This is a genomic window from Nocardia sp. NRRL S-836 (genome assembly GCF_001279525.1).
GTDB lineage: Bacteria > Actinomycetota > Actinomycetes > Mycobacteriales > Pseudonocardiaceae > Lentzea.
Map to the genome: position 1 here is coordinate 1 of NZ_LGDY01000142.1, position 57,529 is coordinate 57,529.

The 57,529-nt window shown below is 70.2% G+C and carries 52 protein-coding genes and 1 tRNA gene (1 of these 53 cut by a window edge); 27 read left to right on the top strand and 26 right to left on the bottom strand.

From position 1 onward, the window contains the following. Positions 1-297 precede the first annotated feature (297 nt). Positions 298-1,080: an SGNH/GDSL hydrolase family protein gene (locus ADL03_RS38950; RefSeq protein ID WP_082373866.1), complete on the top strand. Its 783-nt coding sequence runs from the start codon at positions 298-300 to the stop codon at positions 1,078-1,080. Positions 1,081-1,218: 138 nt separating this feature from the next. On the opposite strand, the gene ADL03_RS38955 is transcribed toward ADL03_RS38950, so the two are convergent. Next, entirely contained in the window at positions 1,219-3,984 is a 2,766-nt protein-coding gene (locus tag ADL03_RS38955) for an AfsR/SARP family transcriptional regulator (RefSeq protein WP_053738670.1), read from the bottom strand. A gap of 103 nt (positions 3,985-4,087) precedes the next feature. On the opposite strand from ADL03_RS38955, the gene ADL03_RS38960 reads away from it, so the two are divergent. Continuing rightward, positions 4,088-5,122, top strand: coding sequence for an ADP-ribosylglycohydrolase family protein (locus tag ADL03_RS38960; protein ID WP_053738671.1), 1,035 nt, complete (start codon positions 4,088-4,090; stop codon positions 5,120-5,122). A gap of 400 nt (positions 5,123-5,522) precedes the next feature. Here ADL03_RS38960 and ADL03_RS38965 read toward each other — a convergent pair whose 3' ends face one another. From ADL03_RS38965 to ADL03_RS38975, 3 genes are read right to left on the bottom strand one after another with little or no spacing between them, the layout of a single operon-like run. Beyond that, positions 5,523-6,269, bottom strand: coding sequence for an FAD:protein FMN transferase (locus ADL03_RS38965; RefSeq protein ID WP_197289038.1), 747 nt, complete (start codon positions 6,267-6,269; stop codon positions 5,523-5,525). Positions 6,270-6,271: 2 nt separating this feature from the next. Beyond that, the gene (locus ADL03_RS38970; RefSeq protein ID WP_053738672.1) at positions 6,272-6,769 is read right to left on the bottom strand and encodes an FMN-binding protein; all 498 of its coding nucleotides are present in this window, start codon (positions 6,767-6,769) and stop codon (positions 6,272-6,274) included. A gap of 12 nt (positions 6,770-6,781) precedes the next feature. Further along, a complete protein-coding gene (locus tag ADL03_RS38975) occupies positions 6,782-8,140 on the bottom strand; it encodes a ferric reductase-like transmembrane domain-containing protein (protein ID WP_053738732.1) in 1,359 nt (452 codons plus the stop codon). A gap of 143 nt (positions 8,141-8,283) precedes the next feature. Here ADL03_RS38975 and ADL03_RS38980 point away from each other — a divergent pair, with 143 nt between their 5' ends. Beyond that, a complete protein-coding gene (locus ADL03_RS38980; protein WP_053738673.1) occupies positions 8,284-8,982 on the top strand; it encodes a response regulator transcription factor in 699 nt (232 codons plus the stop codon). Continuing rightward, a complete protein-coding gene (locus ADL03_RS38985; protein ID WP_053738674.1) occupies positions 8,979-10,388 on the top strand; it encodes a cell wall metabolism sensor histidine kinase WalK in 1,410 nt (469 codons plus the stop codon). The genes ADL03_RS38980 and ADL03_RS38985 overlap by 4 nt, the downstream gene beginning before the upstream one ends. A 64-nt stretch (positions 10,389-10,452) precedes the next feature. Here ADL03_RS38985 and mgrA read toward each other — a convergent pair whose 3' ends face one another. Together mgrA and ADL03_RS38995 are read right to left on the bottom strand one after the other, a co-directional pair. After that, positions 10,453-11,481, bottom strand: a complete 1,029-nt coding sequence (gene mgrA, locus ADL03_RS38990; protein ID WP_053738733.1) for an L-glyceraldehyde 3-phosphate reductase — start codon at positions 11,479-11,481, stop codon at positions 10,453-10,455. A 279-nt stretch (positions 11,482-11,760) separates the two neighbouring features. Continuing rightward, positions 11,761-11,833, bottom strand: a tRNA-Thr gene (locus ADL03_RS38995). Between the two features lie 284 nt (positions 11,834-12,117). On the opposite strand from ADL03_RS38995, the gene ADL03_RS39000 reads away from it, so the two are divergent. The 3 genes from ADL03_RS39000 (at position 12,118) to otsB (ending at position 17,520) form a co-directional block, all read left to right on the top strand. After that, positions 12,118-13,440 carry a threonine/serine exporter ThrE family protein gene (locus ADL03_RS39000; protein WP_053738734.1) on the top strand — a complete coding sequence of 441 codons (1,323 nt, stop codon included), beginning with the start codon at positions 12,118-12,120 and terminating at the stop codon, positions 13,438-13,440. 69 nt (positions 13,441-13,509) lie between these two features. Next, the gene (locus ADL03_RS39005; RefSeq protein ID WP_053738675.1) at positions 13,510-14,943 is read left to right on the top strand and encodes a trehalose-6-phosphate synthase; all 1,434 of its coding nucleotides are present in this window, start codon (positions 13,510-13,512) and stop codon (positions 14,941-14,943) included. Between the two features lie 45 nt (positions 14,944-14,988). Then, entirely contained in the window at positions 14,989-17,520 is a 2,532-nt protein-coding gene (otsB, locus tag ADL03_RS39010) for a trehalose-phosphatase (protein ID WP_053738676.1), read from the top strand. A 39-nt stretch (positions 17,521-17,559) separates the two neighbouring features. Here the strand turns inward: otsB and ADL03_RS39015 are convergent, their stop codons facing one another. Both ADL03_RS39015 and radA read right to left on the bottom strand, forming a co-directional pair. Continuing rightward, complete coding sequence (locus tag ADL03_RS39015) at positions 17,560-18,081, bottom strand: hypothetical protein (RefSeq protein WP_157529667.1); 522 nt, start codon at positions 18,079-18,081, stop codon at positions 17,560-17,562. A gap of 348 nt (positions 18,082-18,429) precedes the next feature. Next, on the bottom strand, positions 18,430-19,848 hold the full coding sequence (gene radA, locus ADL03_RS39020; protein WP_053738678.1) for a DNA repair protein RadA: 1,419 nt from the start codon (positions 19,846-19,848) through the stop codon (positions 18,430-18,432). Positions 19,849-20,006: 158 nt separating this feature from the next. Between radA and ADL03_RS39025 the strand changes: the two genes are divergently transcribed. Beyond that, positions 20,007-20,447, top strand: coding sequence for a hypothetical protein (locus tag ADL03_RS39025; protein WP_053738679.1), 441 nt, complete (start codon positions 20,007-20,009; stop codon positions 20,445-20,447). 71 nt (positions 20,448-20,518) lie between these two features. On the opposite strand, the gene ADL03_RS39030 is transcribed toward ADL03_RS39025, so the two are convergent. Beyond that, on the bottom strand, positions 20,519-21,328 hold the full coding sequence (locus ADL03_RS39030; RefSeq protein WP_157529668.1) for a hypothetical protein: 810 nt from the start codon (positions 21,326-21,328) through the stop codon (positions 20,519-20,521). 231 nt (positions 21,329-21,559) lie between these two features. Between ADL03_RS39030 and ADL03_RS39035 the strand changes: the two genes are divergently transcribed. The 3 genes from ADL03_RS39035 to ispF are packed head-to-tail and all read left to right on the top strand — an operon-like array spanning position 21,560 to position 23,244. Beyond that, entirely contained in the window at positions 21,560-22,048 is a 489-nt protein-coding gene (locus ADL03_RS39035) for a CarD family transcriptional regulator (RefSeq protein ID WP_053738681.1), read from the top strand. A 39-nt stretch (positions 22,049-22,087) separates the two neighbouring features. Then, positions 22,088-22,780 (top strand): 2-C-methyl-D-erythritol 4-phosphate cytidylyltransferase, encoded by a 693-nt coding sequence (gene ispD / locus ADL03_RS39040; RefSeq protein WP_053738682.1) that lies wholly within the window; start codon positions 22,088-22,090, stop codon positions 22,778-22,780. Next, positions 22,777-23,244 carry a 2-C-methyl-D-erythritol 2,4-cyclodiphosphate synthase gene (gene ispF, locus ADL03_RS39045; RefSeq protein WP_053738683.1) on the top strand — a complete coding sequence of 156 codons (468 nt, stop codon included), beginning with the start codon at positions 22,777-22,779 and terminating at the stop codon, positions 23,242-23,244. The genes ispD and ispF overlap by 4 nt, the downstream gene beginning before the upstream one ends. Before the next feature lies 1 nt (position 23,245). Here the strand turns inward: ispF and ADL03_RS39050 are convergent, their stop codons facing one another. Beyond that, positions 23,246-23,533, bottom strand: coding sequence for a DUF6191 domain-containing protein (locus tag ADL03_RS39050; protein ID WP_053738684.1), 288 nt, complete (start codon positions 23,531-23,533; stop codon positions 23,246-23,248). A 54-nt stretch (positions 23,534-23,587) separates the two neighbouring features. Between ADL03_RS39050 and ADL03_RS39055 the strand changes: the two genes are divergently transcribed. The 7 genes from ADL03_RS39055 to ADL03_RS39085 all read left to right on the top strand — a co-directional run bounded on the left by ADL03_RS39055 (position 23,588) and on the right by ADL03_RS39085 (position 32,616). Then, the gene (locus tag ADL03_RS39055; protein ID WP_053738685.1) at positions 23,588-24,532 is read left to right on the top strand and encodes a toll/interleukin-1 receptor domain-containing protein; all 945 of its coding nucleotides are present in this window, start codon (positions 23,588-23,590) and stop codon (positions 24,530-24,532) included. A gap of 25 nt (positions 24,533-24,557) precedes the next feature. Next, positions 24,558-25,181 carry an HAD family hydrolase gene (locus tag ADL03_RS39060; RefSeq protein WP_053738686.1) on the top strand — a complete coding sequence of 208 codons (624 nt, stop codon included), beginning with the start codon at positions 24,558-24,560 and terminating at the stop codon, positions 25,179-25,181. Next, the gene (cysS, locus tag ADL03_RS39065) at positions 25,178-26,575 is read left to right on the top strand and encodes a cysteine--tRNA ligase (protein WP_053738687.1); all 1,398 of its coding nucleotides are present in this window, start codon (positions 25,178-25,180) and stop codon (positions 26,573-26,575) included. Before ADL03_RS39060 ends, cysS begins: the two co-directional genes overlap by 4 nt. A gap of 5 nt (positions 26,576-26,580) precedes the next feature. Next, complete coding sequence (gene rlmB, locus ADL03_RS39070) at positions 26,581-27,552, top strand: 23S rRNA (guanosine(2251)-2'-O)-methyltransferase RlmB (RefSeq protein ID WP_053738688.1); 972 nt, start codon at positions 26,581-26,583, stop codon at positions 27,550-27,552. 623 nt (positions 27,553-28,175) lie between these two features. Then, positions 28,176-29,345, top strand: a complete 1,170-nt coding sequence (locus tag ADL03_RS39075; protein WP_231642804.1) for an MFS transporter — start codon at positions 28,176-28,178, stop codon at positions 29,343-29,345. 254 nt (positions 29,346-29,599) lie between these two features. Further along, on the top strand, positions 29,600-31,021 hold the full coding sequence (locus tag ADL03_RS39080) for a GGDEF domain-containing protein (protein WP_197289039.1): 1,422 nt from the start codon (positions 29,600-29,602) through the stop codon (positions 31,019-31,021). 125 nt (positions 31,022-31,146) lie between these two features. Next, complete coding sequence (locus ADL03_RS39085; protein WP_053738690.1) at positions 31,147-32,616, top strand: tol-pal system YbgF family protein; 1,470 nt, start codon at positions 31,147-31,149, stop codon at positions 32,614-32,616. A gap of 8 nt (positions 32,617-32,624) precedes the next feature. Here the strand turns inward: ADL03_RS39085 and ADL03_RS39090 are convergent, their stop codons facing one another. From ADL03_RS39090 to ADL03_RS39120, 7 genes are all read right to left on the bottom strand, one after another. Then, positions 32,625-33,449 carry a metal ABC transporter permease gene (locus tag ADL03_RS39090; protein WP_053738691.1) on the bottom strand — a complete coding sequence of 275 codons (825 nt, stop codon included), beginning with the start codon at positions 33,447-33,449 and terminating at the stop codon, positions 32,625-32,627. Next, a complete protein-coding gene (locus tag ADL03_RS39095) occupies positions 33,446-34,237 on the bottom strand; it encodes a metal ABC transporter ATP-binding protein (protein WP_053738692.1) in 792 nt (263 codons plus the stop codon). The genes ADL03_RS39090 and ADL03_RS39095 overlap by 4 nt, the downstream gene beginning before the upstream one ends. Beyond that, complete coding sequence (locus ADL03_RS39100) at positions 34,234-35,184, bottom strand: metal ABC transporter solute-binding protein, Zn/Mn family (RefSeq protein WP_053738693.1); 951 nt, start codon at positions 35,182-35,184, stop codon at positions 34,234-34,236. The genes ADL03_RS39095 and ADL03_RS39100 overlap by 4 nt, the downstream gene beginning before the upstream one ends. A gap of 98 nt (positions 35,185-35,282) precedes the next feature. Next, positions 35,283-36,377 carry an ABC transporter ATP-binding protein gene (locus ADL03_RS39105; protein ID WP_053738694.1) on the bottom strand — a complete coding sequence of 365 codons (1,095 nt, stop codon included), beginning with the start codon at positions 36,375-36,377 and terminating at the stop codon, positions 35,283-35,285. A gap of 123 nt (positions 36,378-36,500) precedes the next feature. Then, positions 36,501-37,397, bottom strand: a complete 897-nt coding sequence (locus tag ADL03_RS39110; RefSeq protein WP_053738695.1) for a sugar ABC transporter permease — start codon at positions 37,395-37,397, stop codon at positions 36,501-36,503. Then, positions 37,397-38,314, bottom strand: a complete 918-nt coding sequence (locus ADL03_RS39115; RefSeq protein ID WP_197289040.1) for a carbohydrate ABC transporter permease — start codon at positions 38,312-38,314, stop codon at positions 37,397-37,399. Before ADL03_RS39115 ends, ADL03_RS39110 begins: the two co-directional genes overlap by 1 nt. A 61-nt stretch (positions 38,315-38,375) precedes the next feature. After that, positions 38,376-39,635: an extracellular solute-binding protein gene (locus ADL03_RS39120; protein WP_053738697.1), complete on the bottom strand. Its 1,260-nt coding sequence runs from the start codon at positions 39,633-39,635 to the stop codon at positions 38,376-38,378. 221 nt (positions 39,636-39,856) lie between these two features. Here ADL03_RS39120 and ADL03_RS39125 point away from each other — a divergent pair, with 221 nt between their 5' ends. Both ADL03_RS39125 and ADL03_RS39130 read left to right on the top strand, forming a co-directional pair. Then, entirely contained in the window at positions 39,857-40,894 is a 1,038-nt protein-coding gene (locus tag ADL03_RS39125; RefSeq protein ID WP_053738698.1) for a LacI family DNA-binding transcriptional regulator, read from the top strand. Between the two features lie 124 nt (positions 40,895-41,018). Next, positions 41,019-42,122 (top strand): LacI family DNA-binding transcriptional regulator, encoded by a 1,104-nt coding sequence (locus ADL03_RS39130; protein WP_082373870.1) that lies wholly within the window; start codon positions 41,019-41,021, stop codon positions 42,120-42,122. Here ADL03_RS39130 and ADL03_RS39135 read toward each other — a convergent pair whose 3' ends face one another. After that, positions 42,123-42,779 (bottom strand): hypothetical protein, encoded by a 657-nt coding sequence (locus ADL03_RS39135; RefSeq protein ID WP_157529669.1) that lies wholly within the window; start codon positions 42,777-42,779, stop codon positions 42,123-42,125. Between the two features lie 150 nt (positions 42,780-42,929). On the opposite strand from ADL03_RS39135, the gene ADL03_RS39140 reads away from it, so the two are divergent. The 3 genes from ADL03_RS39140 (at position 42,930) to ADL03_RS39150 (ending at position 44,899) form a co-directional block, all read left to right on the top strand. Continuing rightward, positions 42,930-43,442 (top strand): carbonic anhydrase, encoded by a 513-nt coding sequence (locus ADL03_RS39140; protein WP_053738701.1) that lies wholly within the window; start codon positions 42,930-42,932, stop codon positions 43,440-43,442. 78 nt (positions 43,443-43,520) lie between these two features. Beyond that, complete coding sequence (locus tag ADL03_RS39145) at positions 43,521-44,390, top strand: A/G-specific adenine glycosylase (protein ID WP_053738702.1); 870 nt, start codon at positions 43,521-43,523, stop codon at positions 44,388-44,390. Beyond that, complete coding sequence (locus tag ADL03_RS39150; RefSeq protein ID WP_053738703.1) at positions 44,390-44,899, top strand: 2'-5' RNA ligase family protein; 510 nt, start codon at positions 44,390-44,392, stop codon at positions 44,897-44,899. The genes ADL03_RS39145 and ADL03_RS39150 overlap by 1 nt, the downstream gene beginning before the upstream one ends. On the opposite strand, the gene ADL03_RS39155 is transcribed toward ADL03_RS39150, so the two are convergent. Continuing rightward, positions 44,848-45,594: an alpha/beta fold hydrolase gene (locus tag ADL03_RS39155; protein WP_053738704.1), complete on the bottom strand. Its 747-nt coding sequence runs from the start codon at positions 45,592-45,594 to the stop codon at positions 44,848-44,850. The two genes, ADL03_RS39150 and ADL03_RS39155, sit on opposite strands and share 52 nt — an antisense overlap. Positions 45,595-45,609: 15 nt before the next feature. Between ADL03_RS39155 and ADL03_RS39160 the strand changes: the two genes are divergently transcribed. The 3 genes from ADL03_RS39160 to ADL03_RS39170 are packed head-to-tail and all read left to right on the top strand — an operon-like array spanning position 45,610 to position 48,174. Next, complete coding sequence (locus ADL03_RS39160) at positions 45,610-47,064, top strand: M1 family metallopeptidase (RefSeq protein ID WP_053738705.1); 1,455 nt, start codon at positions 45,610-45,612, stop codon at positions 47,062-47,064. 10 nt (positions 47,065-47,074) lie between these two features. Next, on the top strand, positions 47,075-47,386 hold the full coding sequence (locus ADL03_RS39165; RefSeq protein WP_053738736.1) for an antibiotic biosynthesis monooxygenase: 312 nt from the start codon (positions 47,075-47,077) through the stop codon (positions 47,384-47,386). Then, a complete protein-coding gene (locus ADL03_RS39170; protein WP_053738706.1) occupies positions 47,383-48,174 on the top strand; it encodes a Sir2 family NAD-dependent protein deacetylase in 792 nt (263 codons plus the stop codon). Before ADL03_RS39165 ends, ADL03_RS39170 begins: the two co-directional genes overlap by 4 nt. Positions 48,175-48,223: 49 nt before the next feature. Here ADL03_RS39170 and ADL03_RS39175 read toward each other — a convergent pair whose 3' ends face one another. Beyond that, positions 48,224-49,201 carry an endonuclease/exonuclease/phosphatase family protein gene (locus ADL03_RS39175; RefSeq protein ID WP_053738737.1) on the bottom strand — a complete coding sequence of 326 codons (978 nt, stop codon included), beginning with the start codon at positions 49,199-49,201 and terminating at the stop codon, positions 48,224-48,226. Between the two features lie 296 nt (positions 49,202-49,497). Further along, entirely contained in the window at positions 49,498-52,056 is a 2,559-nt protein-coding gene (locus ADL03_RS39180; protein ID WP_053738707.1) for an ATP-dependent Clp protease ATP-binding subunit, read from the bottom strand. Positions 52,057-52,374: 318 nt separating this feature from the next. On the opposite strand from ADL03_RS39180, the gene ADL03_RS39185 reads away from it, so the two are divergent. Beyond that, positions 52,375-53,169: a (2Fe-2S)-binding protein gene (locus ADL03_RS39185; protein WP_157529671.1), complete on the top strand. Its 795-nt coding sequence runs from the start codon at positions 52,375-52,377 to the stop codon at positions 53,167-53,169. 571 nt (positions 53,170-53,740) lie between these two features. On the opposite strand, the gene ADL03_RS39190 is transcribed toward ADL03_RS39185, so the two are convergent. The 5 genes from ADL03_RS39190 to lysS form a co-directional block, all read right to left on the bottom strand. Beyond that, the gene (locus tag ADL03_RS39190; protein ID WP_053738708.1) at positions 53,741-54,538 is read right to left on the bottom strand and encodes an ABC transporter ATP-binding protein; all 798 of its coding nucleotides are present in this window, start codon (positions 54,536-54,538) and stop codon (positions 53,741-53,743) included. Continuing rightward, positions 54,535-55,587, bottom strand: coding sequence for an iron chelate uptake ABC transporter family permease subunit (locus tag ADL03_RS39195; protein WP_053738709.1), 1,053 nt, complete (start codon positions 55,585-55,587; stop codon positions 54,535-54,537). The genes ADL03_RS39190 and ADL03_RS39195 overlap by 4 nt, the downstream gene beginning before the upstream one ends. Next, positions 55,584-56,576, bottom strand: coding sequence for an iron ABC transporter permease (locus ADL03_RS39200; protein WP_053738710.1), 993 nt, complete (start codon positions 56,574-56,576; stop codon positions 55,584-55,586). Before ADL03_RS39200 ends, ADL03_RS39195 begins: the two co-directional genes overlap by 4 nt. Before the next feature lie 336 nt (positions 56,577-56,912). Then, the gene (locus ADL03_RS39205) at positions 56,913-57,266 is read right to left on the bottom strand and encodes an Lsr2 family protein (protein WP_053738711.1); all 354 of its coding nucleotides are present in this window, start codon (positions 57,264-57,266) and stop codon (positions 56,913-56,915) included. 112 nt (positions 57,267-57,378) lie between these two features. Then, positions 57,379-57,529, bottom strand: partial view of a lysine--tRNA ligase gene (lysS, locus tag ADL03_RS39210; RefSeq protein WP_053738739.1) — the 3' end only. It continues 1,304 nt past the right edge of the window; 151 of the gene's 1,455 nt are visible here — the last part of the coding sequence; the start codon falls outside the window, past its right edge — the gene reads right to left on this strand; its stop codon occupies positions 57,379-57,381.

Consider the following 57,529-nt stretch of genomic DNA (forward strand, 5'->3'; position numbering starts at 1 on the left):
GTGTGGGGCTCTGGCCGGGGTTCAGGACCACGGCGAGGACGGCGACGCCTGTGATGAGCGCGACACCGAGCGAGGTGGGTGGAAGCGGCAAAACCGAACGCACCCGGCAGAAGTTAGCGAGCCAAAAAGACGAATCCCCCGTAACGGCCTCAAGCTTCGCTCGATCGAGTGGTAAAAGGATCGTCGCCCGCAGCGCCGAATCCTAGGCTGGGACAACCGACGGTGGCGTAACCAGCGGTTGGTTGTGCATGCTAACCAATTGCCGCGAACGGGAGCCGTGGGCGAAAGGGGGATGTCGTGCTGCGTTGGAACAGTCTGGTGTCGCTGGGGGACAGCTTCACCGAAGGCATGGACGATCCCGGTCCCGGGCAGACCTACGTGGGGTGGGCCGACCGGCTGGCGGGGATGATCGCGCGGCAGGCGCCGGACTTCCGGTACGCCAACCTCGCGATCAGGGGCAAGATGCTGCAGGAGATCGTGGACGAGCAGGTGCCGCTCGCGATCTCGCTCAAACCGGACCTGGTGACGTTCTGCGGGGGCGGCAACGACATCCTGGTGCCGAACAGCGACCCGGACGCGCTGGCGGAGGTCTACGAGGTCGCGGTGGCGGACATGCGGGCGGCCGGGTCGGACGTCGTGGTCTTCACGGGGTTCGACACGCGGTCCACGCCGTTGCTGCGCAGCATCCGGGGCAAGGTCGCCATCTACAACACGCACCTGTGGTCGATCGCCGAGCGGTACCACTGCCGGGTGGTGGACCTGTGGTCGATGCACGTGCTGCACGACCGTCGCGCGTGGAGCGAGGACCGGCTGCACCTGTCGCCGGAGGGCCACCAGCGGGTGGCGCTCAAGGCGTACGAGGTGCTGGGGCTCGCGGACGACCACGCGTGGAACCAGCCGTGGCCCGTGCTGGAGCAGGCGGACTGGGTGACCCAGCGCAAGGCCGACCTCAAGTGGGCGCGCGAGCACGTGGTGCCGTGGATCCGGCGGCAGCTGCGCGGCGAGTCCATGGGGGACGGTCTCGCGCCGAAGCGGCCGGAGCTGCTGCCGCTGGTCATGTGCGCGGAGGACGTCCAGTAACGGCGAGAGCCGACCGGCACTCTCCCCCGAATGCCGGTCGGCCCTCTGGTCGCAGGCGCCTTACCCCCTCGGTAACCCCCATTCGGCGGCCTGCCCGTCCAACATCCCATTTTTTGGGTCCAGACGACTAAACGCCCGCTAAACCTCGGACGACAACGAGTCCAAAGCGGCCCGCACCTCGACCACGCGCGCCGAGTTGACCTGCGCGTACAGCCGCAGCGCCGCCGTCAATTCCGCCGCGGCCGCAACCCACTCCGCCCGCTGGAGCAACACCCCGGACAACACCTGGCGGCCGAAGCCCTCGGAGTAGGTCATCTCGGCGGCCGCGGCCAGGTCGACGGCCTGGCGGGCCAGCGCCTCCGCCTCGTCGAGGTGACCGGCCTGCAGGTGCAGCTCGGCGAGGTTCGCGAGGCCGTCGACGAGCGCGGGCTGGTCGCCGGATCGGCGGTAGACCTCCACGGCGTGGGCCTGGTGCCGCAGGGCGACCTCGACGCGGCCGCGGGCCTGTTCGACCTGGGCCACGTTGTTGAGGCCGTGGCCCTCGCCGACCAGGTCACCGGCCTGCTGTGCGAGCTGCACGGACTCCCAGAAGTGCAGCACCGCCTCGTCGTGCTGCTTGAGCCGGAACAGCACGTCGGCGAGCTGCGCGAGGGTGAGCACGAGGTACTGGCGCTCGCCGAGCTCGGTCGCGAGGCGGTGGGCGCGGCGGGCGTCGGGCAGCAGCACCGGCCGTCCCAGCCTGGCGTTCGTGACGTAGGTGGTGTCGAGCATGAGGACCTGCCCCAGGCGGCTGCCGGTGACCTCGGCCGCGGCCATGCCGAAGCCGACCAGCGCCACCCACTCGCCGGTCAACGCGCGCACGGTCGCGTAGCCGTGCAGCAGCCGGACGAGCTGCCAGACCTGGTCGTGCAGGCCCGACTCGGCGGCGGCGTGCACGACCGCGACGATGTTCGGCCACTCCTGGTCGAACCAGGCGACCGGGTCGTCGTAGCCGGGCAGCGACGTCGAACCGTTGTCCCGCACGGCGAAGTCGAGGCCGTCGCGTGCCGGGCGGATGGCGCGGCGGACGTGGTCGCAGGCGACGAGGTAGTAGTTCACCAGGCGCCGCAACGAGTCCAGGTCGGGGCGGCCGGAGTTGCGCACGTACAGGCGCACCAGCTCGTGCATGGTGTAGCCGTCGGGCCACGGTTCGACCAGCAGGTTCACCTCGACCAGCTGCTCCAGCCGGTCGCGGGCCGACTCGAGCCGGACGCGGGTCAGCGCGGCGACGGCGTGCGAGGACATCCAGCGGCCGGGCGCGAGGCCCACGGAGGTGAAGACCTCGCCGAGCTCGGAGGGCAGGTCGCGGGTCGACAGGTCGAGCGCCCGCGACACCCCCACCCCGGCCTCCGGCAGGTCCAGGCCGCGCATCCGGTGGCCGTCGTCGGCCAGCTCCCCCACCAGCTCCTCGATCGTCCACCCTGGACTGATCACGAGCTTGGCGGCCGCCACCCGCAGCGCCAGCGGCAGGCCGCCGCAGAGCTCGGCGAGCTTGCGCGCCGCGATCGGGTCCTCGGCCGACAACGGCTTGCCCAGCACGTCGTCCAGCAGCGCCCTGGCCGCCTCCTCGTCGAGCGGGCCGAGCTTGCGCACGCGGGCGCTGTTGGTGACCACGAGCCGTTCCATCCGGCTGCGCGAGGTCACCAGCACCACCGAGCCCGACCCCGGCGGCAGCAGCGGCAGGACCTGCTCGAACGCGGTCGCGTCGTCGAGGACGACGAGCACGCGGCGGCGGTTGAGCAGCGAGCGGTACAGCCCGACGCGGTCCTCCACGGCCACCGGCACCCCGTCGGCGGGCACGCCCAGCGCCACCAGGAACCTGGTCAGCACCTCGCCGGGCTCTGTGTCGCCGAGCGAGGCGAACAGCACGCCGTGCGGGAACATCTCGCTGTTCTCGTGGCCCCAGGTGATCGCGAGGGCGCTCTTGCCGACGCCGGGCGGGCCGGTCAGCACGGCCACCGTCGTCGCGAGCAGGTTCCTGGAGGCGCAGACGTCGGCCAGCCACCGCAGGTCGTCGTCGCGGCCGAAGAGCCGGGACGCGGACGCGGGCAGCAGCGCCGGCGCGACGATGCCCGCACGGGGCGCGACCGGGCGGCTGTCGACCGAGCCGGTCAGGCTCAGCGCCGGGTCGTCGCGCAGCACCTGCTCCTGCAGCAACCGCAGCTCAGGGCCGGGATCGAGGCCGAGCTCGTCCACGGCACGGCGCTGGAACCGCTGATAGGCCTCCAAGGCGTCCGCGCGCTGCCCGGACCGGTAGAGCGCGCGCATGCTGTGGGCGACCAGCCGTTCGCGGAACGGGTACTCGGTGCACAGCCCGCGCAGCTCGCCGACCAGCTCCAGGTGGCGGCCCAGCTCCAGCTCGGCCTCGATGCGCTCCTCCAGCGCCGACAGCCGCAGCTCTTCGAGGTCGGAGGTCATCGGGTCACCCGGCACGTCCGCGAGCACCGGCCCGCGCCACAGGCCCAGCGCCTCGCGCAGCAAGCCCGCCCTGATGGCGGCGGGCTTGCCGCGGGCGGACGCCACGAGCTGCCGGGCGCGGTGCAGGTCGAGGCGCCAGGGATCGACGGTCAGCTGGTACCCGGTCGGGGTGGTGCGGATGACCGCGGAGCCCGACGGGTCGGCCTCCTCCAGCAGCTTGCGCAGCCGCGACACGTAACCGTGCACGATCGTGCGAGCCGTGGCCGGCGGCGAGTCCGTCCACAGCGCGTCGACGATGTGGTCGATCGAGACGGGTCGGTTCGCCTCGACCACCAGCATCGCGAGCAGGCCGCGCATGCCGCGGCGTCCGAGCGGGATCAACCGGCCGTCCGCGAGCACCTGGAGTGGACCGAGCACGCCGAACTCGAGTCCGGTTCTGCTCCGCATGCCCCTCCCTCAAGTGCTCCTGACCTCGTTGCTTGTACAGGTGGCCGGCGGCGGGTGGCAGATACAAGTGCGGCCCAAGTCGGCGGGACGCTACTGTTCACCCGTGCCGCGAGATCCGAACTCCGTGGTTGACCGCGGCGCCGGGTGCCTCCTCGGCGGCGCTCTCGGTGATGCGCTCGGCGCACCGGTGCAGTACCTCGGCTGGGCCGACATCCAGCGCGAACACGGCACCGAAGGCGTTCTCGCACCCCCGAAGCCCGCCCTGGTCACCGACGACACCCAGCTGACGCTCTTCACCGCGGACGGCTACCTGCGCGCCTGGGTGCGCGGCAGGCGCACCGGTGAGTGGGAACCGTCGGACATGGTGTGGCACAGCTACCGGCGCTGGTTGGTCACCCAGCAGCAGCTGGCCCCCGAGCCGGGCGCCGTCGGGCTGCTCGCCGACGAACGGCTCTACGAGAGCCGCTCGCCCGGCCTGACGTGCCTGCGCGCGCTGGCCGCCGAGACACCGTCCACTCCGGAGAACCCGCACAACGAGTCGTCGGGCTGCAACGGCGTCACCCGCACCGCGCCCGCCGGTTTCGCGCCGTCCGCGGCGATCGCCTACGACCTGGGCTGCCGGTTCGCGGCGCTCACGCACGGCGGCACCGGCGGCTGGGTGTCCGGTGGCGCGCTGGCGTTGCTGGTGCACCTGCTCGCGGTGAAGGGCCGCCCGTTGCGCGAGGCGATCGACCAGGTGATCGGCCGGGTGCTGCGCGACGACACGTACACGGCGACGGTGCTGACGCGCGCGGTGGTGCTGGCCGAGCAGCACGACGGCTCGGCGCCGGTGCGGGTCGACCGGCTCGGCAGCGGCTGGACCGGTCCGGAGGCGCTGGCGATCGCCGTCTACACCGTGCTGACGCACCCGAAGCCGGTGCAGTTCGTGGACGCGATGCGCGCCGCGGCCAACCACTCCGGCGGCAGCGACGCGACGGCGGCGCTGACCGGCAACGTGCTCGGCGCGCTGCACGGCACCGACGCGCTGCCGCGGGACTGGCTCAGCGGGCTCGAACTGGTGGACGTGCTGGACGCGATGGGCCGCGACCTCGGCCGGTCCGCGGTGAACGCCGAGTTCGACGAAGACCGCTACGCCTAGCCAAGACCACGGTTCCTGCGAGTCCGCGCCTGCAAGATCGCACCTGCGAGTTCGAGCCAGCAAGTTCGAGCCTGTGAGTTCGCTCCCTGGCCAGACCAGGTTCACGCGAGTTCGCGCCGGTCGTCCGGACGCCCCTTCGCTGTGGATTCGGCGAAGCCCAATCCGCAGCGAAGCGGTGGCCGGATGACCGGCTTCCCGGCGAACTCGCCGCGCGAGCGGAGCGAGCGCCAATCAACACAGAAACGGCTCGTGGCGAGCGCTCCCGAATAGCGCGCACCACGAGCCGTTTCGCACGAGTGTTGGTCCACAGCTGGCCGGGTCTCACCCCGAGCGCGAGCCCCGCGTCAGCTCTTGATCAACCAAATGTGCCCCGGGGTCGAAGCCCCGTTGAGCGGGGATGTTAACAGATCATGTGCACCGGAAGTCCAGGGCTGCGGTGGACGCGGCGATCTTCGTCGACGATGAACACCGCGCAGTCCGGCTGTGCCGCGGCCCACTCGATCCCTTCTGCGCCAAGGGAAAACGCCGCCGTGGCGGTGGTGTCCGCGATCACCAGGTCCGCCGCGAGAACTGTGACCGAAAGTATCCCGCGCGCCGGCTCACCGGTGCGGCCGTCGAGGATGTGCTGCCCGCGTTCGTACAACGCTGACGTGGCAACGGCTCCGTCGCGCACGCCGAGCACCACGCTCAGCGCGTCCGCCTGGTCGGGGTGCCGAACGCCCACGCGCCAAGGCTTTCCCGGCTCCGGCTCGCCCGCGACCACGACGTCGCCGCCCGCGTTGACGCAGAACCGGGTCGCGCCGGCGGCTCTCACGAGGTCGGCGGCGCGCTGCACGGCCCAGCCCTTCACGACCGCGCACGGGTCCAGCCCGCGGCCCGGCACCCGTGCCGTGAACGCGCCGCCGGTCGACTCCTCGTACCAGTCGCACAGGTCCAGCACCTCGACCAGGTCCGGGGAGAGCTCGCCCGCGGTGAGCTCGCCGCGGTCCAGCCGGGACACCTCGCTGTCGGGCTTGAACGGCGAGAACCGGGCGTCCGCCTGGCGCAGCGACTCGAACGCCAGCTCGGCCAGCCCGGGGTCGCCGTCGCGCAGGTCCACCGAGATCGGCAGGCCCATGATCTGCTCGACGCGCCGCAGGACCGGCACGGCTACCTCGCCGAGTCGATCGCGGCCTGCAGCGACCGCTGGTAGCCCTCGGAGGTGGCGGTCGCGCCGGAGACCGTGTCGATGTCGGCGCTCTGGGCCTGCAACGCCTCCTGCCGCAGGAGCGGCAACGCCATCCTGGTCGGGTTGGAGTTGGGCGCCCGCAGCGCCTTCACGTCGGTGATCCGCGTGCCCTGGAACGTGACCTGCACCTGCACGGTGCCTTCCGAGGTCTGCACCGCGGGCCCGGAGACGTTCCTGGTCTGGTTCTGCTGCTGCGGCTGAGTGGTCGGCGCCGTGGAGCCTGGAGCCGTGGGCCTGGGCGTCGGGGACTGCGGTGTCGGGGACTGCGGCGCCTTCGACGGGGGTGTCGTGGTCTGCTGGGTGTCCGGTGCGGCGGCGGCCTCGTTGATCTCGCCCTCGTGCGCCGCGCCCGGCTCGTACAGCCACACCGGCACCAGGCCGGCGACGCTGAGCACCAGTACGGGGATTGCCCTCTTCACGTCGACCCCTTCTCAGTCGGCCAGCGCGAAGCGCTCGGCGTGGACCTGGCTCGCGGGAACACCCAGCTCGTCGAGGCTGCGGATGACGGCGTCGGTCATGCCGCCGGGACCGCAGACGAACACGTCGCGGTCCGCCACGTCGGGCACGAGCGCGGCGATGTTGCCGGGGCCGAGCAACGGGCCGTTGGCGGTGATGGTCTTCGAGGAACCGGTGACCAGGCGCAGCACGGCGCCCTTGGACCGCACGAGGCCCTCCAGTTCGCGCAGCAGCACGGCCTCGCGCGGGTCGCTCACCCGGTACAGCACCACGACGTGACCCCCGATCTCCTCCAGCAGCGCGCGGATGGGCGTAATGCCGACGCCGCCCGCGACGAGCAGTGCGTCCGGCTTGGTCTGGTGCATGGTCGTGAAGGCGCCGTACGGGCCCTCGGCGAACACGCGGGTGCCGACCTCGACGTCGCGGACGCCGGCGCTGCCCTCGCCGAGCGCCTTCGCGGTGAGCCGCAGGTACCTGCCGTTCGGTGCGGCGGACAGCGAGAACGGGTTGGCCTGCCACCAGCGGTCCCTCGTCAGGAAGCGCCACAGGAAGAACTGGCCGGCCTGGGCGCCGAGCCGGTCCAGGTCCCTGCCCTCGATGTAGACGGAGACGACGTTGTGCGCCTCCGGCACGACGGCGGCCACCCGGAACTGGTGACGCCAGTTGCGCCAGAGCGGGAGCACGAGCCGGCCTGCGACCACCGAGCCGATCGCGAACGCCCACAGCCCCCACCAGTAGGCGGTGGCGAGCTCGGACTTGCGGAACGTGCTGCCGACGGCGACCTGGTGCGTGAACGCGAGGAAGATCGCGACGTAGGTGTAGAGGTGGATGAAGTGCCAGGTCTCGTAGGCCATCCTGCGCCGGGCGAACCGGGCGGACACCACGCCGACGACCATGATGACCACCCACGCCACCAGTGCGCGGAGGATCCCCTCCAGCTCGCCCGCCTGGCGAACGACCTCGGCGACCGGGCCGTCGGCGCCGGCGTTGCCGAAGGCGATGAGGCTCAGGTGCCCGACGAGCATCCAGAAGATCGTGAAGCCGACCCAGCGGTGCCACGAGGTCAGCCGGTCCATGCCGAGCCTGCGGTCCAGCCACGGCAGCCGGGCGATCAGCAGCAGCTGGAACGCCATCGCGAGCGCGCCGTACAGACCGGTGAGCCGGCCGAGGTTGACCAGCTTGTTCGAGCCGACGCCGGCCGCGGTGAACAGGTAGGTGACGAACGCCGCGTTGGCCAGCAGGAACAGGGAGAGGCCGGCTTTGGCCAGCACCTGGTGCGGCAGCGCGCGCCCGGCGGGCGCCGGTCGCACGGGAGGCTGCAGGGTGGTCGTCACGGCGGTCTCCTCGGTCGGGCGGGGCCGGGTCGGTGGTCGGCTGTGGTCGAGCATCGGCGGTCGAGCTGTGGCCGTGCTGTTGGCGGCCTGTCGACTTCCTGTCGATCGAGCGGGCCGGGCGGCGGGTGCCGCACCATGAGCACGTGGACAAGGGGAACTCGGTTCGACTGCTCGTCGTGGACGACGAGCCGCACATCGCTGACCTGGTCGCGACGGTCGCCCGCTACGAGGGCTGGCAGGCCTGCACCGCGCACAGCGGCGAGGACGCGCTCAGAGAGGCCGCCGAGTTCCAGCCGGACATCGTCGTGCTCGACCTCATGCTCCCCGACCTGGACGGGTTCACCGTTCTGGACCGGATGCGGTCGGCCGGGGCGATGGTGCCGGTGGTGTTCCTGACCGCGCGTGACGGCACCGCCGACCGGGTCGCCGGCCTCACCAGGGGTGGCGACGACTACCTCGTGAAGCCGTTCTCGGTCGAGGAGCTGATGGCGAGGTTGCGGGCCGTGCTGCGCCGCTCGACCGGTCCGTCGTGGAAGCGCTCGGTGCTCAAGGTGGCCGACCTGGTGATGGACGAGGACACCCGCGAGGTCCGCCGCGGCGGCAAGCTGGTCACGCTGACGCCGACCGAGTACGAGCTGCTGCGGTACCTGATGCGGCGCTCCCCGGCCGTGCTGACCAAGGCGCAGATCCTCGACCACGTGTGGGAGTACGACTTCGGCGGCCGGTCCAACGTGGTCGAGCTCGTCATCTCGCACCTGCGCCGCAAGCTCGACGACGGCCGTGAGCCGTTGATCCACACCGTGCGCGGCGTGGGGTACGTGCTGCGCCGAGCCGCGGAATGATCCCGCGCCTGAAGCGGCCGCTGCGGCTGGGCACCCGGCTCGCGCTGGGCCTGGGCCTGCTCGCGTTCGCGGTGTTCGTGGTCGTCGGCGCGGCCACGGTCACGTCGATGAAGACGTTCCTCGACAAGCGGCTCGACGACCAGATGGCGCTGAGCCAGACCGGCGCCGCGCACGACGTCGAGTACTACGGCAAGGTCACCAAGCTGCCACCGGACTGGTTCGCCGTGGTCTACAAGGTGCAGGACGGGGTGCTGACGCCGCAGCCGGGTGAGCAGCAGCCCGCCGACCGCGAGGAGTTCGACGCGCTCGCGCGGCGGGCGCTGGTGGCGGACGGGTTCGCCACCGAGCAGCTGCGGGGCGAGGGCAAGTTCCGGCTGCGCGCGTGCCAGATCAAGAAGAACGAGATCGTGCTGGTCAGCGCGGCCCCGATGAAGGACAGGGACAGCACCCTGTCCCAGCTCGTCACGGTCGGCGTGGTCGCGTTCCTCGCGGCGCTGGTCACGCTCGTCGTGGGCGGGCAGGCGCTGCTGCGCAGGGGGCTGCGGCCGTTGTCCGACATGGCCGACACCGCGCACGACATCAGCTCGCACGACCTGACCGACTCGGCACGCCTGGCCGTGCGCGTGGACGGCAAGGGCGGCGGCGTCGAGGTCGACGAGCTGCGCGAGGCGTTCAACACGATGCTCGCGCACATCGACTCCTCGCTGGCCGCACGCACGGCCGCGGAACAACGCCTGCGCCGTTTCATCGCCGACGCGTCACACGAGCTGCGCACGCCGTTGACGTCGTTGCGCGGCTATGCGGACCTCTTCCGGTACGCGGCGGCCAACGAGCCGGGCGAACGCGAGAAGCACCTGGAGAAGCTGCGGTCGGAGGCGGCGCGGATGAGCGTGCTGCTCGACGACCTGCTGCTGCTCGCGCGCCTGGACTCCGCGGCGTCCGAACCGCCGTTGCGCCCGGAGGAGCTGGACCTGGCGGTGATCGCCGACGCGGCCGCCGACGCGTTCCGGGCGGCACGGCCGTCGCACCCGCTGGAGGTCGACGCCGACACGGTGCGGATGACCGCCGACCCGACCCGGCTGCGGCAGGTGCTCGACAACCTGCTGACCAACGCGGCCGTGCACACACCGGCGGGCACCGCGGTGGCGGTGAAGGTGACGGCCGAGAACGGCTGGGCGGTGATCAGGGTGAGCGACTCCGGCCCCGGCATCCCCTCCGCCGACCAGGCGCGGATCTTCGACCGGTTCTACCGCGTGGACGACTCGCGCACCCGCCAGCGCGGCGGCAGCGGCCTCGGCCTGGCCGTCGTCCAGTCGCTGGTGCACGCGCACGGCGGCACGGTCACGTTGACCAGCCGTCCCGGCTCGACCACGTTCACCATCCGATTGCCCCGACGCCGGCTCTGACCGCACGCGGCGACCTCCCGCACCGTCCGAGGGTGCGGAAGGTCCCCGTGTGCGGCAGGAGTGGTCACTCGGCTTGCGACGAGGGGGCCCAGAGGTCGATGCCGGACTCGACGGCGTGCTTGTCGATCTCGGCGAGCTCGTCGTCGGTCAGCGGCGGTGCCTGCAGGGCCGCGAGGTTCTGCTCCAGCTGCCCGACCGAGGACGCGCCGATCAACGCCGACGTGACCCGCGGGTCGCGGATCGTCCAGGTCAGGGCCAGCTGCGCCAGCGACTGGCCGCGGGAGGCGGCGATGTCGTTGAGGGCGCGGATCCGGCGCAGGTTCTCGTCGGAGAGCAGGTCCGTGGACAGCGACTTGCCCTGCGCGGCACGGGAGTCGGCGGGCACGCCGTCGAGGTACCGGTCGGTCAGCATGCCCTGCGCGAGCGGCGAGAACGCGATGCAGCCCGCGCCGACCTCCTCCAGGGTGTCCAGCAGCTCCGGCTCGATCCAGCGGTTGAGCATCGAGTAGCTCGGCTGGTGGATCAGCAGCGGAACGCCAGCGCTGCGCAACAGCTCGGCCGCCTCACGGGTCTTGGCCGGCGAGTACGACGAGATGCCCGCGTAGAGCGCCTTGCCCTGCTGCACGGCGGACACGAGCGCGCCCATCGTCTCCTCGAGCGGCGTCTCGGGGTCGAACCGGTGCGAGTAGAAGATGTCGACGTAGCCGAGGCCCATCCTGGTCAGCGACTGGTCGAGCGAGCTCAGCAGGTACTTGCGGCTGCCCCACTCGCCGTACGGGCCGGGCCACATGTCGTAGCCCGCCTTCGTGGAGATGACCAGCTCGTCGCGGTACGGCCGGAGGTCGTCCTTCAGGATCTGCCCGAACGTGATCTCCGCGGAGCCGTACGGCGGGCCGTAGTTGTTGGCGAGGTCGAAGTGCGTGACACCGAGGTCGAACGCCCGGCGCGCGATGCCGCGACCGAGCTCGTACGGCCGGTCGCCGCCGAAGTTGTGCCACAGGCCGAGCGAGATGGCGGGCAGCTTGAGGCCACTGCGTCCCGTCCGCCGGTAGGTCATCTGGTCGTAGCGCGCGCTATCCGCGAGGTAGGACATGGTGCCCACGATGTCACGTCCCGGCGGGGCGGACCGCGTGCCGAGTCCGGTCACGGTCCGGCGCCGGACCGGGCGTTCACACGTGAACGAGATCAGTCTTGCGGCCCGTCGGGTCCCGCGCCCGCAGAGCACGACGCGCGGCACACCGGCAACGCACTGTTCCGGAGTCGTCACTTCGCGTTCAACAAGCGGAACGGGACCGGTTCGCAAGAACTGACCGGGGCCGGCCGGGAAATGCGACGAGGGCCCGCCCACCTGGGCGAACCCCCGTTGTCGGAGAGCCGGCGAGGGGAATCGAACCCCTAACCTTTCGCTTACAAGGCGAGTGCTCTGCCAATTGAGCTACGCCGGCCTGGCTCGTGTTCGCGAACATCGTAAGCGCCCGTTGCGGGAGCTACCTGCGGCGAACGGTCTGCTCTCAGTGTGATCGGATTGCTCCGACCGGAGGCACACCAACCAACTGAGTGGGCCAGTGCGCCGAACCGCTCGCCTTGACCAGGTCAGGAGGGTAACCAACGGACAGTGATCATGTCCTCCTTTTCGGGTCCCCCGATCGGAGGTGGCCGATGCCACAGCACCGGTTCAAGAACTTCGCACGATCACACGACGGAGGTGCGCGAGATTTTCACGAACAACATGCACGGTCCCTCGCTACCCGACGACACCACGGTTCACCTGGTACTCGATCTCGCATTGAAGATCGGTGAGGTCCAAATGGCCAGTGGAGCCGGCGCGGCGGACGTGACAGCGACGATTCTCTCGGTCACCGAGAGCTATGGACTGCCGCACACCGAGGTCGACGTGATCTACACCTCCATCAGCGTCTCCTGCCACCGGGGAACGGGTGCTCCACCGGCCACCGCCGTCCGGGTCGTCCGGCAGCGCAGCCTCGACTACACGCGGCTGGCCGCCGTCGAGCACCTGGTGCGCAACCTCGGCCCGATCGAGGAGGCGCACTCGCAGCTCGCGCAGATCACCAACGCCCCGCACCCGTACCCGCGCTGGGTCGCCACGGCCGCGTGGGCCGGCATGGCGGCGGCGGTCGCGTTCCTCGTCGGCGGCGGGCTGTCGCTCGCGATCACCGCGGCGGTCGTCACCGCCGTGATCGACCGGGTCGGGCGGGTGCTGAACCGGCGCGCGCTGCCGTTCTTCTTCCAGCAGCTGATCGGTGGCGCGCTCGCCACGGGCGCGGCGCTGACCGTGTGGGCGACCGGGCTGCTGCCCGCGGTGCGGCCGAGCCTGCTGGTGGCGGTCGGGATCGTGGTGCTGCTGTCCGGGCTCGCGCTGGTCAGCACCGTGCAGGACGCGATCTCCGGCTACAACGTCACCGCCGCCGGGCGCACCGTGGAGACCGTGCTGCTCAGCGCCGGTCTGATCGCGGGCGTCGCGCTGGCCATCCGCACGGCGGTCCACTTCGGACTGCCCATCCGGCTCACCGACCCGTTGCCCGCGCTGATCTCCGCGGTGCCGATGCAGTTCGCGGCGGGCGCGGCGACCAGCGCGTTCTTCGCGCTCGCCTGCTACGCACGGCCCCGCGCGCTCGTGGCCGCCGCCGTGTCCGGTGCGATCGGCACGGCGTCGTACGGCCTGGCCACCAGCTTCGGGATGGACGCGCTGCTCGCGTCGGCGGTGGCGGCCGCGATCACCGGGTTCGGCGGCGCCACGATGACCCGCAGGCTGCGCATCCCCACGCTGGTCGTCGTGCAGGCGGGCGTGGTGCCGCTGCTGCCGGGCTGGACCACCTACCGGGGCCTGTTCCAGCTGACCGCGGAAGGCGATCCGGCCGGGTTGAGCACACTGGTGTTCGCGAGTGGCATTGCTCTCGCTCTGGCCGGCGGAGTGGTGTTCGGCGAGTACCTGGCCCAGCCCGTGCGCACCGGACTCGGCCGTCTGGAGCGCAAGTTCGCTGGTCCGCGCATGTCCGGGCCGCTCAAACCCACGAAGCGTCGTTTGGAGTGAAACCCGCTGTGACGGGGGTTACACGACACGCCGAGATGACGCGACCGCACTAGCCTCGGAAATGTGAGCATGGACATTGGCGAGAACGGGGCGGAATTCGTAGTCGTGGCCAACCGGCTGCCGGTTGACCTGGAGCGCTTGCCCGACGGAACCGAGCGGTGGAAACACAGCCCCGGCGGGCTCGTGAGCGCACTCGAACCGTTCCTCCGCTCACACAGCGGCGCGTGGGTCGGCTGGCCGGGTGTCGCCGACGCCGACGTGAAGCCGTTCGAGGACGACGGGCTGCTGCTGCACCCGGTCACGCTGTCGGCCAAAGAGGTCGAGGACTACTACGAGGGCTTCTCCAACGGCACGCTCTGGCCGCTCTACCACGACGTCGTGGCGCAGCCGGCGTTCCACCGGCACTGGTGGAACACCTACGTGCGGGTCAACCAGCGGTTCGCCGACGCGACGGCGAAGGTCGCCGCGCAGGGTGCGACGGTGTGGATCCAGGACTACCAGCTGCAGCTGGTCCCGGCGATGCTGCGCGAGCAGCGGCCGGACCTCAAGATCGGCTTCTTCCTGCACATCCCGTTCCCGCCGGTCGAGCTGTTCATGCAGCTGCCGTGGCGCACGGAGATCATCCGCGGTCTGCTCGGCGCGGACCTGGTCGGCTTCCACCGGCCCGGCGGCGCGCAGAACTTCCTCTGGCTGGCCCGGCGCCTGGTGGGCCTGGAGCCCAGCCGCGGCACCGTCGGCGTCCGCACCCGGCCCGGTGTGGTCCAGGTCGGCGACCGCACGGTGCGCGTCGGCGCGTTCCCGATCTCGATCGACAGCGCGGGCCTCGACGCGCTCGCCCGCAAGAAGGAGACGCAGGTCCGCGCGAAGCAGATTCGAGCGGATCTCGGCAACCCGAAGCGCATCCTGCTGGGTGTGGACCGACTCGACTACACGAAGGGCATCGACGTCCGGCTGCGGGCTCTCTACGAGCTGATCGCGGACGGCCGCGTCGATCCCGAGGACGTCGCGATGGTCCAGCTCGCCACGCCCAGCCGGGAACGGGTCGACCACTACATCACGATGCGCCAGGGCATCGAGCAGTCGGTCGGCCGGATCAACGGTGAGTTCGGACGGGTCGGCAAGCCCGTCGTGCACTACCTGCACCAGTCGGTGAACCGCGAGGAGCTCGTCGCGTTCATGAGCGCGGCGGACGTCATGGTCGTCACGCCCGTTCGGGACGGAATGAACCTCGTGTGCAAGGAGTACGTGGCCTGCCGATATGATCTTGGTGGAGCTCTGGTGCTCAGCGAGTTCGCCGGCGCTGCCGCTGAACTGACCAGTGCGTTCCTGGTGAACCCCCATGATCTGGACGGTGTCAAGAACGCACTGCAGGCCGCCCTCGACATCGATCCCGCCGAAGGCCGCCGTAGGATGCGCGCGCTGCGCCGCCAGGTCCTCACCCACGACGTTGACCGCTGGGCAAGGTCGTTCCTCGAGGCCCTGGGCACGCAGACCTCGGTCTGAATCCTTTCAGATCCCATTGACCCGACGAGTGCTCCAGGAGGGGCGTTGACCGCCGAGGCCCTCCCCGCCGAACTGCGCCGAGCGATTTGTCAGCTCGCCCGCACCCCGCGACTGCTGGTCGCAAGCGACTACGACGGAACACTCGCGCCGATCGTGAGCGACCCGGAGGCGGCTCGTCCGCTTCCGGAGTCGGTGAACGCGCTGCGTTCGCTCGCGTCGCTCCACGAGACCACGTCGGCCGTTATCTCCGGTCGTGCGCTGCGCGACCTGGCCACACTGTCCCGCCTGCCCGGCGAGGTCCACCTCGTCGGTTCCCACGGCTCCGAGTTCGACGTCGGCTTCGTGCACGCGCTGGACGCGGACGCCAAGGCGTTGCTGCGGCGCATCGAAGCCGAGCTCGAAGAGATCGTCGACGGCCACGAGGGCGTCCAGCTGGAGGTGAAGCCCGCCTCCGTCGCGGTGCACGTGCGTCGTGCCGCGTCGGAGGAGATCGGCGAGACGGTGCTGGCCGCCGTCCGCTCCGGCCCGTGCACGTGGGACGGAGTGCAGGTCACCGAGGGCAAGGCCGTCATCGAGCTGGCCGTCGTCGAGACCAACAAGGGCCACGCCCTCGACATCCTGCGCCACCAGGTCGGTGCGACCGCCGCGATCTTCCTCGGTGACGACGTCACCGACGAGAAGGCGTTCGCCCGCCTGACCGGCCCCGACGTCGGCATCCGCGTCGGTGCCGGCGAGTCGCAGGCGCAGTACTTCGTCGACGACCCGTCCGACGTGGCCACGGTGCTGGCGTTCCTGCTGGAGGAACGGCGCGCGTGGCTGCACGGCGACCAGGCCGTGCCGATCGAGCGCCTGACCATGCTCGCCAACGAGCGTTCCGTGGCGCTGGTGACCCCGGACGCCAAGATCAACTGGCTGTGCCACCCGGAGCCGGACTCGGCCGCGATCTTCGCGGACCTGCTCGGCGGTCCGGACGCGGGCCACTTCTCGATCAAGCCGGAGCACGGGTCGCTGCCGCTGGGCCAGCGCTACCTGCCGGGCACGATGATCGTGGAGACCCGCTGGTCGCGCCTGCTGGTCAGCGACTACCTGGAGCACGACCTCGCCTCCCACCGCACCGACCTGGTGCGGCGCATCTCGGGCTCGACGAACGCGGTGATCACGTTCGCCCCGCGCCCGGAGTTCGGGCAGGTGCCGGTGCGGTTCCTGCGCGAGCGCGACGGGCTGCGCGTGGTTGGCACGTCCGACCCGATGGTGCTGCGTTCCCCCGGTGTCGACTGGGAGATCACCTCGGACGGCGTGCAGGAGACCGCACGCGCCGTGGTCCGTCCCCGTGAGGGCGCGCCGGTGTTGCTGGAGCTGCGCTGCGGCACCGACGACATCTCCGAGCACGCGCTGGCCGAGTCGGTCCGCCGTGACCGCGCGGCCGGCTACTGGTCGGACTGGGCGGCCGGGCTGAAGCTGCCGAACGTGCAGACCGACCTGGTGCTGCGCTCGGCGCTGACGCTGCGCGGACTGGTGCACAAGGACTCCGGTTCGATCATGGCCGCGGCCACGACGTCACTGCCGGAGGAGCTCGGCGGCGTCCGCAACTGGGACTACCGCTACTGCTGGCTGCGCGACGGCGCGATGACCGCCGCCGCGCTGGTGTCGGTGGGGTCGTTCGCGGAGGCCGACGGCTTCCTGAGGTGGCTGCACGGCGTCCTGGAGACCATCCCGGGCCCGGAGCGGCTGCACCCGCTCTACACGCTGCACGGCACGCAGCTCGGCGCCGAGGCCGTGATCGACACGCTGCCCGGCTACGCGGGCTCACGCCCGGTGCGCGTCGGCAACCTCGCCAACCAGCAGGTCCAGCTCGACGTGTTCGGCCCGGTCGTGGACCTGGTCGTGCAGCTGGCGACGGCCCGCGGGTCGCTGTCGGACCCCGACTGGCGCATGGTGCAGGCCATGGCCGAAGCCGTGTCGCGGCGCTGGCACGAGCCCGACCACGGCATCTGGGAGGAACGGCACGCGCCGCGCCACCACGTGTACTCGAAGGTCATGTGCTGGCTGACCATCGACCGGGCCATCAAGCTCGGCGAGCAGTTCGGCCGCGAGCTCGACCCGCTGTGGGTGCCGCTGCGCGACACGATCGCGACCGACGTGCTCAAGAACGGCTGGAACGACGAGGTCCAGTCGTTCACCACGGCCTACGACGGCGACGACCTCGACGCGGCGTCGCTGTTCGTCGGCCTGTCCGGCCTGATCGACCCGGCCGACGAGCGGTTCCAGTCGACCGTCACCGCGATCGAGGCCGAGCTGCGGTCGGGTTCCACGGTGTACCGCTACCACCGCGACGACGGCCTGCCCGGCGACGAGGGCGGCTTCCACCTGTGCGCCGCCTGGATGATCGAGGCCTACCTGCTCACCGGCCGCCGCACGGAGGCCGAGGAGCTGTTCGGGCAGATCGTCGCGGCCGCGGGCCCCACCGGCCTGCTGCCCGAGGAGTACGACCCGATCGCCGAACGGTCGCTCGGCAACCACCCGCAGGCGTACTCGCACCTCGGGTTGATCCGGTGTGCGCAGTTGCTGTCGCAGTGAGCGTTGTGAGTATGTGAGTTCTGCTGCCGCCGCGGTCCGTCAGGGCCGCGGCGGTGTTTTTTCGATGATGGTCGCGGTGCCGGGCGAACTCCCGGTCAGCGCGATCACGTCACCCTTCGCCAGGTGCGCCCAAGCGGGCGGCACGAAAGGCCTCAGACGGGCCTTCGCGCGTTCGCCGGCGTGCAGCACGGGCTTGGACTCGATCCACAGCGCCGCGATGCGGTGATCGCCGGTCAGGTCCCAGGTCGGGCGTTCTCCCCTGGCCTGCAACGGCTCCGCGTTGTTCGCGAGGGTCAGCTCCACCCGGAGCAGGCCTTGGATCGACTCCACGCAACGCCAGTGGAACCAGGTCTCGTCCTGGCCCAGCTGGAGCGCCGCCTCGGTGAGGAGGGCCCAGAAGCGCGGGGTCTGCCAGGTGGTGCCGGGGTGGTCTCCCAGGAGGTCCAGGACCAGTTCCCACTCGTGGTGGTCGAGGTAGTCGTGCAGGTCCTCGGTTCGGATGTCGGCGGGGATTTGGGCGGCGGCCAAGCGGAGCAACTCGCCGATTTCGTGGTCGTGCATTCCGAACACGAGGGGTATTCGATCATTTCTGGTGAGTGGGTGCGTTTCTGGGGGCTTCCTGGGGCTCCGCCCCGACCCAGAGGCTTCCTGGGGCTCCGCCCCAGACCCCGACACTCCCAAAGAAGCCTCCAGCGCCGGGAGCGGGTTGATGGCACGCCTGGTGCTTAGGGCGGCTGCCGGTTGCTTTGTGGGTTGCGTTGCGGTGGGCGTCTGCCCCGCCTAGCACTCACGGAGCGAGCCAGACCTGAGGAGGGGTGTCAAACCGACGAAAAGCGTGTCGGTTTGACACCCCTCCTCAGGCCCGGCAGACGATCGGAGTCGATCATGGCGTGCTCGCTTTTGGCCGGGTCAGGATTCGTCCTCGTCGGCGGGCGCGTCCTTGCCGTTGTCCTTGCCGCTGCCGTTGCTGCGGCGGCGGTTGAGGCCCAGGACTTCCAGGGCCGACACCAGGTCGTTGGCCACCAGGGCGCGGACGCCGTCAGGTAGTGGGCCGTGGTCGGGTGGGACCAGGGCCTTCTTGAAGCCCAGGCGGGCGGCCTCCGTGAGGCGTTTGCCGACGCCGTTGACGCGTCGGATCTCGCCTGCCAGGCCCACCTCGCCGAGCACCACCAGGTCGGCGGGGAGGGCGATTTCGCGTTCTGCGGAGGCCACGGCGAGGACGACTGCGAGGTCTGCTGCGGGTTCTACGAGGCGCATGCCGCCGACGGTGGCGGTGAAGACGTCCTTCTGGAACAGGTTGACCTTGCCGCGCTTCTCCAGGACGGCCAGGGCCATGGAGATGCGGGCCGAGTCGAGGCCGCTGACCGCGCGGCGGGGGGCCGGGAGGTTCGTTTTCGCCACCAGGGCCTGGACCTCGCCGAGCATGGGGCGCTTGCCCTCGACGATGACGGTGACGCAGGTGCCTTCCACGGCCTTCTCGCGGCGGGTCAGGAAGAGGCCTGAGGGGTCGGGGACGCCGACGATGCCGTCATCGCGGAGTTCGAAGCAGCCGACCTCGTCCGCTGCGCCGTAGCGGTTCTTGATGCCGCGCAGGAGGCGCAGGGAGGAGTGGCGGTCGCCCTCGAACTGCAGGACCACGTCCACGAGGTGTTCGAGGACGCGCGGGCCCGCCACGGAGCCGTCCTTGGTGACGTGGCCGACCAGGACCACGGGGAGGCCGCGTTCCTTGGCCATGGCGATGAGGCCCGACGCGACGGTGCGGACCTGGGTCACGCCGCCGGGGACGCCCTCGACGCTCACCGTCGACATCGTCTGGATGGAGTCCACGATCAGCATCGCGGGCTTCACCGCGTCGACCTGGCCGAGCAGGGCGCTCAGTTCCGACTCGGCGGCCAGGTACATCTCGGGGTGGAGGTTGCCGGTGCGTTCGGCGCGCAGGCGGACCTGGCCCGCCGACTCCTCGCCGGTGACGTAGAGGCAGCGGCCGTGGGACTCGGCCCAGCGGTGCGCGGTCTCCAGCAGCAGGGTGGACTTGCCGACGCCTGGTTCGCCCGCCAGCAGGACGACGGCGCCGGGGACGAGGCCGCCGCCCAGGACGCGGTCGAACTCGCTCACGCCCGTCGAGAGGGCGCGTGCCGACTCGATGTCGACCTCGCCGATCGGGCGGGCCGTCGACGTCGGGGCGCCCGCCACCACCCTCGTCGGGGATGCGGTGCCGCGTTCCTCGATGCTGCCCCAGGCCTGGCACTCGGGGCAGCGGCCGAACCACTTCGCCACCTCGTGCCCGCACTCGGCACAACGGAAGATCGGCCGCACTGTCTTCGCCACGAACCGAACCGTAGAGCACACCACCGACAGAAAACCTCAGCCGCAGGTCAGCGGGGGTGCGAGAAGAAATCCGAGATTCTTCGGCGCGGTTGTCGATCCGGGGTGGTGGCCGTTCGACGCATCAGTGGAAGGACACGACAGCCACCGAGGAGACCGCAATGACCACCACCGCGATCCGCACCCGCACCACCGCCGGGACCAAGGTCCGCGTCGGCCGGTACGTCACCGCCGCCACCCGCGTGCTGATCGGCCTGCTGTACACCGCGACCGGCCTGACCGGGCTCCTGAACCTCGCGCCCGCACCGGATCCCGCCACGCTCGCGGAGGCGGGGGTGAGGTTCAGCGGGGCGCTGGCCGAGACGGGCTACATGATGCAGCTGACCTCGGCCACGCAGCTCGTCGCCGGGCTGCTGCTGGTCGTCGGCCGGTTCGTGCCGCTGGCGCTCGCGCTGCTCGCGCCGGTCGTCGTGAACATCTTCCTGTTCCACGTCTTCCTGGAGCCCAGCGGCCTCGTCATGGCACTGGTCGTCGTCGCCGCCGAGATCGGGCTGGCGTGGGCCTACCGCGACAGGTTCCGGCCCATGCTCCAGGCCCGCTGAAAGCGTTGCGCGGAAACGGAAACGCCGCCCCCGGCAGGACCGGGAGCGGCGTTTCGGCGTTCAGACGGTGATCAGTGGCCGCCGGACTCGTGGCCCTCGCTGACGCGCTTGTGATCGGACGGCGCGACCGGCACCTCCAGGGTGACCGAGCCGGCCTTCTCGAACAGGAACGTGATCTTCACCGTCTGCGCGGCGGTCACGTCCTTGGACAGCTTCTTCAGCGTGCAGCGGATCTGCAGCACCTCGAGCGACTGGTCGTGCGCGGCCGACGACGAGGTCGGCTTCACCGAGGACGAACCCGACGGGCGGCCCGACGACGACGCCGCCGACGAACCCGAGGACGACACGACGGAGGACGGCGAGCCTGTGGTCGACGGCGCACCCGAGGACGGGGCACCCGACGAGGGCGCACCGGAGGACGGCGTCAGCGTGACCGACGGGTTGCCCGACGACGAGGGCGACGAGGACGACGAGGACGACGACGCGGACGGCGACGAGCTCTTGGTCGGCGCGTGGGAGGCGTCGTACTCGGCGCGCAGCGCGTACTGGGCCGGGATGTCCTTCTCGCCGACGACCTCGGCCTCGGCCTCGGAGGCCTCGGACTTGATCGAGAGCAGCTTGTCCGGGTCGGCGCCGGTGTTGGCGATGACGAACGTCAGCGGCACGTCCTCGCCCTCGTGGTAGCGGTTGCCGTCCGGCGGGAAGGCCAGCATGGCGTTGCGGACCGCCATCGGTCCCGCGTTTCCGCTCGCACCGTCCACCGCGGCGACCTGGCGGTCGGTCTGGGTGATCTGACCGGCGCTGCAGCCGACCGCCACCAGGCCTAGGCCTGCGGCCAGCGCTGCCGTCACGATCAACCGGCGAGACACTCCTGAGTTCACGGCTCCAGCGTCCTTCCTAGGGAACAACCACCAGGCAAAGAGCCTAACCGGGGGCCGGAAAGCCGACTCGACGTGGTGCCAATCGATCTTGTGTGACCGCCACGTTGCACGCGAACAGGTGGTTTGTCAACCCCCCCGCATGGCCCTGACCAGCACTAACGGATCTTCGAGCTGCACGGGAAGGGTTGCCGGACGTGTTAGGATGGAGGAAGCGAAAGGGGCAGAGGACACATGGTTTTCAAGGTCGGAGAGACCGTCGTCTACCCGCACCACGGTGCCGCTCTCATCGAAGCAATCGAGACCCGCGTGATCAAGGGCGAGGAGAAGAAGTACCTCGTTCTCAAGGTTGCGCAGGGCGACCTCACCGTCCGGGTTCCCGCTGACAACGCCGAGATCGTCGGCGTGCGCGACGTTGTCGGCCAGGAGGGACTCGACCGGGTCTTCGAGGTCTTGCGTGCTCCCCACACCGAGGAGCCGACCAACTGGTCTCGGCGGTACAAGGCCAACCTTGAGAAGCTCGCCTCCGGCGACGTGAACAAGGTTGCGGAAGTGGTGCGCGACCTCTGGCGGCGCGAGAAGGATCGCGGGTTGTCCGCCGGCGAGAAGCGGATGCTGGCGAAGGCGCGGCAGATACTGGTCAGCGAGCTGGCGCTGGCCGAGGGCACCGACGAGGGCAAGGCCGAGGTCCTCCTCGACGAAGTTCTCGCCACCGCGTCGTAGTTCTTCAACAAACACACAGAGCATCGGATAACGCCGCACATGAGTGTTGTCGCGCTCGTGCCCGCGGCTGGGCGGGGTGAGCGTCTGGGCTATGGCATGCCCAAGGCGCTCGTGCCGGTCAACGGGGTACCGCTGCTGGCTCGTGCCGTGCAAGGTCTGTTCGCGTCAGGCCAGGTCCAGCACGTCGTCATCGCCGCTCCACCGTCCGATGTGGACCAAGTGCACACCGCTACCGCCTCGCTGGCCCCGGCCGGCGGGGCGGTGCACGTGCTTTCAGGGGGTTCCGAACGCACCGACTCGGTGCGCCTCGCCCTCGACCACGCGCTCCGCGTAATTCCCGACACCTCCATCGTGCTCGTCCACGACGCCGCCCGTGCCTTCACCCCTCCCGAGGTCATCGCCGGGGTCGTGGCCGCGGTGCGCGACGGTCACGACGCCGTCATCCCGGTGCTGCCGGTGACCGACACGATCAAGCAGGTGGACGAGGCCGGAGTAGTCGTCTCCACACCTGACCGGGCCGGTCTGCGGGTCGTCCAGACCCCGCAGGGTTTCCGCGTCGACACTCTCAGAGCGGCCTATCGCTCCGGTATCGCCGCGACTGATGACGCAGGCCTCGTGGAGAAGAACGGTGGCCGGGTCCACACGGTTCCCGGGCACGCGCACGCCATGAAGATCACCACCCCGTTCGACCTCGCGGTCGCGGCAGCACTGTTCGCAGGAGAACACCCGTGAGAATCGGCCAGGGCGTCGACGTCCACCCGATCGAGGCAGGCCGCGAGTGCTGGGTCGCCGGACTGCTGTGGGAGGGCGTGGACGGCTGCGCGGGCCACTCGGACGGCGACGTCGCCTCGCACGCCCTGTGCGACGCGCTGCTCTCCGCCGCGGGCCTGGGCGACCTGGGCGCCGTCTTCGGCACGTCCGACCCGCGCTGGTCGGGTGCCCACGGCGTGGTGCTGCTCACGGAGGTCCGCCGCCTCGTCGAAGAGGCCGGATACCGTGTGGGAAACGCCACAGTGCAGGTCATCGGCAACGCGCCGCGCATCGGCAAGCGCCGCGAAGAGGCGCAGAAGACGCTTTCCGAGGCCGTCGGCGGACCGGTGTCGGTGGCCGGCACCACGACGGACGGCCTGGGTCTCACCGGCCGCGGCGAGGGCATCGCGGCGATCGCGACGGCGTTGCTCGTCCCGGTGGCCTGACCTACCCCTGCTCCGGCAGCCTCAGCACGGCCGTGCCGCCGTCGAGGTCGATCCGGCTGCGCGGTGGTGCCGCGTCCCCCTCCTCGTCACGCAGCTGCCGCTCCTCCTTGCGGTACTCCAGCTCGTCGCGGATGCCCACCTCGAACGTCGCGCCCAGCTCACCGAACCCCGCTGCCGAGACCGGGGTGCCTCCCGACCTCCTGCGCGTGACCTTCTCGGCCACGGCGAGCACGAACAGCCCCACGACCAACGCCGGTAACGACATCGCGAACAGGAAGCCCAGGCTCATGCCAGGGACAACTGCCGCGCGGACGTGATGGTTCCCACCACTACAGTCAGCGCGGTGACCAAGTACGACATCTGCCTGTCGTTCGCCGGCGAGGACCGCGGCTACGTCGACGAGGTGGCCCGGCACCTCAAGGACCTGGGCGTCAAGGTCTTCTACGACAACGACGCGCAGGTCGACCTCTGGGGCAAGAACCTGACCGAGTACCTCGACGAGATCTACCGCAACCAGTCGCGGTACTGCCTGATGTTCGTCTCGAAGCACTACGCGGCGAAGATGTGGACCAGGCACGAGCGCCAGAGCGCGTTCGACCGGGCCATGACGCAGGACCACGAGTACGTGCTGCCGGTGCGGTTCGACGACACCGTGCTGCCCGGTCTGCGCACCGGCGTCGGCTACCTCGACGGCACCAGGGTCGCGCCGCGCACGCTCGCCGAGATGGCCGCGCAGAAGCTCGGCACCGCTGTGGTGCCGCCGCAGCGGCAGGCGGGCTGGGAGTACGAACTGTTCTCGGACACCGTGCGCGCGGGCCTGCGCGGGCTGCAGGCCAGGCGCGTCGACCACGACATGGCGTTCGCGAAGACCGTGCGGACGTTCACCACCGACACCGAGGCCATCGACTACTTCACGGCCCGCACGCGCGCGTTCGACAACATCATCAACGCCATCGCGGACGTCCTCTCCCCGCAGCGGCAGCAGCTCGCGTTCGGCGCGAACGGCCAGAGGGGCGACGAGGAGAAGATCACCCGGCTGGCCACGATGTTCGTCGAGGTCTGCAGCGACCTGCTCGCGTGGGCCGCCGACCTGCGCGGCACCAGGACGCCGGACCGGCACCGCGCGCTCTACGAGGCGACCGCCCGGCTCGCCGACCAGCCGCTGCGGCAGATCGACGAGTTCGTGGAGCGGTTCACGGCCGCACGCGGGTCCGGTGACGTGCGGCTGACCATCGACTACGACCCGTCGGAGGTCGAGGCCGAGCTCACAAAGGTCCAGACCACCTGAGCCCGGAGCACGTAGAGTCGGCGGCGTGACGATCCGCGCCGCACTCTTCGACTTCTCCGGCACGCTCTTCCGGCTCGAACACCCCGAGCTGGAGTCCAACGGCGACCTCATGCGGGCGCTCACCGCACCGGTCGGCATCGCCGACGGCGTCGACCCGGACCTGGCCGACGCCTGGAACCGCCGCGACCTCGACCCCGACGTGCACCGCTGGGTGCACGTCAAGGTGCTCAACGACGCGCTCGTGCCCAACGCCGAGGCGCTCTACGAGCAGCTGATCCAGCCGGAGTCGTGGCGGCCCTACCCGGACGCCAGGGCGGCGCTGGAGCACCTCGCCGACGTGCCGGTCGCGGTCGTCAGCAACATCGGCTGGGACATCCGCGCGGTCTTCGAGCTGCACGGGCTGACGCACCTGGTCGACCAGTTCGTGCTCTCCTACGAGGAGGGTGTGGTCAAGCCGGACCCGAAGATCTTCACCACCGCCTGCGAGCGGCTCGGAACCGCACCCGAGCACGCCCTGATGGTCGGTGACAGCGAGGAGGCGGACGGCGGCGCGAAGGCCGTCGGCTGCGCCTTCCGGCTCGTCAATCCGGTTCCGACGAGTGACCGGCCGACCGCTCTGCTGGATGTGGCCCGTACCATTCCCGTGTGAGCCTCCACATCTACGACACGGCGAGCCGGAGCATGCGGGAGTTCCACCCGCAGGTCAACGGAACGGCGTCGATCTACGTGTGTGGGGCGACGGTGCAGGGCATCCCGCACATCGGGCACGTGCGCAGCGGCCTGAACTTCGACGTCCTGCGGCGCTGGCTCGCGCGCGACGGTGCCGAGGTCACGCTGGTCCGCAACGTCACCGACATCGACGACAAGATCCTCACCAAGGCCGCCGAGCACGGCAGGCCGTGGTGGGAGTGGGCCTATCAGCACGAGCTCGCGTTCGAGGACGCCTACACCGCGCTGGGCTGCCTGCCGCCGTCGTACGCACCGCGCGCGACGGGGCACGTGACGCAGATGGTCGAGCTGATGCAGCGGCTGATCGACAAGGGCCACGCCTACGCCGCCGACGGTGACGTCTACTTCGCGGTGTCGTCGTTCCCCGAGTACGGCGAGCTGTCCCGGCAGAAGATCGCCGACGTGCAGCAGGGCGAGGGCGACGTGCTGCGCGGCAAGCGCGACCCGCGCGACTTCACGCTGTGGAAGTCCGCGAAGCCCGGCGAGCCCTCGTGGCCGACGCCGTGGGGCAACGGCCGGCCCGGCTGGCACCTGGAGTGCTCGGCCATGGCGACGGCGTACCTGGGCGGCACGTTCGACATCCACGGCGGCGGCATCGACCTGATCTTCCCGCACCACGAGAACGAGCAGGCCCAGTCGCGGGCGGCCGGCGACGGCTTCGCGAACTACTGGATGCACAACGCCTGGGTGACGCTCTCCGGCGAGAAGATGTCGAAGTCGCTCGGCAACACGGTGTCGATCCCGGAGATGCTCAAGCGCGTGCGCGCACCCGAGCTGCGCTACTACCTCGTCGGCCCGCACTACCGGTCGATGATCGAGTACTCCGAGGAGGCGCTGCAGGACGCGGTGTCCGGTTACCGGCGCATCGAGTCGTTCCTGCGCCGTGCCGTGGAGAAGCTCGGGCCGATCGACGCCGTGGGCCCCATGTGCCCCGACTTCGTGACGGCCATGGACAACGACCTGGGCACCCCGCAGGCGCTCGCAGCGCTGCACAACAAGGTGCGCCAGGGCAACACCGCGCTCGCCGACGGCGACGACACCACGGCCCGCGAGGCCGCCGAGTGCGTTCGCCGCATGGCAGACATCCTCGGCGTCGACCCGTTGTCGCCGAAGTGGAACGACCGGTCGTCTGCCGACATCGGCATGCGGCAGGCGTTGACCACGCTGGTGGATCGACTGCTCGTCGAGCGCCAGGAAGCCCGCAAGAGCAGGGATTTCGCGCGCTCTGACGCGTTGCGCGACCAGTTGCTGGATGCGAGCATCGCCGTCGAGGACACCCCCGACGGTCCGCAGTGGACTTTGAAGGACGACTGACTCCAGTGGCTGGCAACTCCAAGCGCAAGGGCGCGATGCGCAACCCGGGCTCGAAGAAGGGCGCGGTCGTCGGCTCCGGCGGGCAGAAGTCCAAGGGCCTGCAGGGCAAGGGCCCGACGCCGAAGGCGACCGACCGCCCGAACCACCCCGCCTACAAGCGGGCCAAGGCGGTCGCGAAGACCGAGGCCGGCAAGACGCACCGGCGGCAGAAGACCGAGAAGGCGCAGGCCGAGACCGTGGCCGGGCGCAACCCGGTCGTGGAGTGCCTGCGTGCGGGAACGCCCGCGACGGCGCTGTACGTGGCGCTGGGCATCGACGCGGACGACCGCGTGGCCGAGGCCGTGCGCCTGGCCGCCGACCGCGGCATCTCCGTGCTGGAGGTGGCGCGCGGCGAGCTCGACCGGATCACCGGTGGCGCGATGCACCAGGGCCTCGGCCTGCAGGTGCCGCCGTTCGACTACGCCTCCCCCGACGAGCTGCTGGAGCTGGCGCAGCGGGCCGGCGAGCCGCCGTTGCTGGTGGCGCTGGACGGTGTGACCGACCCGCGCAACCTGGGTGCGGTCGTGCGTTCCGCGGCGGCGTTCGGTGCGCACGGCGTGGTGCTGCCGCAGCGGCGCAGCGCGTCGATGACCGCAGTTGCCTGGCGCACCAGCGCCGGCACGGCGGCCAAGCTGCCGATCGCGATGGCCACGAACCTCACGCGCACGCTGCGTGACTGGGCAGAGGCCGGTCTGATGATCGTCGGGCTGGACGCGGACGGCGACGTGGACGTCGACGGGCTCGAGCTCGCGACCGGGCCGCTGGTCGTCGTCGTGGGTTCGGAGGGCCGCGGGCTCGGGCGGTTGGTGAAGGAGACCTGCGACCAGACGGTGTCCATTCCGATGGCCACCGGTGTCGAGTCGCTGAACGCGTCCGTCGCGGCCGGTGTGGTGCTCGCCGAGGTGGCGCGCCGCCGCCGGATCGCGGCCAAGGGCTGACGCAAGTCCCTGCCACGCCACGAAAAGGCGGCACGGCGGGTCGACCTCAGTGATCGTTTTCTTGCCCGCGGAACGATGCGGGCCGCGGGTGAGAAAACGTTCTACATTCACTGTTGCCACCACTTCGCAGGTGAGCGCGATGACAATCGGCGTGGCCTATTCGGCGCCACTCGCGAGCGCGGGTACCTTCATATCTGTTCCTTTGTTGCCGGATCCGCCGGGCGAAGGCGGACGAGAGTTGGAGTGGACTGCACCGGTTGGCCGAGCCGGTCACGCCCGATTGGCACCACGTGACACACAGCGTGACCATTTGGGGTCCAACCAGGCGAATCCGAGGTCAACTGTGAAGAAGATCAGCCCCGCGTTTCGCTATTGTAACTACTTTAGGTAACTGGCCTGCTCCGTTTAGGTACACACTGTGGTAGGACAGACGTTGAACGGTCAGGCAGCTTCTACCGTGATTGTCGATAGAAATTGATTACCACCGGCGGGGGCGACGTGACTCGGCGTAGAACGAATCAGGACGAGCTGATTCGCCACGCCCGGGCCGCGACGCGCCGAGGACCGGCATGACGACCCGCGGTGCGCTCCGCGAGCTCGTGGGTTTGCGCGAGTTCCGCGCGATGTGGATCGGTTCGACCGCTTCGACGGCCGGTGACCAACTCGCGGCGGTCGCATTGTCGCTGCTCGTGTTCGAACGAACACAATCCGCAGCGTGGACCGCCCTCACGTGGTCGTTGACGCTCTTCCCGCCGCTGATTTCGGGGCCGTTGCTCGGCTGGGTCGCCGACCGGTTCCCGCGACGCACGGTAATGGTGACGACCGCCTGGTTGCAGGCCGTGTTCATGGCCGCGATGGCCATTCCCGGCATGCCGTTGTGGGCGATGATCGTCCTGCTGGTCGTGGTGCTGGCGATCTCGTCGCCGTACCTCGCGGCCCAAGAAGCGAGCCTTCCGCACGTTTTGCCGCCCCACCGCTACGACGACGGCGTGGCGTTGTTCGGCACGTCCGTCGACATCGCTCAGATGGCAGGCCTCGCCGCCGCCGGATTCCTCGTCGCCCACACGAACCCCGGTGTCGCGCTCGCGATCAACGCGGCCACGTTCGCCCTGCTGGCGATCTTGGTGCAGGTGTCGGTCAAGCACCGCCCCGCCGCCGATCCGGTGGGCCGCAAGAAGAAGGACGACGAGCCGCGGGGCGCGCTCACGCTGATGGTGTCCGAGCCCCGGCTGAGGACGCTGCTGGGCGTCCGGCTGCTCGCGGGCCTCGCGATGGTCCCGGAGGGACTCGCGGTGCCGCTGGCGGCGAGCCTGGACGCCGTGTGGGCGGTCGGCCTGATCCTCGCGATCGAACCGGCCGCGAACGTGCTCGGCGTGGCATTGCTGTTCCGAATAGTGCGTGATCCGGCCAAACGCGAACGCCTGATCGGTCCGCTGGCGATCCTGTCGCTGGCTCCGTTGATCATGTTCGCGTTCAACCCGAACCTGACCTGGACGATCGTGTTGTTGGTCATCGCCGGTATAGGCGGTGCTTATCACACGCCCGCTCGCGCGGCTTGGATGCGACTACTTCCCGACCAGTACCGCGGAAGGGCCTATGGCATAGGTCGCGCGGCACTGCGTTCGAGCCAGGGCGGCGGAATGGCACTGGCCGGTGTCGTCGCCCATTCGCTCGGTTCGATCACAGCCACGATCGCGGGCGCGGGGGGCATCGGGTTGCTGTTGGCGACGCAGGCCACCTTCGCCTGGCGACGGGCGCGGGGTCGCAACGACAGCAAGGCAGTGGCAATCTGAAACAGAACGGTCACCAATAGCGATATCCCGATCGAGGAGGCACCTCAAACGCGGAGGTTCCGGACGAGCTTTCAGGAGGGGGGTGTTCAGAAGTCACGGTTGCTCATGGCAGAACACCTCCTCGTTGCGACACGAGCAGCAGCGCGGTGGTCTACGACCGGGTCAGCGGCGGCTTTGCTCATGATGTGTCATGAGCGTAGGGGGTCGTGGTGAAGAACAGTTTGACTGATCGCGGGCGATCGCGGGCACTCGGCTTGACTCCGATTCGCAACTGGGACCTTTGGACCGTTGCGCCCAGCGCGATCGCGTACTTCTTCGTGCTCGAAGCTGCCGTGGCCGGCGCCTCCGTCTGGCTGCTGACGAATCTCACCCCGGTCGCCACGACCGACTGGCTGCGCTTCGGCGCGCTCATCGCCGCCATCACGGTTCACCTCACGATCGTCCGCAGAGCGGAGGAGGCCCGCCGCAACGAGGCCGCCGGTCCGCACATCGACCTGACGTCCGTGTGGACGTTCGCCGCCGCGGTCGCCCTCCCCGGCGGTCTAGCCGTCGTCGCCACGATCTGGATGCGCATCCTCATCCAGCCCATCGCGCGCCGCCAGCCGTACCGCTTCGTCTTCGGCACCGCGTCCATGCTCGCCTCCACCCTGCTGTCGTGGGCACTCGTCCACCTCACGGGTGTCTCGCTGGCGGCCACCGGAAACGTGCCCACCGACCTGGGCCTCGTCCTGGTCCTGGTCCTGGCCGCGGTCCTGTACTGGTTCGTCCAGGTGATGACCGTTGCGGTGGCGTTCAAAATCGTGACCCCGAACTCGAAGGTCCTCGACTTCCTCGGCTCCCGCGTCGACAACATGCTGGAGATGAGCACCCTCGGCGCCGGCGCGATGCTCGGCATGCTGATGACCTCCCACTGGGTCGGCCCCCTGCTGCTCGTGGTGCCGGTGATCTTGGTGAACGCACTGTTGTCCCGCGCGGCTGAGCGCCGCACGCATCTCGAACGACTCCTGCGTGAACAGGAACAACTCCACCAACGCCTCGCCGCCGACGCCCACACCGACTACCGCACGGGCCTGCTCAACACCAACGGCCTGGCCGAGTACGCGGGCCGCCTGGCCGAACGCTGCCGCCTCGACGGCGTCCCGATGACCGTCCTGGTCATCGACCTGGACCACTTCAAGCGCATCAACGACACCTGGGGCCACCCCGCGGGCAACGCCGTGCTCGCCGAGGTCGGCCGCATCCTGCGCGAAAAACTCCGCCCCGGCGACGTGGCCGGCCGCGACGGCGGCGAGGAGTTCGTCGTGGCCCTGAAGGACACCCCCGTCGCCCAGGGCGTGACGATCGCCGAACGCATCCGCGAGGCCATCGGCGGCCTGGCCGTCCCCACGACCGACAAACACCGCAACGTGGTGACCCTGTACGGCCGCGAAACCCAGCCCCAGGAACCCGACGGCGACTCCTTGCGCGCCATCTCCGCCTCGATCGGCGTCGCGGTCATCCCCGACAACGGCCCCGACATGGCCACCGCCCAGCACTCCGCGGACGCCGCCCTCTACAAGGCGAAGGAAAACGGCCGCAACCAGGTCCGCGTCGCAGGCCTCGACATCCCGCCGCGCCTCATGCCCGCACCGCGGGCGGACGACATCACCAAGCCCATCACGTCTCGCTCGGCCTGAGGTCCCGCGGACCGTCCGCTCCGCGGTGGTTCCAGCAGCGCCCTGGGCGGGTGGCAGCAACAGGTCACGGCGAGGCTCACGAACCCGCCGCGGCGACACCATGGTCCCTTCCGCGAGGGGGCACCATGGATCAGCAGACACCGCCCGAGAACCAGACCGACCGGCTCGGCGACCCCGAGGTCGCCGTCCTGCCGGGAGCGACCGGCTGGCTGCCGCACCCAGCGGCCTTCGCGCCGGAGCAGGAGCCGGAGCCGCGGCCCCGTGACGCGGTCGCCGCCGCTGTCGGCAACGCCTCCCTGCTCAGCATCGGGTACCTGCTGCTGGGACGGCGCCTGCCGGCCTTCCTGACCCTGGTGGTGACCGTCGCGCTGGTGACAGCCGTCGTCGCCGTGCCGTCGGTGTGGCTGGAGGTGGCCGTGGCGGCGTGGTGGGCGGCTATGACGTGGCACGGCTGGCGCCTCGGGGGCGGGCGGGCCGGTGCGGTGGTGCGCCGCCACCGGCGGATCGCGCTCGCCGTCGCGGTGCCGGTGCTGCTGGTCTTCGGCCTGGTGCGGTTCGACGCGGCACGGCTTGAGGGGACCCTCACCGAGGCACGGGACCGGGGCGACTGCGCACAGGCGGAGACCGCGCTGGCCAAGGTGTGGTTCGGCCACCGCGTGGTGAACGCGCCGATGGCCCTGCGCACCGACCGGACCGCCGAAGCGTGCCGGCGGCTCAGGGAGGCGTCGGGCCGGCTCCGTGACTCCCTGGCCGTGGGCGACACGAAAGCGCTGAGTGACGGCTTCCGCGGCCTCGGCGTGGTGCTGGCGACGCTGCCCGGCCACGACCGGATGGTCGACGCCGAACTGGACCGCTTCCTCCGCGGGCTGCCCACCACGGACGCCTGCCGCACCAACACGCTCACCGACTGGCTGAAGGCCCGCAAGCCCACCGGCAACGGGCTGGACCGCGCGGCCACCGTGCTGCCGCGCGTCGCACCCGCGGCGCTGCTCGGGTGCGGCGACGCGCGGATGGCGGCCAACGACTTCCGTGTGGCGGGGCAGCGCTACCAGCAGCTGCTCGACGAGCACCCCGGCCACGAGCTGACCGGCAAGGCGCGGGAGGGTGTCACGAAGGCGCGGCTCGCGGCCGAGCTGGCGCACGTCCGCGGCCTGGGCGGCGGCTACTGCTCGCAGCCCGCCGCCTACAGCGGTGCTCCGGAGTTCCGCGGGGGTGCCGTCAACCGCGCGGTGGTCTGGGGCAACCGCGAGTACGTCGACAAGCTGCCCGCCGACTGGCTCACCGGCGACGTCGGCCAGGCCGTGCTCGTGGTCTGCACGGGCCAGACCGAGTTCGGCACCCCGACGCAGACCTGCCCGTACCGGTCGAGTCGCAGCGGCCAGGTCAGCAACGTGACCTTCCGCAAGATCGCGATCCCGGTCACGGCGTACGAGCTGCGGACCGGGAAGGTCGTCGTGCAGACGAGGGTGGAGATCGGCGGCGCGAGCTGCCCGAGCAGCTTCTTCGTCTTCGGCGACGGCTTGCCGCCGAACAGGTACGTGAGCCCGTCCGACGGTGACATCCGAGCCGGCTACGCCGCGGTGATCACGCCCTGACGCAGGGGCTACGCGACCCGCGTGCCCCCGGTGCGCACCGCCCCGACCCCGCGGCAAACCAGGTAAATCACGAAGCTCACCGCCGTCACCAACGCCGACACGGGCAACCCGGGCTGCAGCGACAGCAGAATCCCCCCGACCGCCGCCACCTCGGCGAACACCACGGACAGCACCACGGCGCGCACCGGCGAAGCCGTGAGCCGCATCGCCGCGGCCGCCGGCGTGATCATCAGTGCCAGCACCAGCAAAGCACCGACGACCTGCACGGACAGTGCGGTGGCGATGCCGACCAGGACCGCGAACACGATCGACAGGCCGCGGACCGGCACGCCGCGGGCCACGGCCACGTCGGGGTCGACCGAGGCGAAGAACAGCGGGCGGTAGATCGCCGCCAGCACCGCCAGGACGGCCACCGACGACACGACCAGCAGTTTCAGGTCCGTCGAGTCGACGCCGACGATCTGGCCGACGAGCAGGCCGAACTTGTTCGACGACCGTCCCTTGTAGAGGGCCAGCATCAGGATGCCCATGCCCAGGCCGAAGGCGAGGATCGCGCCGATCACCGAGTCGCGGTCGCTCTCGCGGCGGGACAGGACGCCGAGCAGGACCGCGGCGAGGATGGAGCCGGCCAGGGCGCCGTAGCCGACGCCGACGCCGAGCAGGAGGGCTGCGGCGCCGCCGGTGAAGGCGAGCTCGGAGGTGCCGTGCACCGCGAAGGCCATCTTGCGGGTCACGATGAACGGGCCGAGCGCGCCGGCGACGAGGCCCAGGACCGCGGCTGCGATCAGGGCGGTTTGGACGAAGTCCAGTTCGAGGAGGTCGAAGAAGGTCACGACGCGGCTCCTGCCGACAGGTGGTGCGTCTGCTCCTCGCAGGCGCCAGCGCCGACCACCAGGATCTGGTCGCGCACGCGCACGACCTCGACGGGGGTGCGGTAGAGCTCGGACAGGGTCGCCGAGGTCATGACCTCCTCCGGTGTGCCGACCCGGAAGCGGCCGCCGACCAGGTAGAGGACGCGGTCGACGAGTGGGAGGACCGGGTTCAGCTCGTGGGTGACGAACAGGACCGCGGTGGCGGCCTCGCGGCGGCGTTTGTCGATCAGTTCGCTCACCACGCGCTGGTTGGCGAGGTCCAGGGACAGCAGCGGTTCGTCGCAGAGCATCACGGTCGGGTCGCCGACCAGGGCCTGGGCGACGCGCAGGCGTTGCTGTTCGCCGCCGGACAGCAGGCCGATCGGTGAGTCTGCGTAGCGCGTGGCGCCGACGGCCTCGATGGCGGCGTCGACGCGGATGCGGCGTTCCGCGCGGCCGCGCAGGCCGAGGCCCCAGCGGTAGCCGTCGAGGCCCAGGCCGACGAGGTCGCGGCCGCGCAGGGTCATGGACTGGTCGAGCGCTCGCTGCTGCGGGATGTAGCCGACGGCGTGGTTGCCGCCGGACACGGTGACCGTGCCGGAGGACAGGGGCTGCAGGCCGAGGAGCACGCGCATCAGGCTGGTCTTGCCGGAGCCGTTCGGGCCCAGCACGGCGAGGAACTCACCCGGCTCGACGTCGAGGTCGAGGGAGTCCCACAGCACCCTGTCCCCGTAGGACAGCCGGGCCCCGCGCAGCGAGATCGCGCTCATGCCTTGAGCGCCTGCGAAAGGGCGTCCACCTGCTTGCTCATCCAGTCAAGGTAGCCGGTCACTCCGGCGGGCAGCGTCTCGGTGACCTCGACGACGGGAACGCCGGCCTTGCGGGCCTTCTCGACCAGCTGCTTCGTCACGTTGTTCTCGGTCTGGGTGTTGTTGACCAGCACGTTGACCTGCTTGCCCTCGACCAGCTGGTTCATCGACGCGAGCGCGGCGGCCGGGACGTCCGACTCCTCCTCGACGGCCTTGCTGAACGCCTCGGGCGTGGCGTCGGTGGCGCCGGTCTCGTCGAGCAGGTAGTGGGCGATCGGCTCGGTCGCGGCGACCTTCTTGCCGGTGCCCGCGCCCGCGATCTTCTTCTCCAGGTCCTCCAGCGCCGCGGTGAACTTCTGGGTGTTGCTCTCGAACGTCGTCTTCTTGTCCGGTGCGAGCGCGCCGAGCTCGTTCGCGGCCGCCTCGGCCACGGCGCGGACGGTGTGCAGGTCGTACCAGACGTGCTCGTTCTCGGCGTGGTCGTGGCCGTCCGCGTCCGGGGCCTCGGAGGTGGGCGCCGCAGCGGAGGTCGGCTCAGCGGAGGTGGGTTCCGCGGCGTGGTCGTGCTCGCGCAGCGGGAACGCCTCGATCTTCTTCGTGGCGTCGCTGGTGATCAGCTTCGCGAAGAAGTCGTCGTAGCCGCCGCCGTTGAACACGACCAGCTTGGCGTCCTTGACCAGTGCGGCGTCGGCGGGCTTGCTCTCGTAGGAGTGCGGGTCGGCGCTCGGGTCGTCGAGCAGGGCCTTGACCTCGACCTCGTCGCCGCCGACGGCCTTGACGACGCTGCCCCACACGTTCGTGGAGGCGACGACCTGGATCTTGCCGCTGTCCGAGGACGGCGTGGTCGTGCCGCAGGAGGCCAGGCTCACGACGGCGAGAGTGCCGACCAGAGCATTGCGGAGAGTCATCACGCTGTCCCTCGATCAGGTAATGGAAACCGTTGTCGAGTTCAGCTTACGACATGAAAAAGCCCCCGGCGATCACGCCGGGGGCCTTCGCGTGTGACTCACGCCTCCAGGCGTTCGCCCGTCTCGGGGTGGAACAGGTGGATCTCGCTGTGGTCGCGGACGGCGACCTTGACGTGCTGGCCCAGGGTGGGCGGCGTGCGGCCGTCGACGCGGACGACGAAGCGCTGCGCCGAGTCGCCGATCTTCACGGCACCGTGCACGAGCGCGTCGGCGCCGAGCTCCTCGACCAGCTCGACGGTCATGTCCATGCCCTCCTCGGTCGACGGCACGATGCCGAGGGCCTCGGGGCGGATGCCGAACGTGACCTCGTCCAGGCCACCGGCGGCGTCGAACGCGGCACGGCTGAGCGGCACGATGACGCCGTCGAGCTTCGCGCCCTCGGACGTGATCGGCACGGTCTTGAGGTTCATGGCCGGCGAGCCGATGAAGCCCGCGACGAACGCGTTGGCCGGGCGGTCGTACAGCGCGCGCGGGGTGTCGCACTGCTGCAGCAGGCCGTCCTTGAGCACCGCGACGCGGTGGCCCATCGTCATGGCCTCGACCTGGTCGTGCGTGACGTAGATCGTGGTCGTGCCGAGGCGCTGCTGCAGCGCCGCGATGTTCGCACGGGTCTCGACGCGCAGCTTGGCGTCCAGGTTGGACAGCGGCTCGTCCATGAGGAACACGGAGGGCTCGCGGACGATGGCGCGGCCCATCGCGACACGCTGCCGCTGACCACCGGACAGCGCCTTCGGCTTGCGCTCCAGGTACTTGGTGAGGTCGAGCATCTTGGCGGCCTCTTCGACCTTCGCCTTGATCTCGGCCTTGTTGACGCCGCGCAGCTTGAGCGCGAAGCCCATGTTCTCCGCGACCGTCATGTGCGGGTAGAGCGCGTACGACTGGAACACCATCGCGATGTCCCGGCCCTTCGGCGGCACGTTCGTGACGTCCTTGCCACCGATGTTGATGGCGCCCTCGTCGATGTCCTCCAGGCCCGCGAGCATGCGCAGCGCCGTCGACTTGCCGGAACCGGACGGGCCGACGAGCACCAGGAACTCGCCGTCAGCGACCTCGAGCGAGAGCTCGTCGACCGCGCGGACCGGCGGGTTGCCGGAGAACACGCGCGAAGCCTTGATGTAGGACACCTCTGCCATGTGACGCACCTTTCACCGCTTGTCTGGGCACGACGTTAGGGATTGCAAGCGCTTACGGGAACACACGTAAGCGCTTACGTTGCGGTGTGCGGCAACGTAAGCGCTTACGTTCGAACGGGTGACTCAGCCCTTCACGGCGCCGGACGCGAGGCCCGTCACCAGGAACCGCTGCACCAGGTAGAACACGACGATCGCCGGGATCGCGACCAGGATGGACGCGGCGGCGAGGTGCCCCCACTCGGTGCGGTTCTGCTGCACGAACACCTGCAGGCCGACGGCCAGCGTCTTCGACTCGTCCGACGCGGACAGGAAGGCCGACGCGAACGCCACCTCGCCCCACGCGGTCAGGAAGGCGTAGAACGACGTGACCGCGAGACCCGGCTTGGCCAGCGGCAGGATCAGCCGCCAGAACACGCCGAACGGCGACAGCCCGTCCACGCGGCCGGCCTCGTCGATGTCGTTGGGCACGGTGTCGAAGTAGCCCTTGAGCATGTACGTGCAGAACGGCACCGCCGTCGTGCAGTACACGAGCACCAGGCCGATCGAGGAACCGTTGAGCCCCAACGCGATCAGGATGTTGTACAGCGGCACGATCAGCACCGCGAACGGGAACATCTGCACCAGCAGGAACGACATCATCAGGCCGCGCTTGCCGGGGAACCGGAACCGCGACGCCGCGTACCCCGCCGTGGCCGAGATGAACACGCCGAGCACGGTGGTCAGCAGCGCGATCAGCACGGAGTTGCCGAACCAGGCGAGGAAGTCGCCCTTCTCACCGGCCAGCACCCGGCTGTAGTTGTCCAGGGAGGACTCGTTCCACAGCTTCGGGGTCGGCTCGACGGCACGGGCATCCGGCTTCAGCGAGGTGACGAACACCCAGAAGATCGGGAACACCGAGATGACCGACGCGATGATCAGCGTGGCGTGCAACAGGATCGAGGCACCCGCGGACCGGTCGGAGCGCCGCAGCCGGCGTTCCGGGGCCCGCACCACCTGGAGGGACGAAGCATCGAGCGTCATCACCACACCTCGCCCTGCTTGCGCAGTGCCCGCCGGTAGACCAGGGCGAACACCAACAACACCGAAAGGATCAGCACGCCGTAGGTCGACGCGATGGCGTAGTCGCGCGACGCGCCGGAGAAGAAGCGTTCGAACGCGTAGGTGACCAGGATCCGGGTGTTCGGGTTCGGGCCCGCCACCAGGTAGATCACCGGGAACATGTTGAACGTCCAGATGATGCCGAGCAGGATCACCGTGGACGACACCGAACGCAGGCCCGGCAGCGTCACGTGCCGGAACCGCTGCCACGGCGTGGCGCCGTCCATCTCGGCCGCCTCGTAGAGGTCGCCGGGGATCGACTGCAGGCCACCGAGCAGCGCCACCATCATGAACGGCGTGCCCAGCCAGACGTTGACCATGACCACGGACACGAGCGCCCAGTTCGACTGGCCGAGCCAGACCGGGTCCGGCAGGCCGACGGCGCGCAGGACCTGGTTGATGATCCCGTACTGCGCGTTGAACATGTACTTCCACGCGAACGCGCTGATGAACGCGGGCACGGCCCACGGCAGGATCAGCAGCACGCGGTACAGGCCGCGGCCGGCCACCTGCCGGTTGAGCAGCATCGCCAGGCCGAGGCCGATGGTGTAGTGGAAGAACACGCACGCGAACGTCCAGATCAGCGTGCGGACGAGCGTGCCCCAGAAGGCGCCGTAGGAGTCGCCGCCGGACAGGACGTTGAGGTAGTTCTTGAAGCCCACCACGTCGTAGGACGCGGCCCGGTCCAGGACCGGGTTGGCGATGTTGCCCTCGTTGATGTTCGTGAAGGTGAAGAACACGCCCTGGGCGAGCGGGTAGAGCACCAACACCGCGATGACCACCACGACCGGCAGCACCATCGCATACGCGTACCAGTACCGGTCCAGGAACCGACGCACCGATCTCCTCCGAACCTCAGGCGAACGGCCGGAGCGCGACACCCCGGCCGTTCAACACCAATCAGCCGATCGAGTACTCGGTGACGACCTGCTCCTTGTACGCCTTGGCGACGTCGTCGAGCGCCGCCTTCGGCTCCTTCTTGCCGGCGAGGACGTCGGCGTACGCGATCTTCAGCGGGTCGAACAGCTGGCCGCCCTCGGGGATCCACGCGCGCTCGTGCGCGACCTTGGTGACCGGCTCGAACGCGGCGACGACGGCGTTGGCCTTGACGTCGGCGTTCTGGTAGGCCGACTTGCGGGTCGGCAGCAGGCCCAGCTCCTTGGCGATGGCGGCCTGCGACTCGACCGACGCCATGCACTGGACGAACTTGATCGACGACTGCTTCGCCTTGGTGCCCTGGCGGATCACGTAGTCGTGGCCACCGACCGGCGCGCTGCCCTTGCCCGCGGTGGGGCCGGGGACCGGTGCGATGCCGAGGTTCGCGGCGTCGGAGAACGCGGCGCCCTTGAGGTAGTCGGCCACGGCCCACGGCCCGTTGATCACCATCGCGGCGTCACCGCTGGAGAACGCGGCCTGCATCGTGGTGTAGGAGTTGCCGGCGTCGAGCGAGGTGAACGCGGACTTCGACGCGAGCAGGTCCTTGGCGGTCTGCAGGCCCTTCACGTTCTTCTCGGAGTTGACCACGATCTTCTTCGCCGAGGCGTCGACCAGGTCACCGCCCTCGCCGTAGATGAACGGCAGCGCGTAGTACGCGTCGTTGTTGAGGAAGAACGCCTTCTCGCCGCCCAGCTTGGCGGCCGCCGCCTTGAGCTCGTCCCACGTCTTCGGCGGCTCGACACCGGCGTCGGCGAGCTTCTTCTTGTTGTAGAGCAACGCGAGCGAGTCGGTCACCTGCGGCACCGCGTAGGTCTTGCCCTCGAACTTCGTGGAGCCCAGCGGGGCCTCCAGGAAGTCGGAGGTGTCCTTGGCGAGATCGGTGTCGGAGAGGTCGGCGACGTAGCCCAGCTTGGCGAGCTGCGGCACCCACGCGACCTCGGCGCGGAAGACGTCGGGGCCTTGGCCGCCCTGGGCGGCGGTCTTGTAGTTCGCGAGCGCCGTGTCGAACGCCTGCGTCTCGACCTTGACCTTGTAGCCGCCCTTGGAGGCGCAGTCGTTCGCGATCTTCGCGAACGCCGGGCCCTCGTTGGGGCCACTGGTGTCCCAGAACGTCACTTCGCCCGAGTCGGATCCGCTGTTGCTGCTCGATCCACCGCCACCACAGGCGGTGAGCACGAGGGCGACACCCGTCGCCATGGCGGTCACGAGGGTTGTCCGTCGCATCGTTGCTGCCGTTCCCTCCAGCTGGGCCTCATCTCCCAGCGAGATGAGGGGTCTTGCAAGTTTTTGCGAGAATGTTGCGGGCGATTTCACTACCCGAACCATGGTCAGGTCAAGACATCGACCGTAACCAAGCCGTAACGGCACGGTCTTGCACCGCCTCGTTGCAAAAGTTTTCCGAACACGGCAGGCTTGCGCCGACCCAAGCTGACCAGGGAGGCAACGTGTCCGGACTGTCCGAGATCGCCAGGGCAGCCGGGGTGTCCATCTCGACCGTCAGCCGAGTGCTGAACCGGCGAGCGGGCGTCAACGACGAGACCAGGCAGCGGGTGCTGTCGGTGCTGGCCGAGATGCCGTACACCCCGCGCGGACTCGGCGCGTTGCAGCGCACCGGCGTGATCGGCCTGCTGGTGCCCGAGCTGTCGAACCCGGTGTTCCCGGCGTTCGCCGAGGCGCTGGAGACCCGCGCCGCACGGCTGGGCTACTCCTCGCTGCTGTGCAACACCCGCAGCGGCGCCCCGATGGGCGAGGAGGAGTACGTGCGGATGCTCCTGGCCAGGGGCGTCGAGGGCATGGTGTTCGTGTCGCCGGAGATCACCAACGTCGAGGTGCCGCTCGGGCAGGCGCCGCAGCCGAGCTACTACGCGAAGCTGCTGGCCGACGGCGTGCACATGGTCTTCCTCAACGGCGCCACGCCCGCGCTGGACGTGCCGGACGTGACGGTCGACGAGCAGCTGGCCGGGTACACGGCGACCAAGCACCTGATCGACCTCGGGCACGAGCGGATCGGGTTCGTGTCGGGCCCGGCGCGGTCGTTGCCGTCACGGCTCAAGCGGGCCGGGTGGGCGGCGGCACTGGAGGAGAACCACCTGCCGGCGGGCTCGGAGTACGTGGCGCACGGGCCGTTCAGCGCCGAGGGCGGCGGTGAGGCGGTGGCGCAGCTGCTGGACACGGTGGCGCCGACCGCGGTGATCTGCTCGTCGGACCACATGGCGCTGGGCGTCATGCGCGAGGCCCACCAACGGGGGATCCCGGTACCGGACCAGTTGTCCGTCGTCGGGTTCGACGACATCCCGCTGGCCGCCTACTCCTCGCCCGCTTTGACGACGCTCGCGCAGCCGATCGACGAGATGGCGGCGGCCGCGATCGACGAGCTCGTGCTGCGACTCGACCCGGATCGCCGCAGGCAGGGCACCGACAACTACACCCGCGTGTTCCGGCCGCGGCTGGTCGTCAGGGAGTCGACCGCGGCACCCAGGTGAGACGTTCATTGGTCTGGACCAAATTCTGAACAAGCCAGATGGGTCGACCAGCGCTGATAGGTCATTTGAGGGACACCGGTCACGCTCGCTTCACGAATTGGTTCTGAACCGTTACGGTCCTTTCATGGCGCGGTCTATGCATGTGCGACGTCCTGCGACGCTGGCCTCCCTGGCCGCTGAGCTGGGCGTTTCCCGGACAACGGTGTCCAACGCGTACAACCGTCCCGACCAGCTCTCGCCTGAGCTGCGTCGCCGGGTGTTGGACACGGCCCGAAGGCTGGGTTATCCCGGCCCGGACCCTGTGGCGCGCTCGTTGCGCACGCGCAAGGCCGGAGCGGTGGGCCTGCTGCTCACCGAGAACCTCTCCTACGCCTTCCGCGACCCGGCGGCGATCGGCTTCCTCGAAGGCCTCGCACTCGCCTGCGAGGACGCGGGAACCGGCCTGCTGCTGGTCCCGGCCAACCCCGAACGCGAGGACGTCGCGTCCGTGCACCGCGCCGGCGTCGACGGCTTCGTCGTCTACTCGGTGCCGGATGACGACCCGCACCTGGCCGCCGTGCTGGAACGCCCGGTGCCCACGGTCGTCTGCGACCAGCCCGACCTCGGCACCGTCGACCGCGTCGGCATCGACGACCGGGCCGCGATGTACGCGCTCGCGCGGCACCTGATCGAGCTGGGGCACCGGCGGATCGGCGTCGTCTGCATGCGGCTGGCCCGCGACCGCAACGACGGGTTCGTGACGCCGGACCGCCAGCACGCCGCGCACTTCCACGTGCAGCGCAACCGGCTGTCGGGGCTCGCGGAGGCGTTCAGCGAGGCCGGTGTCGACTGGTCGCAGGTGCCGGTCGTCGAGCGGTTCGACCACAACACCTCCTCCGGCGCCTCCGGTGCCGCGCAGGTGCTGGACCGCGACCCGGCGGTCACCGCCCTGATCTGCACGTCCGACGTGCTCGCCATCGGCGCGATGGCCGAGGCGACCCGGCGCGGGCTGCGCGTGCCGCACGACCTGACCGTGACCGGGTTCGACGGCATCCGTGCCGCCGAGGAGGCCGGGCTCACGACGGTGCGGCAGCCGGTGCTGGAGAAGGGCCGCGCGGCAGGCAAGCTGCTGCTCGACACGAACGAGCGCTCGCGGCCGCGGTCGGTGAACCTGGCGACCGAGCTGATCATCGGCAAGACGTCGGCCGCGCCGCGGGGCGGGGCCGAGGAGCGCTGGTTCGGTCCGTGATCAGCCTTCGAGCCTGAACACGGTGGGCTGGCCGGCCTTCCCGGCCAGCTTCGCCACCAGCAGGTAGTCACCGGGGCCCAGCCGGGTGTGCGCACCGCAGCCCGGCTGTGAGGTCGTCCCGGCCCACCGCGTGCCGAAGTTGAAGACCTCCTTCGGGGCGAGCACCCGCACCTCGGAGCCCTTCGACGCGAGGCAGTGGTTGCTCGACCACAGCACCGTGTGCCCGTCGGCGGTCAGCACGGTCAGCTCGCGGTGCTCCCGCCCGATGTCCTTGATGCACGGCACCGGTCCGTTGTTGACCAGGTCCATCGACAGCACCGGCTGGTCACCGCCCGTGAACACCGGCTTGTTGACCTTCGCGACCACGCCGATCGCCTCGTCCGGGCACGGCTGGGGCGGCCCGGGAGGCGGCGGCGTGGTCTGCGGCGGTGGTGGCGGGGTGGTGGACGACGACGCGGAGCCGGTCTCGGACATCGTCGGTGGTGGCGTGGACGCCGAGGCCGCGGCGTTCGTGGGGGGTGCCTGGTCGTCCGAGTCGGATCCGAAGAAGCCGACGACCCAGATCAGGAGCAGCAGCGTGACGAGGGCGGCGCCGACCGCGGCGAGGCGGCGGCGCCAGTACACAGAGGACGGCAGTGGTCCTGTGGGCTCGGTCACGGCCCGAACGTAGCTCGGTGTGGTGGAATCGAGGCTTAGGCGAGCATCGCTCGATCCGGTGAACGTGAGATGCCCCGGAAACCCTTGTGAACGCGCGCCGGCTCAAGTTCCATCGAGCGGGGGTCCGCCGGTAGGCCGTGGAGGTGCGTCATGACCGCGATCGACGAACTGCTCAAGCGGAACTACGAGCTCGGGAACGTGGTTCCAGGAGACCGCTCGTCCGCGAAGCCGTCCCTGCAGGTGGCGATCCTGACCTGCATGGACTCCCGCATCCGGGTGTTCGAGATCTTCGGGTTGAAGCAGGGTGAGGCGCACGTGCTGCGCAACGCGGGCGGGGTCGTCACCGACGACGCCATCCGCTCGCTGGCGCTGAGCCAGCGCAAGCTCGGCACCCGCGAGGTGCTGCTGGTGCACCACACCAACTGCGGCCTCGAAATGGTGACCGAGGACGACTTCAAGGACGAGCTGGAGACCGACACCGGTCTGCGGCCGACCTGGGCCGTCGAGGCGTTCAAGGTCGTGGAGCAGAGCGTGCGCGGGTCGATGGCGCGGCTGCGGCGCAGCCCGTTCATCCCGCACACCGACAAGGTCCGCGGGTTCGTCTACGACGTGCACACCGGGGAGCTCCGCGAGGTCGACGCCGCGGAGACCGCCGCCGCCTGATCCGCTGCCACGCGGGGAGCTCTCGCACGACACGAGCGTGCGAGGGGTCCCCGCGTGCGTTTGCGAGAATGGCGGGCGATGAATCACGAGTTGCTGCTGGGCTGGTGGGACACCGCCGCCCGTGACCTGCCGTGGCGCCGTCCCGACTGCACCGCCTGGGGGGTGCTGGTCAGCGAGATCATGCTGCAGCAGACGCCGGTCGCCCGCGTCGAACCGATCTGGCACGAGTGGCTGGCGAAGTGGCCGGTGCCCAGCGCCATGGCGGCGGCCTCGCAGGGCGAGGTGCTGCGGATGTGGGGCAAGCTCGGCTACCCGAGGCGCGCGCTGCGGTTGCACGAGGCGGCCACGGCCATCGCGCGCGATCACGGCGATGTGGTGCCCTCGGACGTGGAGACGCTGGAAAGCCTTCCGGGCATCGGCAGCTACACGGCCCGTGCGGTGGCGACGTTCGCGTACGGGCAGAAGTGCGCCGTCGTGGACACGAACGTCCGCCGGGTCGTTGCACGCGCGGTGCACGGTGCGGGCGATGCCGGTCCCCCGTCGACCAAGCGCGACCTGCGTGACGTCGAGGCGATCCTGCCGGAGGAGCAGGACGACGCGGCCGTGTTCAGCGCGGCGCTGATGGAGCTCGGCGCGTTGATCTGCACGGCGAAGAACCAGAAGTGCGCGGACTGCCCGCTGTACGCCGAGTGCGCGTGGCAGCGCAACGGCCGTCCCGCCTACGCGGGGCCGGTGAAGAAGGTGCAGCAGTTCGCGGGCACCGACCGGCAGGTGCGGGGAAAGCTGCTGGACGTGCTGCGCGGCGCCCCCGGCCCGGTGCAGAAGATCCAGCTCGACCTGGTCTGGAACGACGTCACGCAACGGGAGAAGTGCCTGGTCTCGCTGCTGGCCGACGGCCTGGTCGAGCAGACCCGCGACGGCCTGTTCGCGCTGCCGGGAGAACACTGATGCACGCGCTGGTCGCGTTCTTCGACGCCGACGCCGACGCGAAGATCCGTGACCTGTGGCGGCGCATCGGCGCGCGGCACGACCAGCCGCCGCACCTCACCTACGCCGTGGCGAGCACCATCGGTCCCAGGGTGCGCAAGGAGCTGCGCGAGGACCTCGACCGGCTCTGGCTGCCCGACCTGTGGCTGCACAGCCTGAGCACGTTCTCCACCGTCGACAACGTGCTGATGCTCGCCGCCGTGGTCGACGCGGAGCTGCTGGCGGTCCACTCGGCGATCCACGACGTGCTGGCCGGTCACGTGAAGAACCCGAGCGCCTACTACCTGCCGGGCAGCTGGGTCCCGCACTGCACGCTCGCCCACGGCATCGACGACGACGCCGTGAAGGCCGCGTTCGCCGCGATCTTCCCGGTGGAGCCGATCCGCGCGAAGGTGCGCGAGGTGTCGATCGTCGACACTCAGACCGGCGAGGTCGACGTGCTCAAGAAGGCCTCGACGGCACCGCGGTAGACCCACGGCGCGGTGGCGTGCACGAGGTGCCCGGCCTCGGGGACGTACAGGTACCGGCCGCCGGACATCCGCGCCGCCTCCCGCATCTGCCCCGGCAGCTGCCCGCCCTGCCCCGCCTCGATCACCAGCGACGGGCAGCGGACGTCGGCGATGAGCTCCCAGTACGCCCGCGTGCCCCACTCGGCGGCGATCTCGTAGAGGTCGTCCATCGACGCGATCAGGTGCCAGCCGTCCGCGCGTTCCTCGAAGTACTCGGCGAACACCGGCGCGCCGAAGAACGACGTGACGTGCGCGAGCGACTGGAACGGCACCGGCCAGGCGTCGAAGAACCACCTCCACTCGTCGACCGTGCGGCCCCTGTTGTCCGGGGCGAAGTCCTCGACCACAATCGCGCTGACCAGGTCCGGACGGGTCGCCGCGAGACCCCACGCGTGCAGCCCGCCCATGGAGTGCCCGATCACGACGGCGGGCCCCAGGCCGAGCTCCTCGATCGCCTCGGCGGCGTCGGCGACGAAGTCCTCGGTGCGGTAGGGACCTCGCCGCGGGTTTCGGCCGTGTCCCCGTGCGTCGATCCCGACCACGCGGCCGTGCGGTGTCAGCCACTGCGCGACCGGCCACCACGCGGTGGCCCTGCTCATCAGGCCGTGCAACAGCAGGACGCCTTGCCCCGTTCCGCCGAACTCCACCACCGACACAGGGATGATTAACGCATGAAGGCCCGTCCGTACCTCGTCGCCCTCGTGTTGCTCGTGCTCGTCGCCGGTCTGCTGGTCGTGTTCCGCACGCCCGGCGGCGACCCCGCGCAGCAGCAGCGGCAGGGGACGTCACCGCGGGACGCGGTGGAGGCGGGCGCCGGCGCTGGTGACGCCTACTACCCGACCGACGGCAACAGCGGTTACGACGTGCAGCTCTACGACCTCGCGATCACCTACGACCCCGGCTCGAAGCAGCTGGACGGCGTCGCGACGGTCACCGCGACCGCCACGGCCGACCTGGCCAGGTTCAACCTCGACCTGGAGGGTCTGCAGGTCAGTGCCGTGCAGGTCGGCGGCCAGCCCGCGAAGTTCGCGCAGGAGGGCGACCACGAGCTGGTCATCACGCCCCAGGCCCCGATCGCGAAGGGCAGGTCGTTCACCGCGGTCGTCACCTACGGCGGCAAGCCGGCCACGATCGACGACGCCTCGCTCGGCCGCAGCGGCTGGCAGGTCTCGGTCACCGGTGGCGCCTTCGCCGCGGGTCAGCCGCACTCGGCGACGACCTGGTTCCCGGCCAACGACACCCCGCGCGACAAGGCGGCGCTGAAGATCGCCGCGCGCGTGCCGGACGGCTGGTCGGTCGTCTCGAACGGCCTGGAGGGCGGCGTCACCCGCGAGGGCGGCTGGTCGACGTTCCGCTGGCAGGAGGACACGCCGCTCGCCACGTACCTGGTCACCGTCGCGATCGACAAGTGGGAGATCGTCCGTTCGCAGCTGCCGAGCGGCGTGCCCGTGGTCGACGCCTACGCGCCCGGCACGTCGGCCGGCAAGAAACCGATTCAGGCCAGGCTGCCGGAGGTCCTCGGGTTCCTGGAGACGAAGTTCGGCCCGTACCCGCAGCGCGCGGCCGGCGGCATCTGGATCGCCGACCAGATCGGGTTCTCGCTGGAGACGCAGACACGGCCGATCTACGCGGCGTGGGCGGACCTGGAGACCGTCGTGCACGAGAACGCCCACCAGTGGTTCGGCGACTCGGTGACGTTGCAGAACTGGGCGGACATCTGCCTGAACGAGTGCCTGGCGTCGTACTCGCAGTGGCTGTGGGACGAGCACCAGGGCGAGAACCTCGACGACCGCTACCGCCGCGAGGTGGACGAGAAGCGCGGCAGCAGCCGGTTCTGGTCGCCGAAGCTCTACGACATGGGGCAGGGCAACGAGTTCCGCGGCGTCTACGACAAGGGCATCTTCGCCCTGCACGCGCTGCGCAAGCAGGTCGGCGACGAGGTGTTCTTCACGGCGCTGCGGTCGTGGACCGCACAGCACCGCGACGGCAACGCGTCGTGGCCGCAGTTCGAGGACCACTTCGCGAAGGCGTCGGGCCAGCAGCTCGACGGGTTCTTCACGGCGTGGTTCCACGAATCGGGCATTCCGGCGGACCAGTACCTGCTGCCCGGTGCGCTGCGCCGCTAATGTGGTGGTCATGGCAGTCGTGAAGATCAACGCGATCAAGGTCCCCGAGGGCAACGGCCCCGAGCTCGAGAAGCGCTTCGCCGCACGCCTCGGCGCGGTCGACGGCCAGCCCGGCTTCCTCGGCTTCGAGCTCCTGCGCCCGGTCTCGGGCGAGGACCGCTACTTCGTCGTCACGCACTGGGAGACGCACGAGGACTTCGTCGCGTGGCGCGACGGCCAGGCCGGTGCGGCCGCCCACTCCGGCGAGCGCGCGCGTCCCGTGTCGACCGGCGCCGACCTGCTGGAGTTCGAGGTCGTGCTCGGGAGCAAGCCGCAGCGGTGAGCGCGGTCGACCAGGCCGCCGAGCTGATCGCCGGCGCGGACGGAGTGCTCGTCTGCGCCGGTGCCGGCATCGGCGTCGACTCCGGGCTGCCGGACTTCCGCGGCACCGAGGGCTTCTGGCGTGCCTACCCGCCCTACGAGCGGCTCGGGCTGAAGTTCGAGGAGCTCGCCGACCCGGTGCACTTCGTCGACGACCCCGCGCTGGCGTGGGGTTTCTACGGCCACCGGCTCGCGCTGTACCGCGCGACCGTGCCGCACGAGGGCTTCGCGATCCTGCGCTCGTGGGGCGCCCGCGTCTTCACGTCCAATGTGGACGGTCAGTTCCAGCGCGCGGGTTTCACCGACGTCGCCGAGGTGCACGGCTCCATCCACCACGCGCAGTGCGTGCAACCGTGCACCGACGACATCTGGGAGTGCTCGTTCGAAGTGGCGCTGGACCCGGAGTCGATGCGCGCGCTCGACCCGTTGCCGGCGTGCCCGAACTGCGGCGGGCTGGCCAGGCCCAACATCCTGATGTTCGGCGACTGGGGCTGGGTGCCGCACCGCAGCCAGGCACAGCTCGACGCGCTGACGGCGTGGCGGCGCACGCGGAAGCGGCTGGTGGTGGTCGAGATCGGCGCCGGCACCGCCGTGCCGACGGTGCGGCGGCAGGCCGAGCTGGCCAGTGCCGCCTCCGGTGCGCTGATCAGGATCAACCCGCGTGAGCCGGAGGTCAGGCACGGCCGGGGCGTCTCGTTGCCGATGAACGCCCTCGAAGCCCTCACGGCAGTGCACGCCGCAATCGGCTGAGACCCTCGCTCGCCGAGGGTCTTCATGCGCTCGTTCTGCCGAGAACGGCCTACCGCGGAACGACGAACTGCGCGACCACGGCACGGTGGTCGCTGCCCGGCACGTCGAACACGTCCACCGTGTCGACCGGGCAGCGCGGGTCCACCAGCACGTGGTCGATCGTCACCGGCGGCGGCCAGATCCCGCTGCTGCTCGGCCACGTGTGCACCAGCGCCTTGCCCACCTGGTCCGCGGCATCGACGTAACCCTTGTTGAGCAAGCGGGTCAGGCCGACGTGGTCGAGGGTGGCGTTGAAGTCGCCGGCCAGCACCCGCATCGCCCCCGTGGAGTCCGGGCTGGGCAGCCCGGCGAGCTCACGTTGCCACGCCTCCGGCCCCTCCGGCACGACCGGCGGCAACGGGTGCACCGACACCACCTCGATGTCCTGCGCGCCCGGCAGGTCGACCCGCGCACCGGCCTGCTGCAACGTGCCCGGCGGCGTGAGCTGCCGCGCGGTCAGCGGGAACCTGGACGCGATGCCCGACCCCGCCCCGCCCGGCTCGGCGAGGAACACCCGGTTCGGCAGCACCTGGCCGAGGCCCGCGCGGTCGAGGTCCGCGACCATGGCGGGCGACAGCTCCTGCAACGTGAGGACGTCGATCCCGCGCGCCTTGACCTGGGCGACCAGGAACTCCGCGTCCGCCTTGCCGACGAGGAGGTTTGAGGTCATCAGCCTGACCTCCTGGCCGACCACGTTCGGCCGCGGGTCCGAGAACGCCCGCGGCACCACGTTCGCCACGAGCACGACCGCCACCAGCGTCATCGTCAGCCCGACGACCCACCGCCTGCGGGACAACGCGAACAACCCGACGAGCAGCCCCGCCGCGGTGAGGTACGGCGTCAACGCCGTCGTGGCGATCATGTGCCGGGTGCCGTCGATGCCCAGCAGCCGCACCATCGCCACCGCCACGAACCCGATGGCGCACATGACCAGCACGAACGTCGTGAAACCGCTCTTGGGCTGCTTCAGCTCGATCTCGGTGTCCACGTGCGCAGGACGGCCGGCGCCCCGGCCGCGTTGCCTCGCGGACCTGCTGGACCCGTCGTTCATCGTGATCTCAACACCCACTTCTCGGGCAGCGATGGACCAAGGACCGGACGCCGGGCCGCGGCATCCCTCGATCGCCGACGGCACTCCGGCCGCGGCCACGAACCCACCCGGCCGCGACTCTACGCCGCCCGGTTGCCCGGTCCCCTGAGCTGCGCCGGGGCGGCCTGCCGAACGCGAACCGGCCCCCAGGCGGGTGCCTGGGGGCCGGTTCGGGTGGTGCTACGCGGTCACCGTCACTCGGACTCGGTGGCCGACTCCTGCTGCTCGCCGGCGACCGGGGCCGCCAGCTCGACCGGCGGGGAGTCCGGCACGCGGTTGGGCTTGGCCTCGCCGCGGAACACGAACTTCGCCTTGTCGTGGTTGTCGGACTCGCCGTCCCAGCCCTCGACGTCGGTGAGGATGATCTGGCCCGGCTGCAGTTCGCCGAACAGGATCTTCTCCGACAGCTGGTCCTCGATCTCGCGCTGGATCGTGCGGCGCAGCGGGCGGGCGCCCAGCACCGGGTCGAAACCGCGCTTGGCCAGCAGGGACTTGGCCCTGTCGGTCAGCTCGAGGGCCATGTCCTTGTTCTTCAGCTGCGTCTCGACGCGGGCGATCATCAGGTCCACCATCTTGATGATCTCGTCCTGAGTCAGCTGGTGGAAGACGATGATGTCGTCGATGCGGTTGAGGAACTCGGGGCGGAAGTGCTTCTTCAGCTCGTCGTTGACCTTGTTCTTCATGCGCTCGTAGTTGGACGCGGTGTCCTGACCCGAGGTGAAGCCGAGGCCGACGGCCTTGCTGATGTCGGACGTGCCCAGGTTCGACGTGAAGATGATGACGGTGTTCTTGAAGTCCACCGTCCGGCCCTGACCGTCGGTCAGGCGGCCGTCCTCCAGCACCTGGAGCAGCGTGTTGTAGACCTCCTGGTGGGCCTTCTCGATCTCGTCGAAGAGCACGACGGAGAACGGCTTGCGGCGCACCTTCTCGGTGAGCTGGCCGCCCTCTTCGTAGCCGACGTAACCGGGAGGGGCACCGAAGAGCCGCGACGCGGTGTACCGGTCGTGGAACTCGCCCATGTCGATCTGGATGAGCGCGTCGTCCTCGCCGAACAGGAAGTTCGCGAGCGCCTTCGAGAGCTCGGTCTTACCGACACCGGACGGGCCGGCGAAGATGAACGAGCCGGAGGGGCGCTTCGGGTCCTTCAGACCGGCGCGGGTGCGGCGGATCGCCTGCGACACGGCCTTGACCGCGTCGACCTGGCCGATGATCCGCTTGTGCAGCTCGTCCTCCATGCGGAGCAGACGCGTGGTCTCCTCCTCGGTGAGCTTGAACACCGGGATGCCGGTCCAGTTGGCGAGGACCTCGGCGATCTGCTCGTCGTCGACCTCTGCGACGACGTCCAGGTCACCGTCCTTCCACTGCTTCTCCCGCTCGGCCTTCTGGCCCAGGAGCTGCTTCTCCGCGTCACGGAGCTTGGCGGCGCGCTCGAAGTCCTGCGCGTCGATCGCGGACTCCTTGTCGCGACGCACGTCCGCGATCTTCTCGTCGAACTCGCGCAGGTCCGGCGGCGCGGTCATCCGGCGGATGCGCATGCGGGCGCCCGCCTCGTCGATGAGGTCGATCGCCTTGTCCGGCAGGAACCGGTCGTTGATGTACCGGTCGGCCAGCGTGGCGGCGGCCACGAGCGCGGAGTCGGTGATCGAGACGCGGTGGTGCGCCTCGTACCGGTCGCGCAGGCCCTTGAGGATCTCGATGGTGTGCTCGAGCGACGGCTCGCCCACCTGGATCGGCTGGAAGCGGCGCTCCAGCGCGGGGTCCTTCTCGACGTGCTTGCGGTACTCGTCGAGGGTGGTCGCGCCGATCGTCTGCAGCTCACCGCGGGCCAGCATCGGCTTGAGGATCGACGCGGCGTCGATCGCGCCCTCGGCCGCACCCGCGCCGACGAGGGTGTGGATCTCGTCGATGAACAGGATGATGTCGCCGCGCGTGCGGATCTCCTTGAGGACCTTCTTCAGGCGCTCTTCGAAGTCACCGCGGTAGCGCGAGCCCGCGACCAGCGAGCCGAGGTCGAGCGTGTAGAGCTGCTTGTCCTTGAGCGTCTCGGGCACCTCGCCCTTGACGACCATCTGCGCCAGCCCCTCGACGACGGCGGTCTTGCCGACGCCGGGCTCGCCGATGAGGACCGGGTTGTTCTTGGTGCGGCGGGACAGCACCTGCATGACCCGCTCGATCTCCTTGGCGCGCCCGATCACCGGGTCGAGCTTGCCCTCCCGCGCCGAGGCGGTGAGGTTGCGCCCGAACTGGTCGAGGACCAGGGACGACGACGGGGTGCCCTCGCCGCGACCGGTCGACTCCGACGCGCCCTTCTCCGTGGAGTAGCCGGACAGCAGCTGCAGCACCTGCTGACGCACCCGGTTGAGGTCGGCGCCCAGCTTCACGAGGACCTGCGCAGCAACGCCCTCGCCCTCGCGAATCAGGCCGAGCAGGATGTGCTCGGTGCCGATGTAGTTGTGGCCGAGCTGCAGCGCCTCGCGCAGAGACAGCTCAAGCACCTTCTTGGCGCGCGGGGTGAAGGGGATGTGTCCACTCGGAGCCTGCTGGCCCTGGCCGATGATCTCCTCGACCTGCTGGCGGACGCCTTCCAGCGCGATCCCCAACGACTCGAGCGCCTTGGCGGCGACACCTTCACCCTCGTGGATCAGACCCAGGAGGATGTGCTCGGTGCCGATGTAGTTGTGGTTGAGCATCCGTGCCTCTTCTTGGGCAAGGACAACCACCCGCCTCGCGCGGTCGGTGAACCTTTCGAACATTCGCACTCCCTGACTGCTGCGTCGGCGGTCCTCGGCTCCACCGATCTACCCTGGTGAGCGCGGCACCGTGGCTCCACTGTAGTGGGCGGTACCGAGGCCTGTGGTTCCCGTGAGCGGACAGCCGCGTCCGTGGAACTCTGACATCGGCATCAACGCAGGTCGGGGCCAACGGATTCCACAGATCGGGCGATGTCCGCTGAGCGCGAACAACCAACCTCCGGGCGTCGCCGGTGTGACCGGGGCCACCTGAGGGGGCGCGAAACTGGGGATCTTGGGTAAGGTTAGGCAAGCCTCATTCGCTGAGATTGGACTTGCGCGTTGACCGTACCTGCGAGGGTCTCACGGCAGAACCCGCGTGCGCTCACGCCACTGGCCGAATCCGTCGCCCGGCTGGACGTGGGAACCGAGATCCGTTTCGGCGTTCCCCCTTCGGACTGGACGATCTGCTCGGAGCTGGTGGCCGAGCCCACGCGCTTCGACCTGTGGCGCAAGGACCTCGCCGAGTGGCTGGTCGAGCAGTACGGTGAGTCCGACGACCGCGCCACCGCCGGCTACGTGATGGGCTGGTACCTGCACGTCCCCGGCTACCTGGCGGGCCTGCTGTTCCACACCGCGCGCCGCGTCCCCTCGCTGAAGCCCACCGACGTCGCCTTCCGCATCGCGCCCGACGGCCGCCCCCACCCGGACGGCCTCGCACTGCTGTCCGACGAGTTCGCCTGCCTGCCCGACGACCCGGCCTCGAACCACCCGGCCGCCACCGTCGTCCCCACCGAGGCCGCACTCGCAGCCCTGCTCCGCGCCCGCTACGCCGCCCACGCCGCCCAGTTCGTAGCCTCGTTCGGCCAGGTCGTCCGCTTCGGCCGCCGCACCCTCTGGGCCGTGGCGACGGACATGCTGGAGTACGGCCCGTGGGCCGCGGGCCGGGTCTGCGGCGACGAGGCCGCAGGCGTCACCGACGCCGCACTGATCCTGCCGGAGAAGCTGGACCCGTTCATCTCCGCTTCGACGCTGCACCTGACGGACGAGGGCTGGAAACGCCACCGCCGGTCGTGCTGCTTCCACTACGTGCTTCCCGACGCCGAACCCTGCACGGCCTGTCCGCGCACCCGCTGAGGGACGCTCCCGCGCCTGCTGGGCCGCTGCCGCAGTCGGTGGGCCGCTCCCACGCCTGGTGGGCCGCTCCCAGCCTGCTGGGAAGGCTCGCGCAGGGGTCCCCCGCGCTGGTGGGCCCCCCGCATCCGAACGTACTCAGCGGGTCTGACAACTTCGAGGGCACGGCCGCGTCGCCGCGCAGCTGGGCCGACAGTTCTCGCGCGCCTTCGCCAGGCAGGCTCGCGCAGGGGTCCCCCGCGCTGGTGGACCCCCCGCATCCGAACGTACTCAGCGGGTCTGACACTTCGAGCGCACCGCCCGCACCGCCGCCTGATCGAGCCGAAGGCGAGGCGTTTCGGCCTTTCCTCGGGCGGTTCCGCGGTGGGTGGCTTCCCCGTCTAGCGCTCCGATCGTCTGCCGGGCCTGAGGACTCGCTCCTGGATCGCTAAACGGGGAAGACGCCCACCGCAACGCAAGCACCTACGCAACCGGCAGCCGCTCTACGCAACAGGCGTGCCATCAACCCACGAACCGCGCTGGCCGGCTTCTTTGGGAGTGTCGGGGTCTGGGGCGGAGCCCCAGGAACAGCCCCTCACCGCACCCGATGCCGCGACCCGACGGGAACCACCAACGGCGTCCCAGCCACCGGATCCTCCACAACCCGCGCATCCAACCCGAACACGTCCAACAGCATCCCCTCGGTCAGCACCTCCCCCGGCGCCCCTTGGGCGACGATCCGCCCATCCCGCATAGCCACGATGTTGTCCGCGTACCGCGCCGCCAGGTTGAGGTCGTGCAGCACCATCACGATCGTCCGCCCCATCGACGCGTGCAGTTCCTGCACGAGGTCGAGGACGTCGATCTGGTGGGCCAGGTCCAGGTACGTGGTCGGCTCGTCGAGCAGCAGCAGGTCGGTGCCCTGGGCCAGGGCCATCGAGATCCAGGCGCGTTGCCGCTGGCCGCCGGACAGTTCGTCCACGGTCCGCTCGGCCAGGTCCGAGATGCCGGTCATCTCCAGCGCCGCGTCGACCGCGGCCGCGTCGTCGGACGACCACTGCCGGTACCAGGACTGGTGCGGGTGCCGTCCGCGGGCCACGAGGTCCGCCACCGTCAGCCCCTCGGGCGCCGACGGGGCCTGGGGCAGCATGCCGAGCACCCGTGCCACCTCGCGGGTGGGCATGGAGTCGATCGCCTTGCCGTCGAGCAGGACCGCGCCGGAACGGGCGGGCAGCAGTCGTGCGAGTGCGCGCAGCAGGGTGGACTTGCCGCAGCCGTTGGGGCCGATCACGGCCGTGACGGTGCCGGCGACGACGGACAGGTCCAGCGTGTCCACGACCAGGCGCTCGCCGTAGCCGACGCACAGCGACGATGCCTCAAGACGCACATTCATACCCGCGCCTCCCGGCGGCTTCGGACCAGCAGGTACATCAGGTAGGGCGCACCGAGCACGGCGGTCACGACGCCGACGGGCAGTTCGATGCGGTAGATCGTGCGGGCGACCAGGTCGGACAGCATGACCAGGGCGCCGCCGAGCACCACCGAGCCGAACAGCGGTGGCTGTGCGGTGCCGGCCAGGCGCAGGGCGATCTGGGGTGTGGCCAGTGCGACGAACGCGATCGGGCCGGCGGCCGCGGTGGCGACGGAGGCCAGGACGATCGCCACGACGATGAGGAACGAGCGGGCCAGGTTCACGCGGATGCCCAGGCCGCGGGTGGTCTCGTCGCCGAACTGGAGCGCGCCCAGCACGTGGCCGCCGACCAGCGCGACGGGGACCAGGACGACCAGCGCGAGGGCCACCGGGACGACGTGCTCCCAGCCGCGGCCGTTGAGCGAGCCGGTGATCCACACCATGGCGCGGCCGGCGTCCTGCACGTCGCCGACGGTGAGCAGGTAGTGGGTGAAGTTGCCGGCCACGGCGGTGATGCCGATGCCGACGAGCACCATGCGGAAGCCCTCGATGCCCTTGCGCCACGCCAGCGCGTAGACCAGCAGGCCCGCGACCAGGCCGCCGAGCAGCCCGGCCAGCGGCACGCCGATCGCGGCGGCGCTGCCGGTCACCACGCCCAGCGAGCCGGTGAACGTGATCACCGAAACCGCGCCCGCACCCGCACCCCAGGTGACGCCCAGCAGGTCGGGTGAGGCCAGCGGGTTGCGCACGACCGCCTGGAAGATCGCGCCGGACAGGCCCAGCGCGCCGCCGACGAGCAGGCCGGTCAGCGCGCGCGGCAGGCGCAGCTCGAACACGACGAACTGGTCTCGGCGGGTGCCGCCGCCCAGCAACGTGTCGACGACCTGCGCGGCGGTCAGCGGGAAGTCGCCGATCATGATGTCGACGACCAGCAGGGCCGCCAGCACGACCAGCGAGCACGCCACCACGAGCAACGGGCGGCGGCGGAGCTTGAAGGAGGTGGCCCCGACCCTCAGCGCGGTGGTGGTCAAATCTTCACCAGCCTCTTGCGGCGCACCAGGAAGATGAAGAACGGGGCGCCGAGCAGCGCCAGCATCACGCCGACCTCCACCTCGGACGGGCGGGCGACCACACGGCCGAGCACGTCGGCGACCAGGATCAGGACCGCACCCACCACCGCGGAGAACGGCAGGATCCAGCGGTAGTCCGGCCCGGTGAACGCACGCGCCACGTGCGGCACGACGAGACCCACGAACCCGATGGGCCCGCACGCCGCGACGGCGCCGCCCACCAGCAGCGTGATGGCGAGGATGCCCAACGAGCGGGTGCGGCTGACCTTCACGCCCAGCGACCGCGCCACGTCCTCGCCGAGCGACAGCGCGTTGAGCCCCGGCGCGTTGAACGCCGCCACGACCAAGCCGGCCAGCAGGAACGGCAGCACCTGCAGCAGCACCCCGAGGTCACGGCCGGCGATCGCACCGACCTGCCAGAACCGGAACGCGTCGAGCGACTGCTGGTCGAGCAGCACGATCGCCGACACCAGGCCGTTCATCAGCGCCGACACCGCGGCACCGGCCAGCGCCAGCGTGACCGGCGACGGACCGGCCCGCCCCGCCGAGCCGAGCACGAACACCAGCACGCTCGCGACCATCGCACCGGCGAAGGCGAACCAGATGTACCCGTACAGCGAGGAGACGCCGAACAGGAAGATCGACAGCACCACGGCCAGCGCCGCGCCGTGCGTGACGCCGAGGATGCCGGGGTCGGCCAGCGGGTTGCGGGTGTGGCCCTGCATCAACGCGCCGCCGACGCCGAGCGCGATCCCGACCGCGATGCCGATCAGCGTGCGGGGGACGCGGAGCTCGCGGACGACCACGTCGTCCTCCAGCCCGGTGGGCGTGACCAGCGCGTGCCACACGCCGGAGAGCGGGATCTCCTTCGAGCCGATCGCGATGCTCGCCAGTGCCACGGCGACCAGCACGACCAGCAGGAAGAGCAGGCCCAGCGACCTACGACCCAAGGCCCACCCTCCTAGCGCTCACAGGAGAGGTAAGCCTAACCGAACCAGCGGCCGCCTCCGCCGAGCAGGCCCAGTAGTTCTGATCACTGCGCCGAACTCCGGCACACCCACCGCGAGTAGCACCCGCAGGTCGGAAACGGTGCTGGCGGATCGACGAAGAATATTCCGGATCAACGTTGCCGGATCAACTAATAAGGTGACCCCGGAACTCGTTTGGATCGCATCGTTCACCCGTGCGGCGACAGACTGTGAACCGCCCAGTAGTTGAGCAGTCACTCAAATAACACGAAGGGGTTCCGGGAATGCTCCCGGAACCCCTTCGTGCTTTACCGAATTTCAGCCCTGCTGGTGGTAGGCGTCGAGCACCTCTGCCGGGATGCGGCCCCGGTCCGACACCTTCATGCCCTGCTTGCGCGCCCACTCGCGAATGGCCTGGTTCTGCTCACGATCGGCCGATGCCGGCCGCGCCTTCACGGCCGGGCCGGCCGGACGGCCAGGACCGGTGCGCTTGCGACCACCCGCGCGGCGGGCACCCGCCACGAAGTCGGACAAGGCGTCCCGCAGTTTGCCCGCATTGCCCGAGGAAAGGTCGATCGTGTAGCTGACACCGTCCAGCCCGAACTCGACGGTCTCCTCCGCAGTGGAGCCGTCCAGGTCGTCGACGAGGGTCACCGTGACCTTCTGCGCCATGCGTATCCTCCTGGACCCCGAATGCGCGGTCACCCGCACGCCAACTAATGCCCTGCCGACGCAGGTTAGCGCACAGGTGCCGCATTGCACCTATCGACATCCGGAAAGTTACTCATTCAGGGCGAACGAGCGGGAACAAGATGGTCTCGCGGATACCCAGTCCGGTCAGCGCCATCAGCAGCCGATCGATACCCATTCCGACACCACCACTCGGTGGCATTCCGTACTCCAGTGATCGCAGAAAGTCTTCGTCGATCGGCATG

Excerpts from the sequence above, each read along its gene's own strand:
- ADL03_RS39160 (WP_053738705.1), top strand. The coding sequence starts at position 45,610 with ATGAAGGCCCGTCCGTACCTCGTCGCCCTCGTGTTGCTCGTGCTCGTC.
- ADL03_RS39025 (WP_053738679.1), top strand. The coding sequence starts at position 20,007 with ATGACCACCACCGCGATCCGCACCCGCACCACCGCCGGGACCAAGGTC.
- ADL03_RS39035 (WP_053738681.1), top strand. The coding sequence starts at position 21,560 with ATGGTTTTCAAGGTCGGAGAGACCGTCGTCTACCCGCACCACGGTGCC.
- ADL03_RS39130 (WP_082373870.1), top strand. The coding sequence starts at position 41,019 with ATGGCGCGGTCTATGCATGTGCGACGTCCTGCGACGCTGGCCTCCCTG.
- ADL03_RS39100 (WP_053738693.1), bottom strand. The coding sequence starts at position 35,184 with ATGACTCTCCGCAATGCTCTGGTCGGCACTCTCGCCGTCGTGAGCCTG.
- ADL03_RS39105 (WP_053738694.1), bottom strand. The coding sequence starts at position 36,377 with ATGGCAGAGGTGTCCTACATCAAGGCTTCGCGCGTGTTCTCCGGCAAC.
- ADL03_RS39120 (WP_053738697.1), bottom strand. The coding sequence starts at position 39,635 with ATGCGACGGACAACCCTCGTGACCGCCATGGCGACGGGTGTCGCCCTC.
- mgrA (WP_053738733.1), bottom strand. The coding sequence starts at position 11,481 with ATGTCCTACCTCGCGGATAGCGCGCGCTACGACCAGATGACCTACCGG.
- ADL03_RS39180 (WP_053738707.1), bottom strand. The coding sequence starts at position 52,056 with ATGTTCGAAAGGTTCACCGACCGCGCGAGGCGGGTGGTTGTCCTTGCC.
- ADL03_RS39145 (WP_053738702.1), top strand. The coding sequence starts at position 43,521 with ATGAATCACGAGTTGCTGCTGGGCTGGTGGGACACCGCCGCCCGTGAC.
- ADL03_RS39110 (WP_053738695.1), bottom strand. The coding sequence starts at position 37,397 with ATGACGCTCGATGCTTCGTCCCTCCAGGTGGTGCGGGCCCCGGAACGC.
- ADL03_RS39000 (WP_053738734.1), top strand. The coding sequence starts at position 12,118 with ATGCACGGTCCCTCGCTACCCGACGACACCACGGTTCACCTGGTACTC.
- ADL03_RS39005 (WP_053738675.1), top strand. The coding sequence starts at position 13,510 with ATGGACATTGGCGAGAACGGGGCGGAATTCGTAGTCGTGGCCAACCGG.
- ADL03_RS39085 (WP_053738690.1), top strand. The coding sequence starts at position 31,147 with ATGGATCAGCAGACACCGCCCGAGAACCAGACCGACCGGCTCGGCGAC.
- ADL03_RS39190 (WP_053738708.1), bottom strand. The coding sequence starts at position 54,538 with ATGAATGTGCGTCTTGAGGCATCGTCGCTGTGCGTCGGCTACGGCGAG.
- ispD (WP_053738682.1), top strand. The coding sequence starts at position 22,088 with ATGAGTGTTGTCGCGCTCGTGCCCGCGGCTGGGCGGGGTGAGCGTCTG.
- ADL03_RS39150 (WP_053738703.1), top strand. The coding sequence starts at position 44,390 with ATGCACGCGCTGGTCGCGTTCTTCGACGCCGACGCCGACGCGAAGATC.
- ADL03_RS38955 (WP_053738670.1), bottom strand. The coding sequence starts at position 3,984 with ATGCGGAGCAGAACCGGACTCGAGTTCGGCGTGCTCGGTCCACTCCAG.
- ADL03_RS38985 (WP_053738674.1), top strand. The coding sequence starts at position 8,979 with ATGATCCCGCGCCTGAAGCGGCCGCTGCGGCTGGGCACCCGGCTCGCG.
- ADL03_RS39095 (WP_053738692.1), bottom strand. The coding sequence starts at position 34,237 with ATGAGCGCGATCTCGCTGCGCGGGGCCCGGCTGTCCTACGGGGACAGG.
- ADL03_RS39050 (WP_053738684.1), bottom strand. The coding sequence starts at position 23,533 with ATGAGCCTGGGCTTCCTGTTCGCGATGTCGTTACCGGCGTTGGTCGTG.
- ADL03_RS39165 (WP_053738736.1), top strand. The coding sequence starts at position 47,075 with ATGGCAGTCGTGAAGATCAACGCGATCAAGGTCCCCGAGGGCAACGGC.
- ADL03_RS39015 (WP_157529667.1), bottom strand. The coding sequence starts at position 18,081 with ATGCACGACCACGAAATCGGCGAGTTGCTCCGCTTGGCCGCCGCCCAA.
- ADL03_RS39205 (WP_053738711.1), bottom strand. The coding sequence starts at position 57,266 with ATGGCGCAGAAGGTCACGGTGACCCTCGTCGACGACCTGGACGGCTCC.
- ADL03_RS39140 (WP_053738701.1), top strand. The coding sequence starts at position 42,930 with ATGACCGCGATCGACGAACTGCTCAAGCGGAACTACGAGCTCGGGAAC.
- ADL03_RS39075 (WP_231642804.1), top strand. The coding sequence starts at position 28,176 with ATGTGGATCGGTTCGACCGCTTCGACGGCCGGTGACCAACTCGCGGCG.